41 protein-coding genes, 1 tRNA gene and 2 rRNA genes (2 of these 44 cut by a window edge) are annotated in these 57,671 nt (G+C 70.6%); 19 read left to right on the top strand and 25 right to left on the bottom strand.

Features of this window, described 5'->3' with window-relative positions; genetic code table 11:
- Both ACQP2F_RS01200 and hemL read right to left on the bottom strand, forming a co-directional pair.
- A protein-coding gene (locus ACQP2F_RS01200; RefSeq protein WP_433299837.1) for a histidine phosphatase family protein crosses the window boundary here: on the bottom strand, positions 1–22 show its beginning. It extends 635 nt beyond the left edge of the window; the window shows 22 of its 657 coding nt (coding positions 1–22); the start codon lies at positions 20–22; its stop codon lies beyond the left edge, outside the window.
- Positions 19–1,368 (bottom strand): glutamate-1-semialdehyde 2,1-aminomutase, encoded by a 1,350-nt coding sequence (hemL, locus tag ACQP2F_RS01195; protein ID WP_433299836.1) that lies wholly within the window; start codon positions 1,366–1,368, stop codon positions 19–21. Before hemL ends, ACQP2F_RS01200 begins: the two co-directional genes overlap by 4 nt.
- A 134-nt stretch (positions 1,369–1,502) precedes the next feature.
- Here hemL and ACQP2F_RS01190 point away from each other — a divergent pair, with 134 nt between their 5' ends.
- The 3 genes from ACQP2F_RS01190 to ACQP2F_RS01180 are packed head-to-tail and all read left to right on the top strand — an operon-like array spanning position 1,503 to position 2,575.
- On the top strand, positions 1,503–1,829 hold the full coding sequence (locus ACQP2F_RS01190; protein ID WP_433299835.1) for an STAS domain-containing protein: 327 nt from the start codon (positions 1,503–1,505) through the stop codon (positions 1,827–1,829).
- Positions 1,830–1,877: 48 nt separating this feature from the next.
- Positions 1,878–2,246 (top strand): MerR family transcriptional regulator, encoded by a 369-nt coding sequence (locus ACQP2F_RS01185; RefSeq protein WP_433299834.1) that lies wholly within the window; start codon positions 1,878–1,880, stop codon positions 2,244–2,246.
- Positions 2,237–2,575 carry a thioredoxin family protein gene (locus ACQP2F_RS01180; protein WP_433299833.1) on the top strand — a complete coding sequence of 113 codons (339 nt, stop codon included), beginning with the start codon at positions 2,237–2,239 and terminating at the stop codon, positions 2,573–2,575. The genes ACQP2F_RS01185 and ACQP2F_RS01180 overlap by 10 nt, the downstream gene beginning before the upstream one ends.
- A gap of 1,337 nt (positions 2,576–3,912) precedes the next feature.
- Here ACQP2F_RS01180 and ACQP2F_RS01175 read toward each other — a convergent pair.
- Both ACQP2F_RS01175 and ACQP2F_RS01170 read right to left on the bottom strand, forming a co-directional pair.
- Positions 3,913–4,464: a response regulator gene (locus tag ACQP2F_RS01175; RefSeq protein WP_433299832.1), complete on the bottom strand. Its 552-nt coding sequence runs from the start codon at positions 4,462–4,464 to the stop codon at positions 3,913–3,915.
- A 28-nt stretch (positions 4,465–4,492) separates the two neighbouring features.
- Positions 4,493–8,881, bottom strand: a complete 4,389-nt coding sequence (locus tag ACQP2F_RS01170) for a HAMP domain-containing protein (protein ID WP_433299831.1) — start codon at positions 8,879–8,881, stop codon at positions 4,493–4,495.
- A gap of 112 nt (positions 8,882–8,993) precedes the next feature.
- Between ACQP2F_RS01170 and ACQP2F_RS01165 the strand changes: the two genes are divergently transcribed.
- On the top strand, positions 8,994–11,021 hold the full coding sequence (locus ACQP2F_RS01165) for a SpoIIE family protein phosphatase (RefSeq protein WP_433299830.1): 2,028 nt from the start codon (positions 8,994–8,996) through the stop codon (positions 11,019–11,021).
- Positions 11,022–11,070: 49 nt separating this feature from the next.
- The gene (locus ACQP2F_RS01160; protein WP_433299829.1) at positions 11,071–11,685 is read left to right on the top strand and encodes a dihydrofolate reductase family protein; all 615 of its coding nucleotides are present in this window, start codon (positions 11,071–11,073) and stop codon (positions 11,683–11,685) included.
- 3 nt (positions 11,686–11,688) lie between these two features.
- Here the strand turns inward: ACQP2F_RS01160 and ACQP2F_RS01155 are convergent, their stop codons facing one another.
- The 4 genes from ACQP2F_RS01155 to ACQP2F_RS01140 all read right to left on the bottom strand — a co-directional run bounded on the left by ACQP2F_RS01155 (position 11,689) and on the right by ACQP2F_RS01140 (position 25,031).
- Positions 11,689–12,219, bottom strand: coding sequence for a hypothetical protein (locus ACQP2F_RS01155; RefSeq protein ID WP_433299828.1), 531 nt, complete (start codon positions 12,217–12,219; stop codon positions 11,689–11,691).
- Complete coding sequence (locus ACQP2F_RS01150; RefSeq protein ID WP_433299827.1) at positions 12,216–23,297, bottom strand: LamG-like jellyroll fold domain-containing protein; 11,082 nt, start codon at positions 23,295–23,297, stop codon at positions 12,216–12,218. Before ACQP2F_RS01150 ends, ACQP2F_RS01155 begins: the two co-directional genes overlap by 4 nt.
- Before the next feature lie 107 nt (positions 23,298–23,404).
- Positions 23,405–23,884 carry a hypothetical protein gene (locus ACQP2F_RS01145; RefSeq protein ID WP_433299826.1) on the bottom strand — a complete coding sequence of 160 codons (480 nt, stop codon included), beginning with the start codon at positions 23,882–23,884 and terminating at the stop codon, positions 23,405–23,407.
- Between the two features lie 43 nt (positions 23,885–23,927).
- Positions 23,928–25,031: an FAD-binding oxidoreductase gene (locus ACQP2F_RS01140; protein WP_433299825.1), complete on the bottom strand. Its 1,104-nt coding sequence runs from the start codon at positions 25,029–25,031 to the stop codon at positions 23,928–23,930.
- Positions 25,032–25,162: 131 nt separating this feature from the next.
- Between ACQP2F_RS01140 and ACQP2F_RS01135 the strand changes: the two genes are divergently transcribed.
- A complete protein-coding gene (locus ACQP2F_RS01135; protein WP_433299824.1) occupies positions 25,163–27,241 on the top strand; it encodes a S9 family peptidase in 2,079 nt (692 codons plus the stop codon).
- On the opposite strand, the gene ACQP2F_RS01130 is transcribed toward ACQP2F_RS01135, so the two are convergent.
- From ACQP2F_RS01130 to ACQP2F_RS01090, 9 genes are all read right to left on the bottom strand, one after another.
- On the bottom strand, positions 27,238–28,749 hold the full coding sequence (locus ACQP2F_RS01130) for an FtsX-like permease family protein (protein ID WP_433299823.1): 1,512 nt from the start codon (positions 28,747–28,749) through the stop codon (positions 27,238–27,240). The two genes, ACQP2F_RS01135 and ACQP2F_RS01130, sit on opposite strands and share 4 nt — an antisense overlap.
- Positions 28,746–29,435, bottom strand: coding sequence for an ABC transporter ATP-binding protein (locus tag ACQP2F_RS01125; protein ID WP_433299822.1), 690 nt, complete (start codon positions 29,433–29,435; stop codon positions 28,746–28,748). The genes ACQP2F_RS01130 and ACQP2F_RS01125 overlap by 4 nt, the downstream gene beginning before the upstream one ends.
- Positions 29,432–29,968: a PadR family transcriptional regulator gene (locus ACQP2F_RS01120; RefSeq protein ID WP_433299821.1), complete on the bottom strand. Its 537-nt coding sequence runs from the start codon at positions 29,966–29,968 to the stop codon at positions 29,432–29,434. The genes ACQP2F_RS01125 and ACQP2F_RS01120 overlap by 4 nt, the downstream gene beginning before the upstream one ends.
- A gap of 64 nt (positions 29,969–30,032) precedes the next feature.
- The gene (locus tag ACQP2F_RS01115) at positions 30,033–31,562 is read right to left on the bottom strand and encodes a SpoIIE family protein phosphatase (protein ID WP_433299820.1); all 1,530 of its coding nucleotides are present in this window, start codon (positions 31,560–31,562) and stop codon (positions 30,033–30,035) included.
- Entirely contained in the window at positions 31,559–32,905 is a 1,347-nt protein-coding gene (locus ACQP2F_RS01110) for an ATP-binding protein (protein ID WP_433299819.1), read from the bottom strand. The genes ACQP2F_RS01115 and ACQP2F_RS01110 overlap by 4 nt, the downstream gene beginning before the upstream one ends.
- Positions 32,902–33,933, bottom strand: a complete 1,032-nt coding sequence (locus ACQP2F_RS01105; RefSeq protein WP_433299818.1) for a SpoIIE family protein phosphatase — start codon at positions 33,931–33,933, stop codon at positions 32,902–32,904. Before ACQP2F_RS01105 ends, ACQP2F_RS01110 begins: the two co-directional genes overlap by 4 nt.
- Complete coding sequence (locus ACQP2F_RS01100) at positions 33,930–34,334, bottom strand: ATP-binding protein (protein ID WP_433299817.1); 405 nt, start codon at positions 34,332–34,334, stop codon at positions 33,930–33,932. The genes ACQP2F_RS01105 and ACQP2F_RS01100 overlap by 4 nt, the downstream gene beginning before the upstream one ends.
- Positions 34,331–34,756: an STAS domain-containing protein gene (locus ACQP2F_RS01095; RefSeq protein WP_433299816.1), complete on the bottom strand. Its 426-nt coding sequence runs from the start codon at positions 34,754–34,756 to the stop codon at positions 34,331–34,333. Before ACQP2F_RS01095 ends, ACQP2F_RS01100 begins: the two co-directional genes overlap by 4 nt.
- Position 34,757: 1 nt before the next feature.
- Entirely contained in the window at positions 34,758–35,606 is an 849-nt protein-coding gene (locus tag ACQP2F_RS01090; RefSeq protein ID WP_433299815.1) for an STAS domain-containing protein, read from the bottom strand.
- A 162-nt stretch (positions 35,607–35,768) separates the two neighbouring features.
- Between ACQP2F_RS01090 and ACQP2F_RS01085 the strand changes: the two genes are divergently transcribed.
- The 3 genes from ACQP2F_RS01085 (at position 35,769) to ACQP2F_RS01075 (ending at position 36,969) form a co-directional block, all read left to right on the top strand.
- Positions 35,769–36,122, top strand: a complete 354-nt coding sequence (locus ACQP2F_RS01085; RefSeq protein WP_127500198.1) for an STAS domain-containing protein — start codon at positions 35,769–35,771, stop codon at positions 36,120–36,122.
- 109 nt (positions 36,123–36,231) lie between these two features.
- Positions 36,232–36,681 (top strand): large conductance mechanosensitive channel protein MscL, encoded by a 450-nt coding sequence (gene mscL, locus ACQP2F_RS01080; RefSeq protein ID WP_433307291.1) that lies wholly within the window; start codon positions 36,232–36,234, stop codon positions 36,679–36,681.
- A gap of 54 nt (positions 36,682–36,735) precedes the next feature.
- Positions 36,736–36,969 (top strand): hypothetical protein, encoded by a 234-nt coding sequence (locus tag ACQP2F_RS01075; RefSeq protein WP_433299814.1) that lies wholly within the window; start codon positions 36,736–36,738, stop codon positions 36,967–36,969.
- A 312-nt stretch (positions 36,970–37,281) separates the two neighbouring features.
- On the opposite strand, the gene ACQP2F_RS01070 is transcribed toward ACQP2F_RS01075, so the two are convergent.
- Positions 37,282–38,061, bottom strand: coding sequence for a zf-HC2 domain-containing protein (locus ACQP2F_RS01070; protein WP_433299813.1), 780 nt, complete (start codon positions 38,059–38,061; stop codon positions 37,282–37,284).
- A gap of 89 nt (positions 38,062–38,150) precedes the next feature.
- Positions 38,151–38,786 carry a CGNR zinc finger domain-containing protein gene (locus ACQP2F_RS01065; RefSeq protein WP_433299812.1) on the bottom strand — a complete coding sequence of 212 codons (636 nt, stop codon included), beginning with the start codon at positions 38,784–38,786 and terminating at the stop codon, positions 38,151–38,153.
- 360 nt (positions 38,787–39,146) lie between these two features.
- Here ACQP2F_RS01065 and ACQP2F_RS01060 point away from each other — a divergent pair, with 360 nt between their 5' ends.
- Entirely contained in the window at positions 39,147–39,773 is a 627-nt protein-coding gene (locus ACQP2F_RS01060; protein ID WP_433299811.1) for a L,D-transpeptidase family protein, read from the top strand.
- Between the two features lie 16 nt (positions 39,774–39,789).
- Here the strand turns inward: ACQP2F_RS01060 and sthA are convergent, their stop codons facing one another.
- Together sthA and ACQP2F_RS01050 are read right to left on the bottom strand one after the other, a co-directional pair.
- Positions 39,790–41,193 (bottom strand): Si-specific NAD(P)(+) transhydrogenase, encoded by a 1,404-nt coding sequence (gene sthA, locus ACQP2F_RS01055; protein WP_433299810.1) that lies wholly within the window; start codon positions 41,191–41,193, stop codon positions 39,790–39,792.
- Positions 41,194–41,268: 75 nt separating this feature from the next.
- A complete protein-coding gene (locus ACQP2F_RS01050) occupies positions 41,269–41,661 on the bottom strand; it encodes a hypothetical protein (RefSeq protein WP_433299809.1) in 393 nt (130 codons plus the stop codon).
- Between the two features lie 175 nt (positions 41,662–41,836).
- Here ACQP2F_RS01050 and ACQP2F_RS01045 point away from each other — a divergent pair, with 175 nt between their 5' ends.
- The 8 genes from ACQP2F_RS01045 (at position 41,837) to ACQP2F_RS01010 (ending at position 49,476) form a co-directional block, all read left to right on the top strand.
- Positions 41,837–42,430 carry a winged helix-turn-helix domain-containing protein gene (locus tag ACQP2F_RS01045; RefSeq protein ID WP_433299808.1) on the top strand — a complete coding sequence of 198 codons (594 nt, stop codon included), beginning with the start codon at positions 41,837–41,839 and terminating at the stop codon, positions 42,428–42,430.
- Position 42,431: 1 nt separating this feature from the next.
- Positions 42,432–43,739, top strand: coding sequence for an MFS transporter (locus ACQP2F_RS01040; RefSeq protein WP_433299807.1), 1,308 nt, complete (start codon positions 42,432–42,434; stop codon positions 43,737–43,739).
- A gap of 356 nt (positions 43,740–44,095) precedes the next feature.
- Entirely contained in the window at positions 44,096–44,632 is a 537-nt protein-coding gene (locus tag ACQP2F_RS01035; RefSeq protein WP_433299806.1) for a hypothetical protein, read from the top strand.
- A 45-nt stretch (positions 44,633–44,677) separates the two neighbouring features.
- A complete protein-coding gene (locus tag ACQP2F_RS01030) occupies positions 44,678–45,358 on the top strand; it encodes an MBL fold metallo-hydrolase (RefSeq protein ID WP_433299805.1) in 681 nt (226 codons plus the stop codon).
- Between the two features lie 74 nt (positions 45,359–45,432).
- Positions 45,433–46,566 (top strand): glycosyltransferase family 4 protein, encoded by a 1,134-nt coding sequence (locus ACQP2F_RS01025; protein ID WP_433299804.1) that lies wholly within the window; start codon positions 45,433–45,435, stop codon positions 46,564–46,566.
- The gene (locus ACQP2F_RS01020; RefSeq protein ID WP_433299803.1) at positions 46,563–47,720 is read left to right on the top strand and encodes a glycosyltransferase; all 1,158 of its coding nucleotides are present in this window, start codon (positions 46,563–46,565) and stop codon (positions 47,718–47,720) included. The genes ACQP2F_RS01025 and ACQP2F_RS01020 overlap by 4 nt, the downstream gene beginning before the upstream one ends.
- 78 nt (positions 47,721–47,798) lie before the next feature.
- Positions 47,799–47,870: transfer RNA gene (locus tag ACQP2F_RS01015), tRNA-Lys, on the top strand.
- A gap of 1,177 nt (positions 47,871–49,047) precedes the next feature.
- Positions 49,048–49,476: a pyridoxamine 5'-phosphate oxidase family protein gene (locus ACQP2F_RS01010; protein WP_203851570.1), complete on the top strand. Its 429-nt coding sequence runs from the start codon at positions 49,048–49,050 to the stop codon at positions 49,474–49,476.
- Positions 49,477–49,895: 419 nt separating this feature from the next.
- On the opposite strand, the gene ACQP2F_RS01005 is transcribed toward ACQP2F_RS01010, so the two are convergent.
- A complete protein-coding gene (locus ACQP2F_RS01005; protein ID WP_433299802.1) occupies positions 49,896–51,953 on the bottom strand; it encodes an ATP-binding protein in 2,058 nt (685 codons plus the stop codon).
- Positions 51,954–52,178: 225 nt separating this feature from the next.
- Between ACQP2F_RS01005 and ACQP2F_RS01000 the strand changes: the two genes are divergently transcribed.
- On the top strand, positions 52,179–55,106 hold the full coding sequence (locus ACQP2F_RS01000) for a hypothetical protein (RefSeq protein ID WP_433299801.1): 2,928 nt from the start codon (positions 52,179–52,181) through the stop codon (positions 55,104–55,106).
- 226 nt (positions 55,107–55,332) lie between these two features.
- Here ACQP2F_RS01000 and ACQP2F_RS00995 read toward each other — a convergent pair whose 3' ends face one another.
- The 3 genes from ACQP2F_RS00995 to ACQP2F_RS00985 form a co-directional block, all read right to left on the bottom strand.
- Positions 55,333–56,283, bottom strand: coding sequence for a nucleoside hydrolase (locus tag ACQP2F_RS00995; RefSeq protein WP_433299800.1), 951 nt, complete (start codon positions 56,281–56,283; stop codon positions 55,333–55,335).
- Positions 56,284–56,390: 107 nt separating this feature from the next.
- A 5S ribosomal RNA gene (rrf, locus tag ACQP2F_RS00990) occupies positions 56,391–56,507 on the bottom strand.
- Positions 56,508–56,608: 101 nt separating this feature from the next.
- Positions 56,609–57,671 (bottom strand): 23S ribosomal RNA (locus tag ACQP2F_RS00985) (it continues 2,051 nt past the right edge of the window).

Here is a 57,671-nt window from a genome sequence, read left to right as displayed (position 1 = left end):
TGGTCTTGGTCGCCTCGCTCATCGTGCGTCCCCCGCCGTCGTGGCCGCGGCTGCCCGCGCCGCGTGCGGAAGCGCCGCGGCGATCTGCTCGAGCGCCGCGTCGTTCAGCGCCGTCGAGACGAACCACGACTCGAACGCGCTCGGCGGCAGGTAGACGCCCCGGCTGAGCATGGCGTGGAAGAAGGCCTTGAACGCGGCGGCGTCCTGCGTCTTCGCCGAGTCGTAGTCGACGACCTCGTTCTCGGTGAAGAAGATCGAGAACATGTTTCCGGCGTACGAGAGGCGGTGCGCCACCCCGGCCTGGTTGAGCGCGTCGGAGGCGAGCGCGCCGACCGTGGCCGACAGCTCGTCGAGCCGCTTGTAGGCCGCGTCGTCGGCCAGCCGCAACGAGGCCAGGCCGGCCGCGCAGGCCAGCGGGTTACCGGAGAGGGTGCCGGCCTGGTAGACCGGGCCGGCCGGGGCCAGCCGCGACATGATCTCGCGACGCCCGCCGAACGCGGCCGCGGGCAGGCCGCCGCCCATGACCTTGCCGAAGGTGAACAGGTCGGCGTCGACCGGGTCGAGCCCGGCCCAGCCGCCGGCCGAGACCCGGAAGCCGGTCATCACCTCGTCGACGACGAGCAGCGCGCCGTGCCGGTGGGCGATCTCGGCCAGGCGCTGGTTGAAGCCGTCGCGCGGGGCGACCACGCCCATGTTGCCGGCCGCCGCCTCGGTGATCACCGCCGCGATTTCATTTTGGGAGAACGCCGCCTCGACCGCCGCGACGTCGTTGTAGGGCAGCACGATCGTCTCAGCGGTGGCCGCGCCGGTGACGCCGGGCGAGTCGGGCAGCCCGAGCGTGGCGACGCCGGAGCCGGCCGCGGCCAGCAGCGCGTCGACGTGCCCGTGATAGCAGCCGGCGAATTTGATCACCTTGGCCCGCCCGGTGTAGCCCCGGGCCAGCCGGATCGCCGTCATGGTCGCCTCGGTGCCCGAGTTGACCAGCCGCACCTCCTCGACCGGGGTGCGCCGGACGATCTCCTCGGCCAGGTCGACCTCGCCCGCCGTCGGCGTGCCGAAGCTCGTGCCGCGGGCGGCCGCCTCCTGCACCGCGGCCACTATCTCGGGGTGCGCGTGCCCGTGGATCAGCGGCCCCCACGAGCAGACCAGATCGACGTAGCGCCGGCCGTCGGCGTCGGTCAGCCACGGGCCCGTACCGCTCGCCATGAATCGGGGCGTGCCGCCGACCGCTCGGAACGCACGCACGGGTGAATTGACCCCGCCCGGCACGATGGCACTGGCGCGGTCGAAAAGGGCCTGGGAGACCGGGGCGTCCTCCGGGTAGGGGAGGCCCTCGGCGCGGTATGAGGTGGTCACAGCGGCTCCCATTGTGTCAGCGGCCGGGGCGTGCCGTCTCAAGAGGGTTGTTCACGTCGCGCGTGCGTCACACCAGCTTGTCCGGAACGACCCGATACGAACGTGCCCAACGGGCAGATCCACCCCATGGACGATAGGCTGACCGGGTGGAGCGGCCGGAGTTGTCCATCGCCATCGAGCAAGCTCCCGACGAGGTCGTCCTGCACCTCGCCGGGGAAATAGACGTGCTCACGGTGGCCAACCTCTCCGCCATCGTCAATGAGACGCTGGCCGATCCGCCGGCCCGCATCGTGCTCGACATGGCCGGGGTCACCTTCTGCGACTCCCAGGGACTCGGCACGCTGGTGGTGCTCAGCCGCAAGGCCCAGCACGCCCGTACGGTGCTCGCGCTGACCAACGTCGGCGAGTTCCTGATGCGCGTGCTCGACATCACCGGCCTCCGCAGCGCCCTGATGATCAGCTCCGTTTCCTGAGATCCGCGCCCTTGCGTTGACACCGGCGTCAAGGCCTAGCGTCGGGACATGCTGATCGGTGAGCTGGCCTCCCGGGCCGGGACGAGCACGCGGACCCTGCGCTACTACGAGGAGCAGGGTCTCGTACGCCCGACGCGGGATTCGCACGGCTACCGGCAGTACGACGAGGCGGAGTTGCGCGTCGTCCACGAGATCCGGGCGCTGCTCGCGAACGGGTTCGGCATGGACGACATCAAGCCCTTCGTCGCGTGCTTGCGCGCCACCGGGTCCGGCCACGTCTGTCCCGACTCGGTCGCGGTGCTGCGCCGGAAGCTGGCCGAGGTGGACGGCTACCTGGCGCAGCTCACCGACGTCCGGCGGCGGCTGCACGAGCAGTTGACCCAGGCCGTCGAACACCGGGAGTCCCGATGCCCCTGATCACCGTCACCGACGAGAGCTTCGCCTCGCTGGTCCTCGCCGCCGAGCTGCCCGTCGTGCTCGACTTCTGGGCCGAGTGGTGCCCGCCGTGCCGCCCGATGGCCCAGGCGCTGACCGAGCTGGCGCCCGAGTTCGAGGGAAGGCTCCTGATCGGCAAGCTCAACGCGGACGAGAACCCGTCGACGACGCGCGCGTACCGCGTGATGTCGATGCCTACGTTGGTGTTCTTTACGGGGGGTGTGCAGACGGGGGCGTTGGTGGGTTCTCGGCCGAAGTCGGTGTTGCGGGCGGCTTTGAGCAACGCCGTCGCGCCGTACGTGAACAGGTAGGTCGGGGGGCGCTCCGATCGGTCGGGCCGCCCGTCGTGGGGGCCGCTCAGCGCTCCAGTCCGCCGACAGTCGAGCCGTGCCCCTCACCGAGCCGTGCCCGCCGCCGAGCCCCTGCCCGCTGCTGAGCCCCGCCGCCGCTGAGCCACGCGCCGCGCCGCCGAGCCCCTGCCCGCTGCTGAGCCCCGCCGCCGCTGAGCCACGCGCCGCGCCGCCGAGCCCCTGCCCGCTGCTGAGCCCCGCCGCCGCTGAGCCACGCGCCGCGCCGCCGAGCCCCTGCCCGCTGCTGAGCCCCGCCGCCGCTGAGCCACGCGCCGCGCCGCCGAGCCCCTGCCCGCCGCCGCTAAGCCACGCCCGCCGCTGAGCCCGCCCCGCCGCTGAGCCCCGCCCGCCGTTGAGGCCGCCCGCCGCGGAGCCCGCCCTCCCAGGGGGAAGCCCCCGATGCCATTGTGGCGGAATTTCGAAGGCGAGGCGGGTGGGCGCGGCCAAGCTGTGGATAATCCCGCCGATGTGGAAAACACGCAAAGATCGGCGAAATATGCTCCAACCGTCGCCGGCGATCTGCGGCACGGTAAGCAATGAAGAGTTTCTGCGCGTAGGACGCTCGAACTCTTCATCGCTTACGGGCAGAGCAGAAACGAACGCAACGGCAGCCCGATGGTTGAAGAGTTTGGGCTCAACGGGTGCGCGCAGTCTTCAACCTTCGTGGCGACGGTCGCGGGCGAAGAGACAAACGCTCCAAACCGACGCGGTCCGCCAATGCGGAACGCACGAAGATCGGAGACGGGCTCCAGCCCGCAGAGTAGGGGCACGACGGGCAATGATGAGCTTCTCCCCCGTGGGACGGGGCGAACTCTTCACCGCCTACGAGCAGAGCAGAAACGAACGCAACGGCAGCCCGATGGTTGAAGAGTTTGGGCTCAACGGGTGCGCGCAGTCTTCAACCTTCGTCGCGACGGTCGCGGGCAAAGCTACAAACGCTCCAAACCGACGCGGTCCGCCAATGTGGAACGCACGAAGATCGCAGACGGCCTCCAGCCCGCAGGTGGGACACGACGGGCAATGATGAGTTTCTCCCCCGTGGGACGGGGCGAACTCTTCACCGCCTACGAGCAGAGCGAGCAGAGCAGAAACGAACGCCAAGGCAGGAATTCGCAGCGACGAGAACGCGCGTCGACCGACGGACGCGAGACGCGTCGACGGCGCCGCGAAACGGGACGCTGGGCGTTGTGGCGAGCCGCGTCCTGGAGCCGCTGACGGCACGTCCGGGCGTCGGCCGCGAACTGCCCAAGAGCGCTAGGAGCCGACGGCCCGCCGGCGGACGGCCGCTGTGGCCGGCGCTAATTGCTGCCCCAGCGCGCCTTCTCCAGCAAGGCCAAAGCCTCGGCCGCGGCGTCCTCCCCATTCGCGCGCAGGACGCGGGCGGCCTCGTCGACCGTCTCGGTCAAGCGCTGCCACTGGGACTCGCGCTCGCGCGTCGCGTCGGCCTGGGCCTTCAGCTGCTGCGTCTTTGTCCACAGCTCGACGAAGATGGAGACCTTGGCCCGCAGCACCCACGGGTCGAAGGGCTTGGTCAGGTAGTCGACCGCGCCGACCGCGTAGCCGCGCAGGGCCAGCTGCGCGTCACGGTCGGCGGCGGTCAGGAACAGGATGGGTACGTGCCGGGTGCGCTCCCGCCGCTTGATGTGGCTGGCCGTCTCGAAACCGTCCATGTTGGGCATCTGCGCGTCCAGCAGGATGACCGCGAAGTCGTCGGTGAGCAGCTGCTTCAGGGCGGCCTCACCGCTCTCGACGGCGACCGGCGTCACCGGCAGGCCCTGGAGGATCGCCTCCAGGGCGAGCAGGTTGTCCTTACGGTCGTCGACCAGAAGGGCCTTGGCACGTTCCGCCACATCTAGTCCTTTCCCCGAAGAGGCCGGGTCAGCCGCGCTCCGGTTCGGTGGTCTTGTCGGCGTTCACCCAGCGCGCCATCAGCTCGATCAGCTCGTCCAGGTCGACCGGCTTCGTGATGTAGTCACTGGCGCCGGCGGCGAGGGCGGACTCCCGGTCACCGGGCATCGCCTTCGCGGTAAGGAAGACTACCGGTAGGTCGCGGAAGCGCTGATTGCGACGGATGCCGCGGGTCGTCTCATATCCGTCCTGGTCGGGCATCATGGCGTCCATCAGCACGATGTCGACCTCGGGGTGCTCGGCCAGCAGCCGTACGCCGTCGACGCCGTTGTCGGAGTAGAGCACGTTCAGCCCGTGCATCTCGAGCGCGCTGGTCAGGGCGAAGACGTTGCGCACGTCGTCGTCGACGATCAGCACGGTCGCGCCGTCCAGCTGGCGGCCGGCGGGGCTGATGTGGTTCTCCCGCTCCTGGTGGCTGATCACCGGCGGCAGGTCGAGCAGCGGCAGGTCGACCGACTGGGCCGGCCGTACGACCACCGTCGTCGACGGCTCCGAGGGCAACGCCAGGGCCGGCGCCGTGTCGGGCGTGAGCGCGTCCGGCACGTACAGCGTGAAGGTCGAGCCCTCGCCGGGCAGCGACGACACCACGATCGTGCCGCCGAGCAGCGCCGCGAACTCCCGGCTGATCGAGAGGCCGAGGCCGGTACCGCCGTACTTGCGGGTGGTCGTGCCGTCGGCCTGCTGGAACGGCTCGAAGATGATCGCCAGTTTCTCGTCCGAGATGCCGATGCCGGTGTCCGAGACCGCGAACGCCACCACCTGCCCGGCCGCGGCCAGCGCCGGGATGTCGAAGTCGGTGCTGGGCGGCGCCGCGAAGATGCTCAGCGTCACCGAGCCCGAGTCGGTGAACTTGACCGCGTTCGACAGCAGGTTGCGCAGGATCTGCTGGAGCCGCTGACCGTCGGTGACGATCGAGGCCGGCAGGTCGGGCGCCACCTCGACCCGGAACTCGAGCCCCTTCTCCTCGGCCTGCGGGATGAACGCCTGCTCGACGTAGCCCCGGACGCCGGCGAAGTCGATCTGGTCGACCTCGACGTCCATCCGGCCCGCCTCGATCTTGGCGAGGTCGAGGATGTCGTCGATCAGGGACAGCAGGTCGGAGCCGGCACTGTGGATGGTGCGGGCGAACTCGATTTGCTTCTCGGTCAGGTTCTGCTCGCTGTTGTCGGCGAGCAGGCGCGCCAGCAGCAGCAGCGAGTTCAGCGGCGTACGCAGCTCATGGCTCATGTTGGCCAGGAACTCGGACTTGTAGGCGCTCGCCCGGGACAGCTGCTGCGCCTTCTCCTCCAGCCCGCGCCGGGCCTGCTCGATCTCCCGGTTCTTGGTCTCGATGTTGGCCTTCTGCTCGCTGAGCAGCTGCGCCTTGTCCTCCAGCTCGGCGTTGGTGCGCTGCAGCTCGGCCGACTGGTCCTGCATCTCGCGGGCCAGCCGCTGCGACTGGGACAGCAGCTCCTCGGTGCGCCGGTTGGCCTGGATGGTGTTGAGGGCGACGCCGATCGTGGCCACCAGCCGCTCGAGGAAGGTCAGGTGCAGCCCGGAGAACGCCGCGACCGAGGCGAACTCGATCACGCCGAGCATCTCGCCCTCGAACAGCACCGGGAGCACGACCAGGTCGTTCGGCGGCATCGACATGAGACCCGAGCGCATGGTCAGGATGCCGTCGTGGGTCGCGCGGACCCGGATCGTACGGCGGGAGACCGCCGCCTGACCCACCAGGCCTTCCCCCGGACCGAACGTCACCTCGTGGTTGCGCGCGACGTAGCCGTAGGAGGCGGCCAGCCGCAGGCGCATCACCGCCTGCTCGTTGTCGACCAGGAAGAACGCGCCGAGCTGGGCGTCGACCAGCGGCGTCACCTCGGTCATGATCATGCGGCAGACCTCGCCGAGGTCGCGCTGCCCCTGCAGCAGGCCGCCGATGCGGGCCAGGTTGGAGTCGAGCCAGCCCTGCTCGGCGTTGGCCTTGGTGGTCTCGCGCAGGGTGACGATCATCTGGTTGATGTTGTCCTTGAGCTCGGCGACCTCACCCTGGGCCTCGACCGCGATGCTCTGGGTCAGGTCGCCGCGGGTCACGGCCGTGGACACCTCGGCGATCGCCCGGAGCTGGATCGTCAGGGTCGAGGCGAGCTGGTTCACGTTGTCGGTGAGGTCCTGCCACGTACCGGAGACGCCCTTGACCTGCGCCTGACCGCCCAGCTTGCCTTCGACGCCGACCTCGCGCCCGACGCGGGTGACCTCGGTGGCGAAGCTGGAGAGCTGGTCGACCATCGTGTTGACGGTGTCCTTGAGCTCGAGGATCTCGCCGCGGGCGTCGACCGTGATCTTCTGCGACAGGTCACCCTTCGCCACCGCGGTGGTCACCGAGGCGATGTTGCGCACCTGGGCGGTCAGGTTGGACGCCATGTAGTTGACGTTGTCGGTCAGGTCACGCCAGGTGCCGGCCACGCCGCGCACCTGCGCCTGGCCGCCGAGCTTGCCCTCCGAGCCGACCTCACGGGCCACGCGGGTGACCTCGTCGGCGAACGACGACAGCTGGTCGACCATCGTGTTCACGGTGTTCTTCAGCTCGAGGATCTCGCCCTGGGCGTCGACCGTGATCTTCTGCGAGAGGTCACCCTTGGCCACCGCGGTCGAGACCTGGGCGATGTTGCGCACCTGGGCGGTCAGGTTCGACGCCATCGAGTTGACGTTGTCGGTCAGGTCGCGCCAGGTGCCGGCCACGCCACGCACCTGCGCCTGGCCGCCGAGCTTGCCCTCGGTGCCGACCTCGCGGGCCACCCGGGTGACCTCGTCGGCGAACGACGACAGCTGGTCGACCATCGTGTTGACCGTGGTCTTGAGCTCGAGGATCTCGCCGCGGGCGTCGACCGTGATCTTCTGCGACAGGTCACCCTTGGCCACGGCGGTGGTGACCGAGGAGATGTTCCGCACCTGGCTCGTCAGGTTCGATGCCATGTAGTTCACGTTGTCGGTGAGGTCGCGCCAGGTGCCGGAGACGCCCTTGACCTGGGCCTGGCCGCCGAGCTTGCCCTCCGAGCCGACCTCGCGGGCCACGCGCGTGACCTCGTCGGCGAACGACGACAGCTGGTCGACCATCGTGTTCACGGTGTTCTTCAGCTCGGCGATCTCGCCGCGGGCGTCGACCGTGATCTTCTGCGACAGGTCGCCCTTGGCCACCGCCGTGGAGACCTGGGCGATGTTGCGGACCTGGTCGGTGAGGTTGTTGGCGAGCTGGTTCACGTTCTCGGTGAGGTCCCGCCACGTACCGGAGACGCCGCGGACCTGGGCCTGACCGCCGAGCTTGCCCTCGGTGCCCACGTCGCGGGCGACCCGGGTGACCTCGTCGGCGAACGACGACAGCTGGTCCACCATCGTGTTCACGGTGTCCTTCAGCTCCAGGATCTCGCCCTGCGCGGCCACCGTGATCTTCTGCGACAGGTCACCCTTGGCCACCGCGGTCGAGACCTGGGCGATGTTGCGCACCTGGCTCGTCAAGTTGGTCGCCATCGAGTTCACCGAGTCGGTGAGGTCCTTCCAGGTGCCGGCCACGTTCGGCACGTCGGCCTGGCCGCCGAGCTTGCCCTCGGTGCCGACCTCGCGGGCTACCCGGGTCACCTGCTCGGCGAACAGGCGCAGGGTGTCGGTGAGCCCGTTCATGGTGTCGGCCAGCTCGGCGACCTCGCCGCGGGCCGACACGGTGATCTTCTGCGACAGGTCGCCGCGGGCCACCGCCGTCGCGACCTGCGAGATCGAGCGCACCTGGTGGGTCAGGTTCGACGCCATCAGGTTCACCGAGTCGGTCAGGTCCTTCCAGGTGCCGGCCACGCCGCGTACGTCCGCCTGGCCGCCCAGCTCGCCCTCGGTGCCCACCTCGCGGGCCACCCGGGTCACCTCGTCGGCGAACGACGAGAGCTGGTCGACCATGGTGTTCACCGTGCGGCCGATGCGCAGGAATTCACCCCGAAGAGGCCGCCCGTCCATCTCCAGCGCCATGTGCTGGGAGAGGTCGCCTTCGGCCACCGCCACGATGACCCGGGAGATCTCGGTGGTGGGCCGCCCGAGATCGTCGATCAGCGAGTTCACCGACCGGACGCTGTCCGCCCACGCGCCGTCCAGGCCCTCGTCGTCGAGACGCTCGGTGAGCCGGCCGTCACGCCCGACTATCCGGCTGATCCGGCGCAGGTCGAGGTTCTGCCGCTCCTGGAGCGAGACGACCTCGTTGAACGCGTCGGCGACCTCACCGGCCGCGCCACCCCGGCGGGGCAACCGAACCTTGAGATCGCCGCGGCGTACTCGCCGCAAAGCCTCGGCGAGCTCGCCGAGCAGGGCGGCCTCGTCGGGGGCTTCTTTTGTCGCAGTCATGCCGTCCTCATCCTGTCCAACGGCGGTGGGCCCCTTATCCTCTCTCGCCCGACCGGGTCAATGCGAGAGACGACTTTGTACATCCCCCCATCAACAGGAGAGGATGCATGGCGTGTCAGTCTCGGATATCCCGGCGGGCGGCCTCGTCCGGCGGGTCCGGCTGCCCAACGACCGTCGTACGCCGGCCGCCGCCCGCGCGCTGGTCCGCTCGGTTCTCGAGGAGGCCGGGCTCGACGCGCTGCTCAACGAGGCGCTGCTGCTCACCACCGAGCTCTCCACCAACGCCGTGGTGCACGCCAACACCGAGCTCGACATCGAGGTCAGCGCCGATCACACCGGGCTGACGGTCACCGTCACCGACTTCGCGCCGGGCCCGGTCGAGCAGCTCGCGGTCGGCCCCCGCAACGAGAGCGTGGACATCGGCGAGGTCGCCGAGCGCGGCCGCGGCCTGCTGCTGGTCGACCACTTCGCCAGCCGCTGGGGCACCGTGCACGAGGGCACCGGCAAGGGCGTCTGGTTCCGGCTCGAGGGCCGCGCGGCGCCCGAGCCGACCAGCGCCGTGGTCCCGGCCGCGAACGTGACCGAGGCCGGCATCCCGAGCGTCGGCGCCCTGACCACGCTGCTGCAGATCAATCCGGGGCGGCAGACCGACGAGGCGCTCGCCGAGTTCGCGGCCGACCTGCTGGCCCGGCTCGCCCGGCTGACCGGCGCGGCCGGCGGCGTGGTGCGGCTCGACCGCGGCGACGGCGCCGGCCGGCAGCTGCTGGCCCGGCACGGCCGCCAGCCCCGCGACGACGCCGACACGATCCGGGTGCCGCTCGCCGTGCACCGGCCCTACTCGGGCGAGCTCGAGCTCGACGCGGCACCCACCGGCTACGCCCAGCCGCTGGCGACGATCGTGGCCGAGCGCTTCTCGCTGCACCTGGAGAACGACCGGCTCCGCCGGGCCGACCTGCGCCGGCAGACCTGGCTGACGTTCCTGGCCGAGGCCAGTGAGCTGCTCGCCCAGTCGCTCGACGTGAACCTGACGATGGCCCTGATCCCGCAGCTGGTGGTGCCGCGGCTGGGCCAGTGGTGCGCGGTGCACACCACCGACGCGTGGGGCCGGCTGCAGCTGGCCGCGGCCACGCACGCCGACGAGGGCGCGCTCGCCCAGCTGCACGAGACGCTGGCCGAGGCCGGGCCCGACTCGGTGCACGCCCGGCTCGAGGAGGCGTCCCGGCTCGGCACCCAGGTCATGTTCGGGCCGCCGTCCGAGGGCTTCGCCGTCCCGCTGGTGGCCCGCGGCGCCCGGCTGGGCACGCTCGCCATCGGCAAGCACGCCCGGCACCGGCACGACGCCGACGAGGTCGCGGTGCTGGAGGACGTCGCCCGGCGCGCGGCCCTGGCCATCGACAACGCGCGCATTCACGACGAGCGGCGCAAGGTGGCTCGTACGCTCCAGGCGTCCCTGTTGCCCCCGGCGCTGCCGCACGTCGACGGCGTCGGGTTCGCCGCCGAGTACGTCCCGACCGGCTCCGAGGTGGGCGGCGACTTCTACGACGTGGTCCCGGCCGGCGACGACCGCTGGCTCGTGGTGGTCGGCGACGTCTCCGGCAAGGGTGTCCAGGCGGCGACCGTGACCGGGCTGGTCCGCGACGTGATCCGCATCCTGGTCGACGACGGCAAGCCGATGACCGAGATCCTCTGCCGGGTCAACCGGACCCTGGTGCAGCGCGGCGGCGGCCGGTACTGCACGCTCGCGATGGCCTCGGTGCGGCGCGAGCCGGACGGCACGCTGGTGGTCTGCCTCCACCTGGCCGGGCACGACCGGGCGGTGCTGGTGCGCGGCGACGGCAAGACGTCGTTCGTGGGCGAGGGCGGCACCGCGCTCGGCCTGCTCGAGACGATCTCCTCGCCCGACGCCGAGGTGCGGCTGCAGCCCGGCGACTCGCTGATCTTCTACACTGACGGCGTCACCGAACGGCGGCGCGGCCGCGAGCTGTTCGGCACCGCCCGGCTGCGGGAGGCGGCGGGCCCGCTGGCCGGCTATCCGGCCGACGTGATGGCGGCCCGGCTGCGCTCCATCACGATCAACTTCTCGGTCGAGGAGCCGCGCGACGACATCGCGATCCTGGTGCTCCGCAACGACGCCGTTTAAGCGCCGATTTCGCCGCTTAAGCCCGCAAGATCGTGGCATGGTGGGTCACATGGCGAAAACTCAGTACTACACGGCGACGAGCATCGACGGTTATATCGCCGACGAGAACAATTCGCTCGACTGGCTCTTCGACGTCGACGGCGGCGCCGAGAACCCGTTCGGCGGCTTCTTCGCCGGGGTGGGCGCGTTCGCCATGGGCGCCAACACGTACGAGTGGGTGCTGCGCAACGACGACGTGCTGAACAACCCGCAGAACTGGCACGACCTGTACGGCGAGGTGCCGTGCTGGGTCTTCGCCAACCGGGAGCTGCCCCTGGTGCCCGACGCCAACGTCTTCATGGTCAGCGGCGACGTCCAGCGCGTGCACGAGGCGATGCTGGTGGCGGCCAAGGGCAAGAACGTCTGGCTGGTCGGCGGCGGCGACTTGGTCGGCCAGTTCGTCGACCACGGCCTGCTCGACGAGATCATCCTCGGCATCGCCCCGGTGCTGCTCGGCCGCGGCGCTCCCCTGCTGCCGCGTCACCTGAGCGCCCGTGAGCTGATCCTCACCGGGTCGGCGCAGGTGGGTCGCTTCGCCTACCTCACCTACGCCGTGGGCAACACCCCGCTCCCGGAGCGCCATCCGTCAGCGGCGGGCCGCCGTCCGGAGCCGGCCCGCCGCTGACGCTCAGCCCTGCGGAAGCGCGCGCGGGTACGGCGTGAAGACCGGCTCGGCCGACGGGAAGTCGTCCGGGAAGAACGGCATCCGCAGGCGCCGGGTGAAGACGTCGGCCAGGAACGCCGTCAGGCCGCCGTCGTACGCGAGCCACTCGGTGCGGGAGGCGTTGTTCACCACCAGGGTCCAGCCCGCCGGCCGGACCAGCCACGAGATGACGTCGGCGTCCTCGGTGCGGGCGATCGGCACCAATTCGTCGGGATCGTGGGGCAGCGCCCGGCCGCTCGCCTGCTGGGCGCGCAGCCGTTCCCGGTAGGCGGTGGTGAACGAGACCAGCCGGACGGCCTCGAAGTGCGACTTCGGCTGCAGCACGTGCAGGAAGTCGTCGAACACCCCGGGGCCGTACGTCTCCACCAGCGGGCGGTAGTCGGCCGGCGGGGTCACCCCGAGGCGCTGCGCCAGCTCGTCCCACTGGTGGAAGGCCGAGGCCGGCGGTGGTGGCGGGGCCACCACCGCGGTCAGCTCGCCGAGCGGATCGGTCACCAGTCCTCATCTCCCACGCCGAACATGCCCGCCGGGTTGGAGATCTCGAACGGGTCGATCTTCAACCCCTTGTTCCCGTACGCGCTGATCCGCAGCGCCCGCGGGACCAGCGAGTCTCCCACATAGATCGGCTCGACGCTGTACTGCACGGTCTCACCCTTCGCGACCGCGTCGTACACGGTCTGCTCGATCCCGTCCCGCATGATCGGCGAGTTCACCGGGTCCTGCGTGATCGCGGCCAGGTTCGACTTCTTCCGCTTGCCGCCCAGCCGGTCGGCGAGCAGGTGCCCGCGGGCCAGGTTGAGGATCGTGCCCATGCCCTTGGGCAGGCCGACGATCGACAGGCCGTTCGGCGGCTGGCCGGTGTCCAGCATGTCCTTGGTCAGCGTCGCCCAGACGCCGGTCGGCCGGTGCAGCTCGTCCAGGCCGCCGTAGCGGACGCTGCCGCCCGGGCCGCTGGTGTCGTCGCCCCAGTCGTACTCGTCGCGGTGGTAGCCGCGGTTGCAGTTGTGGACCAGCGCCGCGAAGTCGTGGACCGCCACGTAGTACGTGTGGATCCCGGCGATCGTGAGGTCCCGCATGTCCGCCGCGCCGCGGTAGGTGCGGACCGCGGTGACGTGCTGGAGCTCGCCGTTCGGGCCGCGCAGGACCGAGATGCCCGGCTGGAGGTCGCCGGCGTGCACCCAGGTCCGGGCGTCCACGTCCCAGAACGGGTGGTTCTGCGTGGTGTGCACGACGGTCGGGCCGCGGGTGGACCGATCCCCGGTGGTGACCGTGACGTCGGCCAGCTCGTGGTCGCGGTTCTTGTGCAGCGCCGTGACCGTCCGGACCGCACTCCTGCCGGTCGCCGGATCGGTCGACCAGACCTTGTCGCCGACCTTGACGTCCTTGATCGCCTTGGTCGAGCCGTCGGCCATCACCACCCGGGTCGACGGCGCGAAGCTGTGCTCGCAGCTGTCGAAGTCGGTCCGGTCGTCGTAACCGGGGCCGCCCTTGTCGTTGCCCTTGGCCGAGCCCAGGTTGAGGTTCGGCTTCTCCTCGACCGCGGTCGAGCCGCCCGGCTTCTTGGTGGTCGGCTTGGAGCCGCCACCGCCGCCGCCGGTCTTCGGCTTGCTCGACTTCGGCTTGGCGCCGCCGCCACCCTTCTTCTTCTTGGTGGCCGGCTTCTTCGCCTTGGTCTTCGTCTTCTTCTTGCTCGGCTTGCTGCCGTGCTTGTTCTTCTTGCTGCTGCGGGTCTTCTTGCTGGACTTCTTGGTCTTCTTCGTCTTCTTGTGCTTGGCCGGAGCCTTCTTCTTCTTGGCCGGTTTCTTGGCCGGCTTCTTCGACTTCGGGGTGGCCTTGGGCTTGCGCCGGTCGGGCAGGTTGAACCGCTTGATCAGGCTGGTGATCCGGCTCGACATCCGCGAGGCGAGACCGCCGGCGCCGCCGGTGATCAGGGACTTCACGGCGTCGGCGAGCAGGCCGCCGGCGGCCAGCGCGCAACTGTTGCGGTTGCCGTTGGCGGCGAAGCAGTCGTACGCGATGTCGCAGACCCCGCTCAACGCGCAGGCCCAGCCGCCGAGGGTGGAGATCGCGTTGACCGCGCCGTTGCAGAGCTTGGTCGGCATGTACCAGGCGCCGCAGTTGACCCGGTCGTGGATCGCGCTGGAGATGCTGCCCTTCCAGCGGTTCGCGTCCGAGATCAGGCCGCCGATCATCGAGCTGATCGTGCCGGAGAGGTTCGAGACCGCGCTCATCAGGTTGCGGCCCATGTCGATCAGGTCGAACGCGTCGACGAACCCCTTGAGCAGGCAGCTGAAGATCGCGTTGCAGCTGCCCATGATCGAGTGGCCGGTCGGGTCGATGTTGGCCAGCGGGTTGCCGTTGCCGTAGCCGTAGCGGTTGGCGTTGGCCGAGTCCCCGACCGGGCTCAGGTCGGCCGTGTCGGCGGTGTCGAACTGCCCGGTCTCCGGGTTGTACCAGCGGGCGTGCATGTTGACCCGGCCGCTGGCCGCCTCGGTGAACTCCTGCTGGAAGCCGAGGTTGCCGAGGGCGCCGGAGGTCGCCACCACCTTGCCGAGCGGGTCGTACGTGGTGGAGGCGGCCAGCCCGGCGCCGGTCGCCGTGAACTGCGCGACGACGTCGGTGTGCCGGTCGGTCCACGCGTACACCGAGGTCCCGGACTGCTGGATGCCGACCAGGCCGCCCTCGGGGTCACGGGTGTAGAGCGCGGTGCCGTCGGCGGCCAGGTCGTTGCCGGTGCCGGTGTAGGCGAAGCCGGTCTTGATCGCCCGGCCCAGGCCGTCGTACTTGTAGTCGGCGTACTGCCCCTCGCCCGTCTGCTGGCGGGTGACCTGGCCGAACGCGTCGGCGAGGGTCTCCCGGCCGACGGTGCCCGAGATGGTTCGCCGCAGCGTGCCGCGGGCGGTGTACTCGTACGACTCCCGCGCCGACGAGGACTCGAGGCGGTTGCGGGCGTCGTAGGTGTACGTCTTGTCCCCGGCCCGGGTGCGGTTGCCCGAGCGGTCGTACTCGTAGTCGACCGTGGCGCTGCCGTTGTTCCAGCTGGTCAGGCGGTTGGCCAGGTCGTACGTGTAGGTGTTGCTGGCCGAGCCGGCGAACCCGGTGGTCACCTTGGAGGTCAGGTTCGAGTCGGCGTCGTACCCGTAAGTGATCTTGGCAATCGAGGCGCCGGCCGGGGACTTGAGCTCGTCGGTGGTCAGCCGGTGCAGGCTGTCGTAGCCGAACGAGCGGGCGTTGCCGCTGCCCCCGTAGGTCACCTTGGCGACCTGGGAGAGCGCGTCGTAGCCGATGCCGGCCTGGATCCCGGTGGCCGGGTTGGCGATCGACGAGAGCCGGCCCGCGGTGTCGTAGCCGTACGTCGTCGTGCCGGCCGCGTCCACCCGGGTCTTGGTGTTGCCGTCCGGGGTGTACGTGAACGAGCTGTTCCCGGACGGCCCGGTGACCGACGTGAGCAGACCCCGGTCGTCGTAGGCGAGCGTGTTCGCGCCGCCCACGCCGGAGAAGCTGGTGACCCGCCCGTTCCGGTCGTACTCGTACGTCCGGTCCTCGGTGGCCGCCTCGGCGCCGGTGCCGCTCGACCGGGTGAGCCGGCCCATCGCGTCGTAGCTGTGGGTCAGCTTCACCCCGCCCGGCATGATCTCCCCCACCGCCTGGCCGGCCAGGTCGTACTCGGTGGTCCAGGTGCGGTCGGCCAGGTTCGGGTGGGCGGTGGTGGCCGGCTCGATCCGGGACTCCTCGGCGCCCCAGGTGTTGTAGGTGGTCCAGAACGCGTTGCCGCGCCCGTCGGTGAACCGGGTCGGCCGGCCGGCGGCGTCGTAGCCGAAGGTCGACACGATCTTGTCGTTGGCGGTGATCGGCTCGCTCTGCGAGACCAGCAGGTCACTGGCGTCGTACGCGAACTCGGTCGTGATCCCGCGCGGATCGGTCGCCGCGATCAGGTTGCCGTTGCGGTCGTAGCGGGCGGTCGTCTTCTGCAGCTCGGCGTTGGCGGCGTCGAACGACCGCTTGGCCACCATCCGGCCGGCGCCGTCGAAGCTGGACGTCTCGTACGTGTTGTCGGCCAGCGTCGTGCGGATCACCCGCCCCGCGCCGTCGTACTGGTAGGTGGTGGTGGCGTTGGCCGCATCGGTGGTGGACGTGACCTCGCCGAGCGCGTTGTAGCCGGACTTCTGCTGCACCCCTTCGGGGCTGGTGATCTTGCTGAGCCAGCCGCCGGCGCCGTACTCGTAGTTGGTCGTGTAGGCGGTCGAGGCCTGCCGGACGATCTCGGTGCCGGTGACCTGGCGACCGAGGTAGTCGTAGGTCGCGGTCTGCTTGGCGCCGGTCGCGTCGGTCACCGAGGTGACGTCGTCGGCGAGGTTGTAGCCGTAGCGGGTCGTCCCGCCGTCGGCCTCGGTCTCCTTGGTGAGCCGGCCCAGCCTGTCGTAGGTGTAGGTGGTCTCCGCCCCGAGCGGGTCGATCGCCTTGGTGACCTGGCCGAGCTTGTCGTACTCGAGCCGGTCCCGCGGGCGCAGCGGCACGCTCGAGCCGGGCGGGGTGTACTCCGGGTAGATCGTCTCGACCGGCTGGCCGTCGGCGTCGTACCTGACCGTGACGACGTTGCCGGTCGGGTCCTTCTCCTCGGTCTGCTCGCCGAAGGTGTTGTAGCCGGCCAGGCTGATCGGCGAGGCGGTCACCGGCGTGCCGCCGTGGACCTCGGAGCGGACCGGCGGCTCGATGGTCACCGCGAGCTGGTCGGCCTCGTCGTACTCGAACCGGGTGATGTTGCCGTTGGCGTCGGTCGAGGAGAGCACGCCGCCGTCCGCGTCGCGCTCGTAGGAGGTGCGCACCACGGTGCCCTCGGCCGCCGTCGAGGTGCCCCGGTAGACCTCGCCGATCTCGCTCGCCGGTAGCGCCCGCTGATAGGCCTGGACGTCGGCGATGTTCCCGGGCCACTGGTCGGAGCGCCCGCCGTCGGTCCACTCCAGGTCACCGATCGAGAGCGGGCCGGCCAGGTTGCCGTCACCCTCCCACGGGGTGCTGTTCTGGAAGGCGCCGTTGACGTAGAGGCTCATCGTCCGGGCCGACGCGTCGTAGACGCCGGTGAGGTGCGTCCAGGTGTCGAGGGCGGCGGTGTCCTGCGACTCGGCGATGCTGCACTGGTCGCTCTGCCCCGGGCACCGGCCGACCCACCAGCGCTGCTCGTCCTGGCCGTAGCCGAGGGTGAAGCCCGGGAAGCCGTCGCCGTCCTGGGAGACGGCCGAGTGGTTCCAGGTCGGGTTGCTCAGCTTCACCCAGGCCGCGACGGTGAACGACCGGTTCGGGTCGATCACCGGTCCGGTGGTGGACAGCCGGGAGCCGGTCAGCTTCAACGAGCCGGTCAGGTCGGGCCGGGACGGCGGCGCGTCCGTGGACCAAGCCGCGTCCGTGCCGGTGAACTCCGCGGGCGTGTTGCCGGCCGAGTCGGCAGCGGTGGTGCCGGTCTTCTCGCCCAGCTTCCACCGGGCGACCGGCGCGGTGCGCGCCCCCGGGTACTCGACCGAGGCCAGCTCGCGACCCATCGGGTCGTAGACCGACTCGCCGTAGCCGACCGTGGCCCCGGCCGCGTCGGTCACCGTCGTCGACAGCACCTGGTCGTCCGGGCTGAGCACGGCGGTGACCGTCCGCTTGAGACCGTTCGGGTCGGCCGTCGTGCGGAAGGCGCGGCCGGCGCCGTCCAGCTGGTACGTGGTGGTGGTCTGCCCGTCGTTGGTGATCTGCTGGGTGAGGTTGCCGGCCTTGTCGTACGCGTTCCGCTCGAGCACGAACCGCTTGGCGCCGTCGACCCGGGTGGCCGTCTTCAGCAGGTTGTTGTCGGTGTACTCGTACTCGGTGGCCCAGTTCATGGCGTCGGTCGTCTTGATCAGGCGCCCGGCCGGGTCGTACTCGTGGAACTCGCTGCGCACGTCGGCGGCCGGCGACGGGTCGTCCGGGTCGCCGGTGAAGTCCTTGACCTTGACCGTGAGCAGCTGGCCCTCGGTGTCGTACTCGGCAACGGTGGTGACGCCGGCCGGGTCGGTGACCGACGCGATCTCGCCGAACGGGTCGTAGGTGTAGGTGGTGACCGCGCCGCCGGCGTCGGTCTCCGACTCGACCTGGCCCAGGGCGTTGTAGGTGGTGGTCTCGGTGCGGGTGGCGTCGCCGCCGGTGGTGTCGGCGTAGCTGGTCGAGGTGACGTCGCCGTCGGCGTTGTAGACGTACGTGGTCACCGGGGTGTGCGCGGCGCCGGTGATCCGGTTGAGCACGGTCGGCTCGGTGACGGTCAGGACCCGGCCGGCCTTGTCGTACGTGAACGACGTGGTGTGGTCGCCGGACTCGGTGCGGGTGAGCACCCGGCCGAGGCCGTCGTAGGTGAACGTGGTGACCGCGCCGGCCGCGTCGACCATCTTCTCGACGTCGCCGGCGGCGGTGTAGGTCGTGGTGGCGACGGCGCCGCCGGGCGAGACCTCGCGGGTGGTCAGGCCGGCCGGGACGCCGTCGCTGCCGTCGCTGACCGTGGTCCGGCTGACCCGGCCGAGCGGGTCGGTGACCGAGGTGACGTTGCCGCGGGTGTCGTACGCGTACGTCGTCGTGTAGGTGCCGTCGGTGCGCGGGTCGCGGATCGTCAGCAGCTTGTCGTTGCGCGGATCGGGCGCCGGGTTCGCCGTCGTGGCGTCCGGATAGTAGGTGAACCGGGTCGTCGCCTTGGTGCTCTGATCGCTCTGGACCTGCCAGGTCGACTGCTCGATGACGTTGCCCCGGGCGTCGTACCCGAACTCGGTCTTGTTGCCGTTCGGGTCGACCAGCAGCTTCAGCGTGCCGGTCGCGCTGTCGTAGCCGTACTGGGTGAGGTTGCCCAGCGTGTCGGTCTCCGAGACCTGCTGTCCCGAGTAGAGGTCGTAGGTCTGGGTGCGCACCCCGTTCCGCGGGTCGACCAGCGACACCGACCGGGCCGGCATCGGCACCCCGGTCGCCGAGCGGTCGGCGGCGTTGAACTGGGCCTTGACCTGCGCGTCGCTCAGCCGCGAACCGAACGTCGCGACCTCGGCGATGCGGCCGGCCCAGCGGTCGCAGTCGGTCCCGTTGTACCGGCACTTGCCGATCGCCAGCGGGCCGGCCGCGGTCCACGGCGTGAAGGACAGCACGCTGCTGGCCTGGAACGCGCCGTTGACGTACAGCCGCAGGGTCTTGGTCGGCGCGTCGTAGGTGGCCGCGAGGTGCGTCCAGGTGTTCAGCGCCGGCGCCGCCGTCGACGAGGTCCGCGGGCAGCTCGCGGAGTCGGCGTCGGTCAGGCACATGGCCGCCATCCAGCGGTTCAGGTTCTTGTCGTAGCCGAGCGTGAAGCCGGAGGCCCGGTTGCCGAGCACGGCGACGGCCTGGCGGTTGCTGGTGGCGTCGGACATGTTCACCCAGGCCGACGCGCTGTACGACTGGGCGGTGTCGATCGACGGGCCGCCGGCCACGATCTCGCTGCTGCTGGCCGGCGTGAACTTGGGCGCGATGGTGTCGCGGAACGGGCCGTCGGTGCCGGCCGTGCCGCCGAGCACGGTCGCGGACTCGACCGCGTCGTTGCCGTTGACCTCGTTGTACGGCTCGGTGGTGCCGGGCAGGTCGTTGAGCCGCCAGTAGTCGGTCGGCGCGGCGCCGAGCACGGCCGACGCGTACACCTGGGAGGAGCCCTTGACCTCGGGGGCGCCGAGCTTCCACACCGCGTTGTTGGCGTCGGTGACCTGGGTGACCTTGCCGGTCACCGGGTCGTAGGCGATCTTCGCGTCGGTCCCGCCGCCGGGCCGGGTGATCTGCGCGAGCAGCTTGCGCGGGGTGCGCGCGGCGTAGAGCTCGGCCACCAGGTCGGTGGTCAGCGGCCGGTCGAAGACGGCGACGTCGCTGAGCGAGCCGGTGTAGTAGTCGGTGGTGCCGGTGCCGCGGGCGGTCGAGTTGTCCTGGGCCGGCCAGCCGCCGCCGAGGAAGCCGGCGCCGAGGTACTGGTAGCGCGGCTGGATGTCGACGATCCGGGTGCCGGTCTGGGTGCCGGTCGCGGCGCCGTCGAGGTAGAGCGTCTGCCGGTCACCGGCGGCCGAGAGCACGACGTTGTGCCACTTGCCGTCGGCGACGGTCGCCGACGACGACAGCGGCGCCGGCGCCAGAACCGACCAGGTCTGCTGCAGGTTGTACGGCCGGTCGCAAGGCCACACGGTCAGCGGGGTCGAGTTGGCGGTGCCGTTGCCGAGCGGGTGCAGGCACATGCCCGACTCCTGCGACACCATCCGGCCCTCGCCGGTGACCCGCCACTTCTGGTTGGCGGCGGTGCTGCTGCAGTCCTGCACGACGACCCGCGAGCCGGCCTCGGTGCCCATCTCCTTGAGGCAGCGGGTGGTGCTGCCGTTGGTGAACTGGAACTGCCCCGACGAGGTGAGCGTCCACTGCTGGTTGGCGGCGCCGCTGCAGCCGTAGAGGATCAGCGCCGCGCCGTTGACGGTGCCGCCGTTGGTGGCGTCCAGGCACTGGCCGGACGCGGCGCCGACGATCTGGCCGAGCTTGCCCGCGGCCGGGAGGGTCGGGAAGCTGCCGTAGACCTTGCCGTCGGTGCCGATGTAGAGCACCGGGTGGTACGGCGACTTCGTGGTGCCCTTGCTCAGCGGGTCCCAGCTCTGTGCGTACAGGACGTGGTCGTTCGCCGTGGTCGACGTCTTGAACCACATCGAGATCGACTGGTAGCCGCTCTGCGAGACCGCCTTGGCCGGCAGGCCGGTGGAGGCGTTGGATCCGTTGTACCCGGCCGAGGTGGCGGCCGATCCGGTCAGCGCGCCGGAGCCGGCCGCGCCCAGGGTGACGTTGGTGTGGGTGCCGACGTCGGTGCCCATCCGCTCGATGGCGCTGCTCGCCGCGGTCTTGCTCGCGGCGGCGTCGTTCATCCGCCAGTACGAGTACGCGTCGAAGTTCTCCACGGTGGACGGATAGAGATTGGCGTCGGCGTAGCCGTACGTCGTGCACTGCGTCGACGACGTGGGCGGGCAGACGGTGGTGAGCTGGTCACCGGCGTACGCGTAGGTCCAGGTGGAGATCGTGGCGTTGTCGCCGGCGACGGCGGGGTCGGTGGACACCGAGGCGACGTGCGCGCCGTTCCACGCGACGCTCAGGGTGCGCTGCCCGGCCGACGAGGTGAGCTTGCTGACCTTGCCGCCGGTGTAGGTCAGGGTGAGCGCGCGCCCGTTGCCGTCGGTGACCGAGGTGAGGCCGTAGACGCCGGTGGCCAGCGCCGTGGTGAACAGATACCCGACGCCGGACTTGTCGGTCAGCTTGTAGCCGCCGCCGGTCACCGTCACGAGCTTGGCGTAGCGGCCGAGGCCGGCCGAGTAGCTGCCGTCGGCGTTGCGGCCGTACGCGACGGTCTGCCCGGTCGGATAGGTCGCCTCGACGGTGAGCTGGGCGCCGGCCGCGTCCTTGCGCTCGGTGACCTTGGCGTCCAGCAGCGACGACCAGCCCGCGCCGAACGCGCCGGAGACCCGGTTGTCGGCCGAGTTGTACGAGCGGGTGATGGCCAGCGCCGGCCCGGGCGTCGCGACCTGGGCGTCGGTGGCCTCGGTCGTGTACGAGCCGGAGCCGGGCGCGAAGCCGGCGTCGCCGTTCTGGTCGAGCGACGAGGTGACCGCGGGCTGCGGCACCGGCGTGGTGAGCGCGTACCGCCAGGCGGGTTGCCAGGTGTAGGAGGGCACGCCCTCGTTGTTCCGCCCGTCGTTGAGCGTCACCTGCCAGCGGTACCGGCCGCCCCACTTGAGCACGCCGCTGGGCACGGTCCAGGTCTTGTCGGTGCGCCAGCCGGACTCCTTGATCTTCGTCTGGGCGCCGGTGGCCGACTCCTCGAAGATCTCGAAGTTGTACTCGAGCGTGGCCGGGAAGCCGTCCGGGTCGTAGCCGTCGGCGATCAGCTGCGGGGTCAGCGTCGGCGACTGCGTGCCCGACGGCGGGAAGAGGGCGTTGACCTGCGGCGCGACGTTGTTGGCGTAGTTCAGCTCGAGCCACACCTTGTAGGTGTCGCTGTAGTTGCCGGAGGTGAACCGCTTCCAGGAGTCGGTGACGCCCTCCTCACCGGTGATCGCGAGGCCCTGGTTCCAGTTCGCGCCGCCGCGGTTGGTGGCCCAGTCGTGCAGGGTCGTCGGGTCGAGCGTGACCGAGTGCCACTGGCCGACCGAGCGGTTGGCCGCGGTGTTGGTGCAGCCCGGGGTGTGGTCGGTGATCTTCACGGAGCCGATCGGTGAGGTGTACGCCGGGCCGCCGCTGAGGTTGGACGCGGCCACCTCGGCCACGGTCCACGCCTCGGTCACCTTGTGCACGTAGATGTAGCGGTACGAGTCGCAGGTGCTGGCCCAGGTCAGGTACACCCAGAGCTTGGCCCCGGTGATCCGCTTGCCGACGAAGCCGTCGGTGTCGAAGTCGGAGAACTTCACGAACGACCGGGCGATGTTGTTCTGCCAGCGGCCGACCGCGAGCGAGTCGCCGTTCTGGGTCGAGGCGTCGGTGTCGGTCTCGTTGTCGACGAAGGCGTCGCCCTCGTTCAGGGTCTTGCCGACGTAGACGGTCGGGTCGATCGCGACCGGCCAGACCCGCTTCGGGTCGTTCAGCCAGGTGTCCCCGGCCGTGACCTTGAGCGCCGGCTTGCCGTCCACCGCGACCAGCGAGTACGTGACGTCGAACGACTTGGCCCGCTCGCCCATCGCGTCGACCGGGCTGGCGTCCTCCATGAACGGCCGCGGCACGAGCAGGCCGACCGCGCCGCTCGCGTCGAGCAGCTCGAGCTCGCCCTTGTCGTTCAGCCGCGGGGTCAGCCCGTCGGTCTTCAGCGGGAAGACGAACTCGCGGGGCGACGACGGGCCGCGCAGCACGATCGTCTCCTTGACGCTGTTGGTGAGCGTCTTGACCTTGAGATCGACCCCGGGACGGATGCCGGCGTACGTGCTCTCCTCGCCGTCGACCGTGGGCGTCACCGCCTGGGCGCCCTGCAGCTGGTACGAGAAGGTCTGCCCGCCGGGCAGCGTCACCTTCGCCAGCTCCGGCTGCTGCTGGGCGCGGGCGGCCAGTGAGACGCCGAACGAGTTCGCCTTGGTCCGCAGCCGGCCGTCGCTGCCCTTCTCCAGGGTGGTGTCGATCGGCCGCCACTTGCCGTCGCGGTCCTTGTAGTTCAGCTTGCCGGTGGAGAGCTTGACGGTCTGCGAGCCGTCGGCGTTGCGGTAGATGTCGCTCGACGCGTTCGACCGGCCGGACTCCTTGGTGGAGGTCGCCGGGTCGAACGCGTCCTCGCCCTCGTTCGCGGGCGCCGTCCAGGCCGGCTTCTTGACCGGCTTGGGCTGCTCGTAGCCGTGCGACTTGCCGGCGTAGTGCGAGCCGGCGCCGTCCGGGCCGTGCTTCTGCACCGGGACGCCGATCGCGGCCGAGGCGGCGTCGGTGAACAACCAGCTGAGCCGGCTGGGGCTGAGCCACCCCAGCGGCCATGACCCCTCGAGGCCACCAGTGGGAATGCCCATCGTCAACACGAGGATGAAGCTGAGCGACAGCGCGAGACGTCGAGCCGGGCGACTCACGTGGCCTCCGATGATCAAATTTTGGCGGAAGCGAAGATTAAGGCACGTCGAAGTCCGCGAGCTGCCCCGTTTTGATCATCGTCGATAACGTTTCGACAACGGTCTAATCAGTCGGTGAACTCCCTGGTCAGAAATCCGTACGCGGCGTCCGCCGTGCCATCGAGGACAGTGACGTTGGCCGCAGCCGCGCCGCCCACCACCGCGAACCGCTGGCCGGGGAACGTCTTCGCACCCTCCGCGACCGCGGCGACCGGCTCGGCGTCGACGGCGAGCAAGAGGTCGCAGTGGCCCTGGGAAAGGCCGGCCAGCATCGCGCCCGCGCTCGCGGCACCGGGCACGTCGAGGAATGTCACCTGGACCTTCGTCTCCAGCGAGGCGCGCTGCATGCCGGCCCAGACCTGGCTCGCGACCAGGCCGCGGATGCCCTGCTCGCCGGTGAGCAGGCAGGCCGACTCGGCCCGGTAGCGGCGCTCGCGCACCGGGTCGTCGCCGGGCCGGGCCACCAGCCACACCACCACACCGGCCAGCACCACGGCCGCGCCGGCCGCGATCCACCACAGCCGCCGGTTGCCGAGCAGAGTTGTCACCACGCCGCCTTCAAGATCGGGAAGAGGCGACAGGGTAACGCGATCAGAACAGCTCGTGGGGGGCGGCCATGTCGACCCGGCTCGCGAGCTCGACCGGCGCGGACATCAGCACCGCCCGGCCGCCGCGGGCCATCAGCACGTGCCGCACGGTCTCCATGATCTGCTCGAGCCGCTCGGCCGGCAGCGAACCGGGCAGCACCGCCACGACGTTCCCGATGCCAGCCGAGCCGCGCACCGGCACCGGGCTGCCGAGGGCGTCGGACAGGGCGTAGACGGTGGCGGCCAGATGGGCCGGGGACACCGCGAGGCGCAGGGCGACGTCGTCCCGGCCGAACGGGTACCGACCCCACCAGCGCGGCGCGACCGGCGCGACCGGCACCCCCCACGCCTCCGCCAGCGACCTCGGATCGGCGTCCTCGAACAGGGCCGAGATCGCGCCCCGGCCGTCGCCCGGCAGATCGGCCTCGACCGCGCTGACCTCATGGCCGGCCGCCTCGCCCGCGAGCGTGGCCGCCTGCAGCGGGCTGGCGATGTCGCGGGTGACCCAGCGGCGCTCGGCCGGCGTCGGCCGGAGCCGGACCACGGCCGAGGTGAGCACGCCGGTGATCTCGGCGAGGCCGGGGCGGTCGCCCTCGCCGTCGGACTCGGCGATCCGGCCCGTCAGATCGACGTAGGACACCCGATCGACGTGCTCGGCCGGGGTGCCGAAGCGGTAGCGCAGCGGACCGGACTCGTTGACCGCGAGCATGCCGCCGACCGTGGCCGTGCGGGACGGCGGATCGACCGGCAGGCGCTGGCCGCGCAGGGCGAGGGCGGCCTGCAGCGAGCGCACCGGGGTGCCGGTGGCGACCTCGACGGTCTGGCCGGCGACGTCGTGGTCCCACAGGCCGTTGAGCCGGCCGGTGTCCACGATGAGATCCGGGCCGGACCGCGGCGTACCCCAATCGATCTTGCTGCCGGAGCCGCGCGGCACCACCGAGAGCCCCTCGCCGGCCGCGAGCCGCAGCACGTCGGCAACCGCCTGGCTGGTGGCCGGCACGGCGACGTAACGCGCCCGAGAGCCGCCCACCTCATCGATCGAGCGGGCCGCCCGGGCGAAGTCGGGCCCGCAGATGTCCACCAGCGCGTCGAGTAAGCGGTCGTTCACGCGTACGTCCCAAAAGATCGACAAGCTCTAAGATCGTCCACTCTGGCATATCGTACAGGTGTTCGAACGCGCGGTCTCTTCCGCACCCGAAAAATCTCTGTCTCCGCAGCTAGGCCGGTAACGTTACGTCCGTGACTTCCGACAAGCCCGACACGCCGCCCACGGTCCGCCAGGTACCGAGCGAGCGAACCTTCCACGGCGACACCGTGACCGACGAGTACGCGTGGCTCGCCGACAAGGAAGACCCGCAGACCATCGCTTACCTCGAGGCCGAGAACGCCTGGACGGACCGGGCGACCGAGCACCTGGCCGGGCTGCGCGACACCGTCTTCCAGGAGATCAAGAGCCGCACCCGGGAGACCGATCTCTCGGTGCCCGGCCGCAAGGGCGCGTACTGGTACTACACGCGCACGGTCGAGGGCAAGCAGTACGGCATCCACTGCCGGGTCGCGGTGAAGCCCGGCGAGACCGACCCGCCGATGGACGACGACAAGCCCGGCGAGGAGGTGCTGCTCGACGGCAACGCGCTGGCCGAGGGCAAGGACTTCTTCGCGCTCGGCACCTTCGACGTCAGCCCGGACGGCAACTGGCTCGCCTACTCCACCGACTTCGCCGGCGACGAGCGCTTCACGTTGCGGATCAAGAACCTCGCGACCGGCGAGGTGCTGCCGGACGAGGTGCCCGACACGTTCTACGGCACCGCGTGGTCGGCCGACGGCAGCGAGCTGTTCTACATCACCGTCGACGACGCCTGGCGGCCGTACCGCGTGTGGCGGCACACCGTGGGCAACCCGGCGGCCGAGGACGTCCCGGTCTACGAGGAGCCGGACGAGCGCTTCTGGGTCGGTGTCGAGCTCACCCGCAGCGAGAAGTTCATCGTCATCGACACCCAAAGCAAGATCACCTGTGAGGTACGGGTCATCCCGGCCGAGTCGCCGACCAGCGAGCCGGTGGTGATCCGGGAGCGGGAGCAGGGCGTCGAGTACTCGATCGAGCACCATGGACACCGTTTCCTGATCCTGCACAACAAGGACGCCGAGGACTTCGCGCTGGCCTACACGTCGGCCGACAGCCCCGGCGAGTGGGTCGAGCTGATCCCGCACCAGCCCGGCACCCGGCTCGAGGCGGTCGACGCCTTCGCCCGGCACATCGTGATCTCGCAGCGCCGCGACGGCCTCACCGGGCTGCGCGTCATGGGCGACGGCAGCACCGACTCGTACGACATGCCGTTCCCGGAGCCGCTCTACAGCGTCGGCCTGACCGGCAACGCGGAGTACGACACCGGCACCGTCCGGATCAGCTACACCTCGATGGTCACGCCGGAGTCGGTCTACGACGTCGACCTGGTGACCCGGCAGATGACGCTGCGCAAGCAGAAGCCGGTGCTCGGCGGCTACGACCCGGCCGACTACGAGCAGTTCCGGGAGTGGGCGCGGGCCGGGGACGGCACCAAGGTGCCGATCTCGATCGTGGCGCGCAAGGGCGTGCAGCGGGACGGCACGGCGCCGGCGCTGCTGTACGGCTACGGCTCCTACGAGCACAGCATCGACCCGTACTTCTCGATCGCCCGTCTGTCCCTGCTCGACCGGGGCGTCGTCTTCGCCATCGCGCACATCCGCGGCGGCGGCGAGATGGGCCGCCGGTGGTACGAGGACGGCAAGATGCTGAGCAAGAAGAACACCTTCACCGACTTCGTCGCCTGCGCCGAGGCCCTGGTGGCCAAGGGTTGGACGACGCCGTCGCGGCTGGTGGCGCGCGGTGGCTCGGCCGGTGGCCTGCTGATGGGCGCGATCGCGAACATCGCACCCGAGGACTTCGCCGGCATCGTCGCCCAGGTGCCGTTCGTCGACCCGCTGACCTCGATCCTCGACCCGTCGCTGCCGCTCACCGTCACCGAGTGGGAGGAGTGGGGCAACCCGATCGAGTCGCCCGAGGTGTACGCCTACATGAAGTCGTACAGCCCGTACGAGAACGTCGCGAAGCTGGCCTACCCCAAGATCCTGGCGGTGACCAGCCTCAACGACACCCGCGTGCTCTACCACGAGCCGGCCAAGTGGATCGCCCGGCTGCGGGCCACCGCGCCCGACGGCACCTACCTGCTCAAGACCGAGATGGGCGCCGGGCACGGCGGTCCGAGCGGCCGGTACGACTCGTGGAAGGAAGAGGCCTTCGTGATCGCGTGGTCCCTCGACGTGATGGGCCTGGCCTAACCGATCCGCAGCTCCTCGAGGTCGGTGCTGGAGCGCAGCACGAGCACTCCGGCGCCGACCGCCACGAGGACCCCGAGCAGGGCGCCGCCGCCCAGGAGGCTCAGGTCGCCCCAGGGGATCGGCACCCGCAGGATCCCCGGCGCGTGGAACGTCGCGAGCGGCACGCACTGGCTCGCGGTCTCGGGCGTGGCGATGCAGCTCTCGTACTCGGCCCGCAGGTCGAAGTCGGTCTGGATCAGCCGGACCAGGGCGTCGCCGGCGGCGAGCGCCAGCAGCAGGGCCGGGACCATCGGCGTCGCCGTCTGCCAGAGCAGGGCGGCGGCGAGGGTGCGGCGGGGAACGCCGGTCGCGGTCAGGGAGGCGTACGTCCGCCGCCGCGCGACGACACCGTCGGCCACCGCCACCAGCAGTCCGGCCGCCGCCACCGCCGCGCTCAGCCCGACCGCCACCATGACCAGCCGGATCGCGCCGAAGTAGAACTCCGGGTCGCCGCCGGCGCCGATACCCTCGCCGTCGGTGTGCCCCATCATGCGGTTGTAGAGGTCGTAGTAGAGGAAGTTCGTCGCCAGCAGAGCCCGGTAGGCGAGCGCCACCGACCCGGCGATCACGGCGACGAGCAGCGCGGCCATCGTGCGGCTGCCGTTCCACGGGTCGGTGATCAGGCGCTGGCCGGCCAGCAGCGTGGCCGGCCCGCGGCCGTACCGGCGCAGCAGCCGCCCGGCCGTATGCGAGATCCACCCGACGCCGAGCACGACGCCGGCCATCGTCAGCGCCGTCCCGCCGCCGAGGAGCGTGTAGGTCAGGTTCCGGGACGGGCTCCCCACCAGCCGCGACAGCCAGGTCGGCCCGTCGTGCTGGATCGCCCAGAACGGCACGGCGGACAGCGCGAGCCCGAATGCGATCAGCAGGCCCGGCCACGGCCGCGGCCCGCGCGTGCGCATACGCCGCACCACGCCGAGCGGGGTGACGATGACCCGGCGCATCAGCACCGCCCCGACCGCGGCCGCCAGCACCGGCACGAGCAGGACGAGGACGGCGATGACCGGCGCCGGCGGAAGCACGTCGGTCGGCAGCGTGTGCTGGTCACCCCGGCCGAGCACGCCCCGCGCGACCAGGTAGACGGCCAGCCCGAGCACGCTGCCGAGCAGGCTCGCGACGGCGGTCTCGGCGGTCGCGATCAGCGTCGCCTCGCGCGGGGTGGCGCCGGCCAGCCGGATCGCGGCCAGCCGCCGGTCGCGGGCCGGGGCGCCGAGCCGGATGCACTGCCCGGCCAGGGCCAGCACCGGCAGCGAGACCAGCACGAACGTGGCGGCGACGCCGGGGCGCAGGCCGGGCTCGGCCAGCAGCGCGTTGGTGTAGCGGACGGCCCAGCCCTGGATCGACGCGACGGTGGCCGCGCACAGCATCGCGAACGTCGCCAGCAGGGCGCTCACCGCGGTGAGAACGGTCCGCAGCACGTCGGTGCGGTTGCCGGCAACCGCGAGGCGGGCCAGTGTGGGTGCTCTCACCGGATCACGCCCAGGCCGAGCCCGGTGGGGTCGAGGACGCCGTCGCGCAGGGCGACCTCGCGATCCGCGTACGCCGCGACGGTCGTCTCGTGGGTGACCAGGACGACCGCCATATCGCGCTCGCGGGCGACCCGGACGATCTCGCCCAGCACCTGCTCGCCGGTGAGCACGTCGAGCGCGCCGGTCGGCTCGTCGGCGAACAGCACCCGCGGCTCGGTGACCAGTGCCCGGGCCGCCGCGCAGCGCTGCTGCTGGCCGCCGGACATGGCCCCGGGCCGCTGCTCGGCGAGCTCGGCCACGCCCAGCCGCTCGAGCCAGAGGTGCGCCGCCTGCCGTGCCTCTCGCCGCCCCGAACCGGCGAGAAGCAACGGCAGGGCGACGTTCTCGACCGCGGTGAGCTCGGGCACCAGCTGGCCGAACTGGAACAGCACGCCGAACTCGGTGCGCCGCAGCCGCGACCGCGCCGCCTCGGACCACAGCCCGATGTCCTGATCGCGGTAGGTCACCGTGCCGGCGTCCACCCGCAGGATGCCGGCCAGGCAGTGCAGCAGCGTCGACTTCCCGCAGCCGCTGGGACCGGTGACGGCCACGATCTCGCCGGGCGCCACCTCGAGGTCGACGCCGCGCAGCGCCGGGGTGGCGCCGTAGGTGCGGACGATCCCGGTACCGCTGAGCAGTGCGCTCACTTCGTCACTTCCTTCTGCATGTCGGCGACCCGGTGCAGCGTGGTGTCGAGCCAGCGCAGGTCGGCCTCGAGGTGCCCGAGGGAGAAGTCGGCGGCGACGACGTCACCGACGCTCGCACCGGGCGCGGTCTTGGCGGTGGTGAGCTCGCGCATGCGGCCCATGTGGGCGCTGCGCTGGGCGACCAGGTAGTCACGGGCGCGCTCGGCGTCGGCCGCGAGCAGCGCCACGACGACCTTGCTGAACAGCTCGCTCGTTACGTAGGGGGCGGGTGGCTCGACGGTGGTGAGCCAGGCGTCGAGGTGCCGGCGGCCCTCGTCGGTCAGCGCGTACGACGTCCGGTCGGGGCCGCCCTCACGCTCCTGCGACGACTCGACGACGTAGCCGTCCCGCTCGAGCCGGCCGAGGGTGGCGTAAACCTGGCCGAAGGCGAGCGGCTTGGCCTGGGGCAAGCGCTCGTCGTGCGCCCGCTTCAGCTCGTAGCCATGCCGCGGGCCGCCGGCGAGGAGGCCGAGGAGGACGTGAGCCGTGGACATGGCGACCACTATTCAATGAGTGAATAGCCGTCGTCAAGGGTTTCGATCGGCGGCTCGGGAAAGTTCAGACGCGGCGCAGCGCGACCACGGCGACGTCGTCGTCGGCCTGCCCGGCCGCGCCGAGCTGCAGCAACAGCCGGTCGCAGAAGTCGTCGAGCTCGTCCTCGACCTGGGCCGATGCCCGCTGCAACGCGGCCAGCCCGACGTCGATGTCGGCGTCCCGGCGCTCGACCAGTCCGTCGGTGTAGAGCACCAGCGTGCCGCCGGGCGGCAGCACGAACTCGAGGTCGGCCGGGCGCCGGGCGTTGATGCCGAGCAGCGCGCCGCCCGGCTGCAAGAACGTGACGCCGTCCGCGGTGTGCAGCAGCGGCGGCAGGTGGCCGGCGCCGGCCATCCGCACGGCGCCGGTCGCCGGGTCGAGCGTGAGCAGGCAGACCGTCGCCGAGTCGGCCGGCAGGACCGTGCGCATGAACCGGTTGACCAGGTCGAGGACCCGGCCCGGCGAGTGGCCCTCGACCGCGTACGCGCGAACGGCGTGCCGTACCTCGGCCATCACCGTGGCCGCGTGCAGGGAGTGGCCGGCCACGTCGCCGATCGCCACCAACAGCCCTCCCCCGAGGGTCGTGACCTCGTAGAAGTCGCCGCCCACCTCGGTCTGCGAGCCGGCCGGCATGTAGCGCACCGCCATCTCCACGCCGGGCACCGAGGGCAGCCGCGACTGCAGCAGGCTGCGCTGCAGCGTCACCGCGATCCGGTGCTCCTCGTCGTAGGACCGCTGGGCCTCGACCGCGGCCGCCACCGCCTGGGAGAGCTGGCGCAGCACCGGGAAGCCGGGGGTCTGCGCGCTGCTGGCCACCGCCACGTAGACCGGCGGGCGGTCGATGCGCAGCCGGGCCCCGGCCACCGCCACCGCCTCGCCCGGCGGCCACTGGACCACGTCCCAATCCTCCGGCTGGTCGGTGCGCACCAGCGAGCCGACCGACAGGTTGCGCTCGGTCGGCGACCAGGGGCGGACCTGCGGCGGCGAGCCGTACGCGGCCAGGCTGCTGCCGTCGGCGCTCTCGGCCACCACGACGACCGGGTCGCCGAAGATGTCGTGCGCGCCGGCCGCGGCCGCGGAGAGCAGGCCGGGCAGGGTGGACGCCGAGTTGATCTCCAGGGTGGCCTCGGCCAGGCGGACCAGGCGGGCGGCCAGGAACTCGGCCCGGCGGCGGGCCGAGTAGTAGCGCAGGACGGCCTGGCAGGTGGCGATCAGCTCGTCCGGCTCGATCGGCTCGACCAGGTACGCGTCGGCGCCCCGGTTCAGGCCCTGGGTGCGGTCCCCGACGTCGACCGCGTGTGCCGACACGTGGACCACGGGCAGAACGCCGTACGCGGGATCGGTCTTGATCCTCTCGCAGACGTCGAAGCCGCTCATGTCCGGCAGCTTCACGTCGAGCACCACCAGGTCGACGCCGGAGCCGGGCAGCATCGCCAGCGCCTCGCCGCCGGTCTCCGCCTGCCGGACCGTGAAGCCGGCCCGGGTGAGCCAGCTGACCAGCAGATAGCGCTTGGTGGCGCTGTCGTCCACGACGAGGACGGTGGCCGAGCTCATGACGCCGGCAGCCGTACCGTGAAGGTGCTGCCCACCTCCGGCTCGGACTCGACCCGCAGGCCGCCGCCGAGGATCCCGACCAGCCGCCGTGCATAGGGCAGTCCCAGCCCGGTGCCCTTGCCGCTGATCGCCGTGCTGCCCGGGACCTGGTAGAACTCCTCGAAGATCCGCTCGTGCAGCTCGGCCGGGATGCCGGCGCCGGTGTCCGACACGACGAACTCGATGTCGCCGTCGACCAGCCGGCCGGCCAGGCGCACCTCGCCCGCGGCGGTGAACTTGATCGCGTTGGTCAGCAGGTTGCGCAGCACCCGGGTCAGCAGCACTTCGTCGGTGCGCAGGGTCGGCAGCGGCGGTTCCTCGACCACGAAGTCGACCTCGGGCCGGGTGGCGAGCGGCCGCAACGTCCCCCGCAGCTGCGCGAAGACGGCCCGCAGGTCGACCTCGGCCCACTCCGGCTCGATCCGGCCCGCCTCCGCCTTGGCCAGGTCGAGCAGGTCGTTGACCAGGGCCAGCAGGTCGGTCGCCGAGCCGCTGATCAGCTCGACCTGGCGGCGCTGCTCGGAGGTGAGCGGCTCGGACGCCGGGTCGTTGAGCAGCCGGGCCAGCCCGATCACCGCGGTCACCGGGGCGCGCAGCTCGTGGCTCACGTTGGCCAGGAACCGGCTCTTGGCCTCGCTCGCGGCGCGCAGCTGCACCGACTTCTCGTCGAGCTCGGCGTAGAGCGCCACCACCCCGCGGTTGGTCTCCTCCAGCTCGTCGGAGAGCTGGTGGTAGAGCGCCATCACGCCGCGGTTGGTCTCCTCCAGCTCGGCGTTCAGCCGGGCAAGGTCGTCACGCTGCGCCCGCACCTCGTCGAGGGCGGCGATGAGCTGCTGGTTCTGGACGCTCAACTCGTCGAGCGGCGTGCCCGGCACATGCTCGGACAGGCCGGCGCGGATCTCGTCCATGCGTTCCGCGGTCAGCCTCGGCGCTCCCGCCGGCAACCGTCGAGCCATTCGGACCACCGTACCGGCTTCGCCATCGTCGACCTCCAAAGTGTCGACCAGGCGGCCGACCTGTCCAAGCTGCGCGCCGACGTCGGCCGCGCCGCCGGGCAGCGGATCCACCACCGTCACCCGCAGAGTAGGTACCCCGTTCGGTTCGGCCACGAACGTCACCTCCGCCGCGTGCCCGCCGGCCACCATCACCCGGCCCACCTCGCTGAGCGCGGTCGCGATCCGGGTCTGGTCCTGCTGTTCCATGCCGACCGCGCGGGCCACCTCGCGGCCGAGCTGGCGCACGACGAAGATGTCCTGCTCCACCCGCAGGCGCATCCGGGTCAACGGCTCGGCGGCTTCGCTCATGGCAAGCGCGCCGCCAGAACCCCGGCGTCGTCGCGGCGGACCCCGGCGTCGCGGAGCACGGTCGCGGCGATCACGGCGGGCGAGTGCGACAGCAGGCCGGGATAGTCGACCAGGTTCCAGCGGTCGACCACGCCGTCGCTGTGCATGAGGACGATCGCGTCGCGGGCGATCGGATAGTCGTACTGCCGGATCTGGCGGCGCTGATGGCCCGCGATGCCGGGCAGCGAGATCATCCCGCGGCGGGCGCCGTCCGGGCTCAGCACCGTGCCGGCGATGTTGCCCAGGCCCGCGTACCGGACCAGGCCGGCCTCCGGGTCGAGCTCGGCCACGGCCAGCGCGGCGCCGCGGGTGTGGTTGAGCTTGCGGTGCAGCGCCTCGACCACGGCCGCGGGCGGCACCGGTGGGGTCTCGGCGAAGACGCGTACCGCCTCGTGCGAGGCCGCCGCGGCGAGGCCGCCGTGCCCGAGCCCGTCGCACATCAGCACCTGGTGCCGGCCGTCCGCCTCGCGGACGGCGTAGGCGTCGCCGCTCACCGGCTCCCCGGTCAGCGGCCGGGTCAGCCCCGCGGCCCAGGCCGGCGGCGGCAGCCCGGCCGCCCACACCTGGGCGACCAGCACGGTTCCCTTGCCCGGCACCGAATGCAGGTCGGACCAGGAGGCCTGGCGGACGATCGCGCCCAGCCCGATGCCGAGCGTGCCGGCCGTGGAGTGGCCGTCGCCGACCGAGTGGGCCAGGTCGGCCATGCCGGGTCCGCGATCGAGCGCGACGATCTCGACGCCCGCGTCCTGCGCGGTGCGGACGGCACGGACCAGCAGCGCGCCCTCGTCGGCGTGCTTGGCGAGGTTGCCGGCCGCCTCGGCGGTCACGATCGACAGGTCCGCCTTCTTCTGCTCGGGCAGCCCGAGCTGGGTGGCCAGCCGCTCGGCCGTGCGGCGGGCAGCAGAGGCCGTGGCGGCCGCCTCGACCCGGAACCAGACTCCCCCGTCCAGGAGCCCCTCGGGCAGCGACGCCACCGTGCCTCCGCTCATCGGCACCACTTGGTGACGGTAATAGTCGTTCCCCTGCCCACGGCCGTGTCGATCTCGAACTCGTCGACCAGCCGCCGGGCGCCGCTCAACCCTAGCCCCAGGCCACCACCGGTCGTATAGCCGTCGGTGAGGGCCAGATCGAGGTCGGCGATGCCGGGGCCGTCATCGGCGAAGACGATCCGGATGCCCTGCCGGCGGCCGTTGTCGACCCGGGTCACCTCGACCGCGCCGCCACCGCCGTAGACGAGGGTGTTGCGTGCCAGCTCGCTCGCCGCCGTCACCAGTTTGGTCTGGTCGACCAGGGACAGCTTCACCGCCACGGCGACCGTACGCACCAGCTGCCGTACCCGCACGACGTCCTGGTCGGAGGTGACCTCGATCCGCTCGACCGAGTCGCTCACGACTGAGGCACCGCTGCCGGGCCGGCGTCCTCGTCGTCGGCGTCGTCGTGCTCCGCGTCCCCGTCGTCGTCCCGGTGGCGCTCGAGCAGCTCCATGCCGAGCTCGACGTTCAGGGCGGTACGGATGCCGGGCAGCGAGAGGCCGAGCTCGACCAGCGTGATCGCCACGGCCGGGCGCATGCCGACGACCACGGTCTCCGCGTCCAGCACCCGGGAGATCGAGGCGATCGAGGCCAGCGTGCGGCCCACGAACGAGTCCACGATGTCGAGCGCGCTGATGTCGATGATCACGCCATGGCAGCCGGTCGCCACGATCCGCTCGGCGAGGTCCTCCTGCAGCTGCAGGGCGACCTGGTCCTCCATGTCGATCTGGATGGAGACCAGGAGGATGTCGCCGATCTTGAGGACCGGAACCCGCTCCACGTCAGCGCTCCCTGGGCTTACGGCCGTTCTGCCCCGTCTTGCCGAGCACGTACCGCAGCGCGTCGGCGAGCGACGCCTTGGTCGCGATGTCGCCGAACTCGATGCCGAGGGCCACGATCGTCTGGGCGATCTGCGGCCGGATGCCGGAGATGATGCAGTCCGCGCCCATCAGCCGGGCGGCCACCACGGTCTTGAGGATGTGCTGCGCGACCTGCGTGTCGACGGCCGGCACGCCGGTGATGTCGATGATCGCGTACGGCGAGCCGGTGTCCACCAGCGTCTGCAGCAGCCGTTCCATGACCACCTGGGCTCGCGCCGAGTCGAGCGTGCCCACCAGCGGGACGGCGACCACGCCCTCCCACAGCTTGACCACCGGGGTGGAGAGCTCGAGCAGCTGCTCGGCCTGGTCGGCGATGAGCTCTTCCCGTACGCGCACGTAGGTGTCGAAGGTGAACAGCGCGGCCTGGTCGACGAAGCTCGAAAGGGCGACATAGTCGCGCAGGTGGCCGCCCTCGCTGCCGTCCATCACGCTGAGCAGCGCATCCTTGAAGGCGTAGATGCTCACCGCGGTCTCGGTGGCGCTGAAGCCCTGCCGGGCCCGGCTGCCGGACAGCTCGCTGAGCTGGGCACGCAGCTCGGCGGCCGACTCGTCGTTGAGGTCGGTGGCGCCGCCGGCGAAGGCCAGCTGGAAGCCTTTACGCAGGTCGGTGGTCTGCCGCTGCAGCTCCGTGCGGCTCAACCGGCCACGCAGGCCCTCGGCGACCCGATCGGTCCACTCGCCGACCAGGGCGGCCTCGTTCTCCTCCAGCAGGACGGCGAAGCGACCTGCCTCTTCCGCGCTCAGCGCCACGCTGACTCCCCTACCTTGGTACGCAACCGCGCGGACTCTATCACCGGCTGGTTGGATAGTTGCCCTAAGCCAACTAAAGCGCCAAGGTCACAATCGGCGTGCCCCGTCCTGCCGATCCGTGGTGACCTGGAGTACCGTTCAGCACATATCTGGAGGTCCTGAATGTCCCTGACGGTACAAACGGAACAGCGCGCCGACATGGTTGTCGTGTCGGTGGCGGGCGAGCTCGACATGGCCACAGCGCCCCAGCTGCAGGACCAGATCAGCGACCTGCTGGAGAAAGGGCGCACCCGGCTGGTCTTCGACCTGGCCGAGGTCTCGTTCTGTGACTCCACCGGGCTGTCGGTCTTCGTCCGGGCCAAGAACAGCACCGACGACGCCGGCGGCACCGTGCGGCTGGCCGCGCCGCAGCGCGGGGTGCTGCGCATCCTCGAGGTCAGCGGCCTGGTCGAGGTCTTGCGCACCTATCCCACGGTCGACGAGGCGGTCACCGCGCAGGAGCCGGCCCTCGACTGACTTTCTCCTCTTACCCCGATCGGCGTAGTTTGTCGCCGACCGGTGGTGGGCACCTGCTGCCGGACGACGAATCCCCCTCTCGGCGTGCTGGAGTGTGCTCGTGAACAAGATCTTCCAGGGCTTCAAAGACTTCATCATGCGCGGCAACGTAGTCGACCTCGCGGTCGGCATCGTGATCGGCGCCGCGTTCACCGCGGTGGTCACCGCCTTCACCAACGGCTTCATCAAGCCGCTGATCCAGCTGATCAGCGGCGGCTCCGGCGTCAACGCCGGTACGTGGAAGGTCCGCGGCGTGGTCTTCGACTACGCCACGTTCATCAACGCGATCATCACGTTCCTGATCACGGCGGCCGTTCTGTACTTCCTGGTCGTTTTCCCGCTCAACGCGCTGGCCGAGCGCCGCCGCCGGGGCGAGGAGCCGCCGCCGAAGGCGCCCAGCGAGGACATCGTGCTGCTCACCCAGATCCGCGACCTGCTGGCCCAGGACGCCACCGCGTCCGGCGCCCGCGGCAGCGCGGTGAACGACATCCTGAACCGCACCCAGGAACCGCCGCGCTGAAAAAGATCATCCAGACCCGCTCCGTCTCGAACAAATGTTCGATACAGTGCCGGGATGGAGCAGCGTAAGCACTGGTGGAACGGCAAGTGGGGCCGCATCGCCCGCAAAGACGTATACCTGCGGGTGAGCGGCGACCAGTGGTATGTGGAGCAGCGCGCGGGCGGCGCCGACGGCGTCTCGCACTTCTTCGAGTACGACAGCGAGGAAGCGGCCCTGGACACCGTCCGCGCCCTCCTGGCCGGCCCCGACGACTGGCGCGAGCTCTCCATCCGCCCGCCGGCTCGCTGAGGCCTCGGTTGCCTATCCGCCCGCTCGCCGGCGCCGGCCCACCCGACCCCGGCGGTCGCCGCACGCCGCAGCGCCAGCCAGCCTCTCCGGAGGCTGGCTTCTTTGTGCGCGCGGCGCGTTTTTGGCGTGCGACGCGCTTCCGCCGCGCCCGCCGGCGTCGCCGCGCGGCCGGGCGCTCTTTTCGCGCCCTTCCTCTCGCCTGGCCGACGCCTACGCGGCCGGGCACTCTCTTCCGCGCCCTTCCTCTCGCCTGGCCGGCGCCTACGCGGCCGGGCACTCTCTTCCGCGCCCTTCCTCTCGCCTGGCCGGCGCCTAGGCGGCCGGGCGATCCTCGGCGTGTTCCGCGGTCATCGGACCTCGGGGCACCAGGCGCAAGCCCGGGCGCAAAGCCGGCGAGGCCGCCTCCCCGTCCTCGTCCCCGTCGCCGAAGCGCGCCCGCCAGCCCGACCAGCCGCCGGTGGCCCGCACCCCCGGCGGCGCCGCGAAACCGCCCGGAATCCGGGAGAGCGCCACCACCAGCAGATATCCGAGGATGACGAAGCCGTGGCTGACCAGCCGGGTGGCGTCGACCCGACCGCCGGTCAGGTCGTTGACCGAGAGCAGCAGCAACATCCCGACGAACGCCGTGAGCATCGGCACCAGCCCCGAAGGCCGGCTGCGGCGCAGGGCGATGAAGAGGTACCCGGCGCCGACCGCCACGTTCCAGGCCGCCGACTCGTGCCAGAGGTGGCCGGGCGTCGCGTCCAGCCCCGGCGCGTGCACGTGGGTGCCGGCCACGCCGCCGCCCACCTGTCCGAGTCCGAGGATCAACTGCACCGCACCCACCCCGGCCAGCGCGACGTAGAGCGCCGTCGCCCACGGGAAGCGCCCCCGGCGCCCGGCCGGCGCCGGCTTCGGGCCCTCGGCATTGGCGATGGCGGCGAGGATGTTGGCGCTGAGATCGGGCGCGGCGCCCACCCCCATGCGGGTCAGCCGGTTGACCGTGGCCGCCTGGTCGAGCCACTCCCGGCATCCGGCGCAGCCGGCCAGGTGCTCGTCGACCAGCGGCCGGCCGGCCGGGTCGTCCTCGCCGTCCAGCTGCGCAGACAGCATCTCGCGCCACCGCTCACAAGCCATGTACCCATAGTCGCGCGCCGCGCCCGCAAAGTTCCCGCCCGCGGCGCGCCGGCCGGGAGAGGCGCTCAGCGCATGCTGGGCCCGGGCAACTGCGGCCTCCCCGGCTGGGCGCCGCTACCGCCCAGCAACCTCTTCCGCTCCCGGAAGGCGCGCAGGTTGGCCGTGTTGCCGCAGGTGGAGACGTCGTGCCAGACGCCGCTGTTGTTGCGGGACGTGTCGAAGAACGCCGCCCGGCAGTCGGCGTTGTGGCACAGCTTGAGCCGCGGCCACAGCCCGGCCTGCTGGGCCAGCAGCGCCTCCGCCCACAGCGCCGAGGCCAGCCAGCGGGTGCCGCGGCCGGTCGGGACCATCCGCACCCAGCCGTCGGCGTCGGGCACCAGGCTGACCGGCACGTCGGCCGGCGGCAGGGCACCGTCGTGACGGCCGTCGCCGGCGGCGAGGATGACGTTCTCGAACGCGGTGCGCAGGCGCCGCAAAGACCGCAGATCGGTCGACGAGATCAGCAGCGTCGGCGCCGGCAGGCCGGAGACCCGGGACCAGGTGGCCAGCGACTCGGTCAGCCAGCGCTGGGCGTCATCGGCGTTGAGCAGCAGGTCAGCGCCGTAGTGCATGGTCGCTCGGGTGTTCAGCAGATCCTGCACGAGCGCGAGCCCGGCCGGGGCTTCGCGTACGCCGTGCCGGGCGCTGGCCATCCAAGACATAGCCGAAGGGTACTTGACTCTTTTTCATGACCGCGTCCACCACTCGTTCGATCCCTGCCGGGCGCTTGCCACGGCCGGTAACGATAAGAAGGCGATGCGAACGTGAAAACGCATCCGGTGGTCATTGTGAGACGTTTTCGGCAATGATCCTCTGTGGGACAGGAGGAGCGCATGGTGCGGAAGGCTCTGACGCTTGCGATCGCGGTCGCGGCGACACTCACGCTCGCGACGGGCTGCAACTCGGATGAAGGCTCGCAAACCGGGGCGCAAGCTCCGAGCGTACCGCCGACGTCGGCGCAGCCGTCACCCAGCGTGAGCGAGTCACCGAGCGCAAGTCCCAGCGCGTCGCCGGCCCCGACCGTGACCCCGACGGCGAACCCGCAGAAGCTGAAGGTCGGCGCGAAGGGTCCGGCGGTCCTCGCGCTGCAGCAGCGGCTGACCGATCTCGGCTACTGGAACGGCAAGGTCGACGGCAAGTTCGGCGGCACCACCCAGCAGGCCGTCTTCGCGCTGCAGAAGGCGGCGGGCATCGGCCGCGACGGCACCGTCGGCCCGAAGACCCAGAAGGCGCTCGACGCCGGCGTCCGGCCGAAGGCGAAGTCGAAGGCCGGCAGCGGCTACCTCGTCGAGATCAACCTGAAGAAGCAGCTGCTGATGTTCGTCAAGGACGGCGAGGTGGTAGCCACGCTCAACACCTCGACCGGCTCGAACCAGCACTACGAGTACGAGGGCCAGACGTACCTCGCCGACACCCCGACCGGCCACTTCAAGGTCGGCCGGCAGATCGACGGCATGCGGCACGGCCCGCTCGGCGATCTCTACCGGCCGAAGTACTTCAACGGCGGCATCGCGGTGCACGGCTCGCCGAGCATCCCGCCCTACCCGGCCTCGCACGGCTGCGCCCGGCTCTCGAACGCGGCGATCAACTGGATCTGGGCGACCAACAAGATCCCGCTGAAGACCAAGGTCTGGGTCTACAACGCTTGAAAAGCAACGCCTGAAGTCAGCCGTCGATCCGGGTGATGTTGCGGATCTTGTTGGAGGCATCCAAGGCCGCGACCTTGTACGCCTCCGACAGCGTCGGATAGTTGAAAACCGCGTCGACCAGGTAGTCGACCGTACCGCCGCACCCCATCACGGCCTGCCCGATGTGGACGATCTCGGTGGCGCCCGTCCCGAAGACGTGCACGCCCAGCAGCTTTCCGTCGTCCGGAGCGACCAGAAGCTTCAACATCCCGTACGAGTCACCGACGATCTGCCCTCGGGCGAGCTCCCGGTACCGGGCGATGCCGGTCTCGAACGGCGTCGACGAATCGGTCAGCTCGTCCTCGGTCTTACCGACGAAGCTGATCTCGGGGATGGTGTAGATGCCGATCGGCTGCAGCGAGCCCATCTCGCGCACGGACTCCCCACAGGCGTGGTGCGCGGCCAGCCGGCCCTGCTCCATCGAGGTCGAGGCCAGCGCCGGGAAACCGATCACGTCGCCGACCGCGTAGATGTTCTCCACCGCCGTGCGGTAGTTGAGGTCGACCTCGATGCGCCCGCGCCGGTCGGCCGCGAGCCCGGCGGCCGCCAGGTTCAGGTCGTCGGTCTGGCCCTGCCGCCCGGCGGAGTACATGACCGTGTCGGCGACGATCTTCTTGCCGCTCTTGAGGATGCAGAGCGCGGCCGTCGCGTGCTTCTCGACGGCGGCCACCTCCTCGCCGAACCGGAACGTCACGCTCAGGTCGCGCAGGTGGTACTTCAGCGACTCCACGATCTCGTCGTCGCAGAAGTCGAGCATCTTCTCGCGCCGCTCGACCACGGTCACCTTGGTGCCGAGCGCGGCGAACAGTGACGCGTACTCCATGCCGATCACGCCGGCGCCGACCACGACCATGCTGCGGGGCACGGCCTGCAGGTTGATCACACCGTCCGAGTCGACGATCGTACGGTCGTCGAAGTCCACGCTGTCGGGACGGGCGGGACGCGTACCGGCCGCAATGATGATTTTGTCGGCGCTGATCTTCTGTTCCCGGCCGCTGCCGCCGTCGACCCAGATCGCGTGCGCGTCGGCGAACCGCCCGATGCCGGTGATCATCTGCACGTGGTTGCGGGAGAGCTGGTTGCGGATGACGTCGGTCTGCCGGCTGATCACGTGCTGGGTGCGGGCGGCCAGATCGGCGACGGTGATCTCGTCCTTGACCCGGTAGCTCGACCCGTAGAGGTCCCGCTGGCTCAGCCCGGTCAGGTAGAGCACCGCCTCGCGCAGCGTCTTGGACGGCACGGTGCCGGTGTTGATGCAGACCCCGCCGATCATGTCCCGGCGGTCGACCACCCCGACTCGGCGGCCCAGCTTCGCCGCGGCGATCGCGGCCTTCTGCCCGCTGGGCCCGGAGCCCAGTACCAACAGGTCGTAGTCATACACATCGCTTAGCGTCGCAGCCGCCGGGCTCGCCGGTCTACGGCGGCCATCAGCTTTTTTCGCATCGTCAGCCGAAGGTCACCGCTGACTGGGGCACACCGCGACCTGGCGGCGGCGCGGCGCGGGCACACCGGCGACCGGTGGCCAGGCCGTCCCGTACAGCTCGGCGCAGATCACCACGCTCATCCACGGCACCCACGGCCCGCTCAGCACCAGTGGCGGCCGTCCGGCGAAGTCGAGCTCGACCGACCACTCGCCCGGCACCGGGCGGACCCGGACGACCTCCGAGAGCGGGTGGTCCACACCGGAGACGACCAAGCGCTGGCTGGTGATGACGGCGATCCGGCGGTCGGCGCCGTCGACGGTGACCGGGAACCAGCCGTACTGCGTCTCGGCCGCCCGCAGCGGGATCGTCGGCGTCACCCCCACCGGACGCCCGCCTCGCCGGACGAACCCGGCGAGCATGTTCATGGCGCGAAACCCCGCGCTCAACTGTTCGGCCCCGTATTCCACGGGAACGATAGTGACCGGCTTTCGGCTCGCTGACCAGCGGATTTCCCGGAACTGGCCGATCCGGCTAACCCGACTGATGTGGATTCCAAGCACTTGCTTGACATCTTCCATCGACGGACGCAGTATTCCAAGCATGTCTTTGGAATCGGCCGATCGGCATGTCGTCGGCGACCCGCTGGCGCTGCGGGCCCTCGCCCACCCGTTGCGACTCAAACTGCACGCGCTGGTCGGACGCGAGGGTTCGATCACCGCCGCCGAGGCCGCCCGCCAGCTCGGCGTGAGCCAGGCGCTCGCCTCCCATCACCTGCGCCAGCTGGCCAAATACGGCTACGTCGAGCATGCCGACGCCGGCGACAACCGGGAGCGGCCGTGGCGGGTCACCCATACGTCCAATCGCTTCGAGCCCGGCGAGTCGATCGACGCGCAGGAGGCGGCCGAGGCGCTCGAGCGCATCCTGATCGAGCGCAGCGCCGCCTACCTCACCGACTGGCAGCAGCGCCGCGCCGACGAGGACCCGGGCTGGACCGAGCACACCGGCGTCTCGCAGAGCCTGGTCTACCTCACCCTCGACGAGATGGCGGAGCTGGCCGACGCCTGGTTCGCGCTGATCGACCCGCTGGTCCGGCGGCGTCCGATCGGCGACCCGGCGAGCCGGCCGGCCGATGCGGTGCCGATCGACGTCACGCTGGTCGCCGTCCCGCTGCGGCCGACCGCCACCGGAGGCTGAGATGCGACGGGCACTCCGCCACCGCGACTACCGGCTCCTGCTCGCCGCGAACTTCGTCTCGTTCACCGGCGACTGGATCCTCAACGCCGGCCTGGCCTACCAGGTCTACGTGCTCACCGGCTCGACCATCGCGTCGGCGGCCATGGTCCTGGCGGCGCTGATCCCGCAGGTGACGCTCGGCTCGTTCGCGGGCGTGCTGGCCGACCGGTGGGACCGCCGCCGCACGATGATCGCCTGCAACGTGCTGCTGGCCGGCACGCTGCTGCCGCTTCTGCTGGTCGACCAGCCCGGGCGGGCGCCGATCGTCTACGCGGTGGCGGCGGTGCAGAGCTCGCTCGCGGTCTGCTTCGCGTCGGCCGAGGCCGCGCTGGTACCAGCCCTGGTCGAGGGGCGCGACCTGGTCACCGCGAACGCGCTGAACGGCCAGGCGCGCGACGTGGCCCGGCTGACCGGCGCGGCGCTGGGTGGGGTGCTGGCCGCGGTCGGCGGCATCCGGCTGATCACGCTGGCCGACGCGGCCACCTTCGCGGTGGCCGCCGCCCTGCTGGGGGCGATCCGGCATCGGTGGGTCCGGGTGGGCGCTCCGCGCATCCGCAACGATTGGCGAGACGGTACGCGGATAGCCCTGTCCACCCGTACGCTGCGGATCCTGCTCGTCTTCGCCCTGATCACCGGCGTCGGCGAAGCCATCATGATGACGCTGATGGCCCCGTTCGTCCGCGACGTGCTCCACGGCGGCAACCAGATCTACGGCACGATCATGGCAGTCCAGGCGGTGGGCGGCCTGGCCGGCGGCATGGTCGCCACCCTGATCGGCCACCGCTTCGAGCCCCGCCTCCTGCTGGGCGCCGGCGCGGCCGTCTTCGGCCTGCTCGACCTGGCGCTGTTCCTCTATCCGCTGTTCCTGACCGCCCTCTGGCCAGCCCTGCTCATCATGGTGCTGGTCGGCCTACCCGGCGCGCTGACCGTGGCCGGCCTGACAACGGTCTTCCAGAAATCCACACAGGACACCCACCGAGGCCGCGTCTTCGGCGCGATCACCGCCCTGAAGGCGGCGGCCATGCTGGCCGGCATAGCCTTGGCCGGCGTTCTTCCCGCACACGCTGGCATAGTCCCGGTGATAGCCCTGCAGGGCGTCGGGTACCTGACCGCAGGCCTGCTCGCGCTGGCCCTGCTCCCGCGCCCGGCTCCCACTTCCTCCGCCCTCCTCGCCGATCCCGCGCCGCCCACGCCGTCGTCGGCACCGCCCGCACCCGCACCGCCAGCACCCGCACCGCCTACCACCTCGCCCGCAGCCGTGGCGTCCTGAACGTGTAGGCCGGCCATTTCTAGGAAGTGGACGCATCGCGGGCCGATTTAGCGACCACTTCCTAGAAACGGCCGGGCCAACAGGCGCGCCAGCCGCGGAAGGCGCGCCGGAACCGGCGAAACACGCGCGGCCCGTCACCGCGCCGCAACCACCGCGCCGCACCCCGCCGCACTCGCCGCAGTCGCCGCACCCTGCCCCACCCCGATCACTGGGTGGGCCGAACTCTAGGGGCCGCCTACGACGATTCCCGCGGCTCGTCCACAGCCGCTTGGCCGTGTCATCTGCCCGGGATGAGGCGCGGGCGGCGCCGCGCACGAGACGCTTTCGGCACCAGCACCGTCCGAGGAGGCGACACGATGGCTTTCGATACGTTCATGGTTTATGCCGGTGTCTATCCGAGCGTCGCGGCCGCCGAGGCGGACTACGACCTGGTCAAGGAACTGCATCGGGAGGCGGGACTCATCGACGCGTACGACGCGGCGGTCCTCGAGCGCCGGGAAGGCGGCAAGACGAAGATCGTCAAGAAGCACGAGACGCCGACGCGGGTTGGTGGCGTGCTCGGCGGCGGGGTCGGGCTGGCGACCGGTCTGGTGGTGGCACTGTTCCCGTTCGCGGCGATCGGTGGCGGGCTGCTCGCGGCGACAACCGGCGGCGGGGCCATCCTGGGGGCCGTGGCCGGGCACGCGGCGGCCGGAATGAGCCGGCATGACCTCAAGGAGCTGGGCGAATATCTCGACGAGGGCCAGGCCGGTCTCGTCGTGGTGGCGGCCTCGGACATGGGCGCCAAGGTCGAGCGGGCCATGAAGCGGGCGGAGAAGCTCGAGGCGAAGCAGCTCAAGGCGGACACGGCCGAGATCGAGCAGGACGCCAAGGCCGCCGGCGCCCCCGCGTGAGAGCACCGGCGGCGCGTTCTCCCGGATGTCCTGGACAATGGCCGGGTGCGAGAGGTGGTCGACGGCGTCTTCGAGCTCAGCCTCGGTTTCGTCAATGTGCATCTGGTCCTGACCGACGACGGAGTCGTGCTCGTCGACACCGGGCTGCCCCGGCGTTCGACCCGCATCGACAAGGCGCTGCACGACATCAAGAAGCAGATCGGTGACGTACGCACGATCCTGCTCACACATCACCATTTCGACCACACCGGGAACGTCGCCGATCTGCGCACCCGCTCCGGCGCGCGGGTCTTCGCGCACGCGGCCGACGCACCCGTGATCACCGGCGCGATCCGGGCCGAGCCGAAGCGGGCGCTGGTCCGGCTGGTCTCCCGGTTCATGAGCGCCGAGCCCACGAAGATCGACCAGCTGATCACCACCGACGAGTCGGAGCCGATCCCGGGCTTCACCGCCCTGCATACGCCCGGCCACACCCGCGGCCACGTCTCCTACCTGCTCGACCGGGCCGGCGGCGTGCTCTTCGCGGGCGATGCGGCAGCGGGCAAGAAGGGCGAGGTCGGCAGCGCGCCCCGAGCGGCCGCGGAAAATCTCGGCGACCTCGACCGCAGCGTGCTCAAGCTGGCGTCGCACACGTTCGAGAACGCGGTTTTCGGCCACGGCCAGGCGATCAGCGCCCGGGCGGTCGAGCGCTTCCGCGCCTACGCGAGCACGCTGAGCGGCGATTAGCTCGTACGCGCAAAAGCCCTTGTCGTTTGGGTCTTGTTTGAGCCTCGGACATCGGCGCCAATCATCGTGACCGTATGCGAGTCGCTCTGGTCACGGAGTCTTTCCTGCCGGATGTCAACGGGGTCGCGCACTCGGTGGTGCGAGCGGCCGAACATCTGATGCGTCGCGGGCACCAGCCGATGGTGATCGCGCCGCAGCCGCCGCCGGCGGTGCGCGATGCCCGGGTCGACGTGCCCTACGAGGTGGTGCGGATCGCCTCGCTGCCGATGCCCGGCTACCCGCAGATCCGGCTGGGTCTGCCCACGCCCACGATGACCGGCGCTCTCAAGGCGCACGGCACCGACGTCGTCCACCTGGCCAGCCCGTTCTTCCTCGGCGCGTGGGGCGCCGCGGCCGCCAAGTCACTCAAGCTGCCCGCCGTCGCCGTCTATCAGACCGACGTCGCCGCCTACGCCCGCGCCTACAAGGTCGGCATGACCGAGGGCGCCGCCTGGCGCTGGATCCGCACGGTGCACAACTCGGCCGCCCGCACGCTCGTGCCCTCCACCGAGTCGGGCGCCGCACTCGGCGCGCACGGTGTCGAGCGCATCCACCTCTGGCGGCGCGGCGTCGACGACGTGCAGTTCCATCCCTCCCGCCGCAGCGCCGGACTGCGGCGCGCGCTGGCCCCGAACGGCGAGGTGGTCGTCGGCTTCGTCGGCCGTCTCGCGGTGGAGAAGCAGGTCGACCTGCTCGAGGAGGTCAGCCGCCTGCCCGGCGTACGTCTGGTGATCGTCGGCGACGGCCCGGCCGGTCCCGCCCTGCGCAAGGCGCTGCCCCGGGCCACCTTCCTCGGCGTGCGGCGCGGCCTCCAGTTGGCACGCATCTACGCGAGCCTCGACATCTTCGCCCACACCGGACCGTACGAGACGTTCGGCCAGGCCGTGCAGGAGGCGATGGCCAGCGGGCTGCCGGTGGTGGCGCCGCGCGCGGGCGGTCCGGTCGATCTCGTGACCCACGGACGGACCGGTTACCTGGTGCCGCCTTTCCAAGTCAAAGGCTTCACCGACGCCGTACGCGACCTGGCCGCCGACGCCTCGAAGCGGGCCATGTTCGGCGCCGCCGGCCGGATCGCGATCGCCGGTCGCAGCTGGTCCGCGGTCGGCGAGGAGCTGATCGGGCACTATGAGGCCGTGTGCGGTGACTCGGTGATGGCGGTGGCCGCGTGAGGATCGTCCGGGTCGCCAACTTCGTCGCCCCCCGGTCCGGCGGCCTCAAGACGGCGCTTCGTCATCTCGGCGCCGGCTATCTGGCCGCCGGTCACGAGTCGGTGCTGGTCATCCCCGGGCCCGAGTTCCGCGACGAGCAGACGCCGCAGGGCCGGGTGGTCACGCTGCCCGGCCCGCTGGTGCCCGGCGTCGGCGGTTACCGGGTGCTGCTCGAGCGGCGTCGCCTCGCCACCATGCTGCGCACGCTGCGGCCGGACAGCATCGAGATCTCCGACCGCACCACGCTGCGCTGGCTCGGCCGCTGGGCCCGGCGCGAGGGCGTGGCGTCGATGATGGTGTCGCACGAGAGCCTCGACGGCCTGCTGCGGCTGTTCGGCCCGGCGTCCGGCCGGCGCATCGGTGACGTGCTCAACCGGCGCACCGCCCAGGAGCACGACCGGATCGTCTGCACGACGCAGTGGGCGGCGAACGAGTTCGAGCGGATCGGCGTGCCGAACGTGGTGCGCGTGCCGCTCGGCGTCGACCTCGACCGGTTCTCGCCGTCCCGCCACTCGCCGTCGATGCGCGCGCGCTGGGCGACCCCCGACGACGTGCTTCTGCTGCACTGCGGCCGGCTTTCGCCGGAGAAGAAACCCCGCCGTTCGCTCGCGGCCGTCGAGGCTCTCCGTCAGGCGGGCGTACGCGCGGTGCTCGTCGTCGCCGGTGCCGGACCACTGCGGCAGGCGCTGCAGGACGAGGCCGCCGAGCGGGGGCTGCCGGTGCGCTTCCTCGGGCACGTGAGCGATCCGGCCGAGCTGGCGAGCTTGCAGGCCAGTGTGGACGTGGCGATCGCGCCCGGCCCGGTCGAGACGTTCGGCCTGGCCGCGCTGGAGACACTGGCCGCCGGCACCCCGGTGGTGGTCAGCGCGGAGAGCGCGCTGCCCGAGGTGATCGGCACGGCCGGCCGCGCGGCGGCGGGCGAGGGCCCGGCGTACGCGGAAGCGGTCCTTTCTTTGCTCGCTGTTCCCGAGGACGAGCGGCGGGCCCGAGCGCGGGCCCAGGCCGAGAAGTTCCCGTGGTCGGCGTCGGTGGCCGGCTTCCTGGCCGCCCACGAGGCGGCGGTCGGAATGCGCCGCTTTCGCACCGCAACAGACCGCGCCCAACGCCACCCATAACCACCGCGACCAGCGGAAACGCGCCGTTGACCGACGCCGAAGCAAAATCGGGGAACGCCGCAGGTACGCTGTGATCGCGGGCCGCTAGCTCAATGGCAGAGCTGAGGACTTTTAATCCTTAGGTTCGGGGTTCGAGTCCCCGGCGGCCCACGAGTGGTTGGGTGGAGCCTGCTCGCCGAACGCGCGAGCCAACACCACTCGTCATGCCTGCTCCGGGGGCCGAGCCCCCGGACACCCCGCGCGGCGCGGCGGTTGCGCCCCGTCTGCACGGTGACGCCGGCACGTCCCCGCTGACCCGCAGCCGCATGGTGCAACGTCCGGTCCACTCTATGACCTGCGGTTTCTCGGTAGGCGGGCGTCCCATGTGGTATGTGGACGCTTGTTGGTTCTTCCTTATCGCTTGGACCGTTTTGGTCGTATTTTACCCTCGCGGGATGTGATTCCGGCTGTCTGACCTGCGGTTTTGGCCGTGTTCGGAGTGTTAGCTCGCGGTGGTGCGGTGGACGGGTCGCCCGGTTGGGGTGGTGGTCCGGGTCGGGGTGTTTGTTCTTGGCGGCCATCTTGGCGCGGGCGTTTCGGGCGGTGGTCAGGATGAGTCGGGCGGTGGCTTCGGCGGCCTTGTGCTGGGCGGCGGGTAGCACGCTGGTGTAGGTGTTGGCGGTGAGCACAATGCTGGCGTGCCCGAGTTGGTCTTGGACGGTTTTGAGGTCGGCGCCGGCGGTAACGGCGGGTGCGGGCCTGCCGCGCCTCGGGTCAGGGCGCGGTAGCCGCCGTGGCTGGCCGTCAGGGTGTCGGAATTCGAGGCGCCACCAGGAAACAAGCTGTCCGCTCTGTCGTCGCACGTGACCGCGCCATTGAGATCGGTTCAGCTGAACAAACTAGCGAGCTCGACAGTTTCCGATTCCGGAGGGAGTTTCAGGTCGGGAAAGGTCGCCCCGAAGTCACGGAAAGAAAGGGTGCCGCCAAGCTGGATCCCGCCGTCCCACCGCAGCACGTGGGGCGGACTGATCGTGAAGTCCCGGGCCGGTGATTACACCAACGACCCGAGCGCGCCTGGTCGAGTTGTTGACGAGCAGAAACCGCTTGGACTTCATCGAGGGACTCCGTCCGGCATAGCCCGACCCGGTACCCGCATTACGGGACTCTTTCGAGGAAGGAGCAGCACGAGTGCGCATCGAGACAGCGGCAAGGCGAGTCCACGCGACGTGACGGCGGCCCGGGACGCGGGCGCGCGACTCGCCAGATCCGAGCGCCGGTGCTGGCATCGCTCATCAAGCGGCGCTTGATCGGCAGAGTTTTGTCAGACCCTGGGCGTAGCGTCCCGGCCATGACGTTGTCGAGAGAAGAACGCGAAGCGTTTCTTGCCGAGCCGCACGTCGGCGCCCTGTCGGTAGTCGAACGGCCCGATCGGGCGCCGCTTACTGTTCCCATCTGGTACCAGTACGAGCCAGGTGGTGAGCTATGGATTGCCACCGGACCGGATGCACGCAAGACGCAGGCGATCCGCGCGGCGGGCCACTTCGGCCTGATGGTAGAGCGCAGTGCGCCGACGGCCAGGTACGTGTCGGTGCGAGGACCAGTAGTGCGCATTGAGCCGGGTTCGCCTGAACGGTCGCGGGAACTGGCGCGGCGCTACATTCCAGCCGCAAGGGTGGAAGAATACTTAGAGTTCGAGCGGACGCATATCGGTACACAAGTAATTGTCCACATGCGTCCCGAGCATTGGCTTTCTTCGGATCTTGGACCGGAATGGTGAATGACGCGACGACATCGTCCGTGGATATTGAGTGCTGTCCGTTCGGTCGACGACCCAGGGTGCGGCGCCGTCGTCGCGACGTAGTTGTGCGTCGGTAGCGGATCCGTGGGTGCTCCGTGGGTGCTCGGATGTTCCGTACCTGGGACGGATTTGCCGCGCGGATCCGGGATCCGCGTCGCAAGTGCCCCCACTCGAACCTGTCACCTTAGGTGGTGTAGCGGCTGACCTGCTAGTACGCGGCAGGGCAATGCTGGATTCATCGGCGGAATCCGGACCAAGCACCATAAAAGAGGCGAAGGCCGCCGTGGACGAGGAGTTCGATGGCGAGTCTCGCGCCGAGTCGCTGGTGCAGCCATTCCAGGTGGCGGGTGTCTTCTCGGGACGGGACTGCACGCCCGTGCCAGGGCGGCGTAACCGCGTTACCGGCGGGTGGGTAGGCGCACGGTGAAGACGGTTGCCGCTTCGTCAGGGTCGTTGATGCTGGTCGTGCCGCCGTGTAGTTCGACGATGGCACGGACCAGGGTGAGGCCCAAGCCCTTGCCGGGCACGCCCTGGTGCCGGGCGGCACGACCGCGGAAGAAGAGCTCGAACAGCCGGGCCCGCTCCTCGTCCGGGATGCGCTTGCCGGTGTTGGAGACGCTCAGCACCGCGGCGTGGGAGTCGGCGTGCAGGTTGACGCCCACGGTGGAGGCGTCCGGCGCCCACGTCAGCGCGTTGCTCACCAGTTCGTCGACGACCTGGCGCAGGCGGCGGGCATCGCCGTGGACGGGCGCGGCGTCGGTGGTGTTCACGTCGATGGTGACGCGCCCGTCGGCTCGGGCACGGGCGTCGTCGGTGGCGGCACGGACCACGTCGGTCAGGTTCATCGGGTGCCGGTCGAGCTCCAGGTGGCCGGAGCGCAGGCCGGCCACGTCGAGGAGGGTGACGACGATCGCGTGCAGGTCGGCGACGTTGCGGTGCATCACGGCGAGCATCTCGCGATGCTCTTCGGACAGCTCCGGATCCTCGACCAGGATCTCGGTGTAGGCCTGGATGCTGGTCAAGGGCGTACGAAGCTCGTGTCCCACCAGCGCGATGTACTCGTCCTTGGTGCGGTCGAGCTCGGCGGCGAGGCTTTCCGCGCGCCGGCGCTCGAGGAACCCACCGAGCTGGGCGCCGATGCCGGTCAGGATCGCGGTGCGCGTGTCGTCGGCCACCTCGGTGGTGTCGCTGTAGCAGACGAGCACGCCGAGTACGTCCGACCCGCTCGGCACCGGAATCGCCAGCGCCGCGCGCCCCGGCCCGGCGCCGTCGAACGGGTCGGGGCCCCGGTGCACGTCCGGGACCCAGATGGCCTCGTTCGTCTGCCACGCCCGGCCCGGCGCTCCCTCACCCGCCGGCAGCGGCTCGGGCAACGGTTCGCACGCGTACCGGTCGTCGCCGGCCCAGCAGGTGCTGCGGCGTAAGACGTGGGCGACATCGTCGACGATCCAGAACTCGGTGGCGATCCAGCCGGTCATGACGCCGATCAGTCGTACCACTTGGGCCAGAACACCATCGGTGGGTGCCGGCCCGGCGGTCAGCTTGGCGATCTCCAGTTCGCACTCCTTGAGCCGGGCGGTACGGCGCACCGCCGTCACGTCGTGCATCGCCACCACCGCGGCCAGACCGGAGCGATGCCCGACCGGCCGGGCGTGCATCCGGAAGACGCGCACGGGCGTCCCCGGGCTCCGCATGACGACCATGGCGTCCCGGACATGCTCGCCGCGCAGGGCCTGGGCCAGCGGGTGGTCCGCCGCGGACAGAGGGCTTCCGTCCGACGTGTACAGATGCAGCCGGCTCGGCCACTGGTCGGCCGATGCGCCGGCGATCCGGCCGGCGACCAGAGCGCGCGCGGCCTCGTTGTACACCACCGGCCGGCCCTCGACATCACACCCGATCACCACGGTGTCCAGGCTGTCGGCCAGGTCCTGGAGGGTCTGGCGCTGCTCCCACAGCGCTTGGTGCGCGAAGGGCTCGGCCTCCCGGTGCCGGGCCGGCGCCTGCGGCTCGCCCGTTTGCGGGCGCGACAGATCTTTCTCCTGCTGTGCCTGCACGTACGCGGTGACGTCCTCCGCCCGGTGCACGATGTGCGTCACCTCGCCGCGGGAGTTCAGGACCGGCACGCTGACCGGTGCCCACCAGCGGGCCTCGAAGCCGCCGCCGACTTGCGGGATGTCGTATTTGTGCAGCGCCATCACGTCGGTCACCCGGTCGCGCAGCACCCGCCGCAGCGAGGCGCCCAGATTCGCCGCCCCGGGGGCGGAAGGGTCGCGGGGGTTCTCCGGGAAGGCCTCCAGGATCGGGTGACCCACCAACTCCGGCCGGGATCGCATGGTCGCCGCCTGATAGGCGTCGTTGGCGTCGACGATCAGCAGCTGCGGGTCGAGCACCACCAGCGGCGTCGGGACACAGCGGAACAGCGACCGATAGTCAATCGGTTCCTGCGCACCACCCACGACGCCGCCCCTCCTCCGTCCGATACCACCGTATTTGCGGGGTGCTGCGCGCGTCGTCCGATTGGCGGACTCCGGCGTAGCAAATACGGTCGAAAGCGGCATCTACCGGACGTACGTGTCGTCGTGATCGGTATTTGGGTCTCTGTCTAACTAATTGCCGCCCGTAAATGCGTGGACCTAAGATCCGCTCGCCCGCGTTCGTGCGGGCCAATCGGGGAGCACGAGATGAGAAACTCCGCACGAGGCCTCCGGATCGCGGCGGCCGCCGCGGTCGGCCTCGCCACCGCGGCCGCCGGATTCAACACCGCCGCCCATGCCACGCCGTACGGCAGCAACCTGCCCGTGACCGCGTGGACCTACACCGACTCGGGACAGCCGGACGCGCCCGCCCTCAACCCCACCGGCGACATGCCCGTCGGCACGTTCGACGACGGCACCGGAATCCGGCACACCCGCCGGGCCTACTTCACGTACGACATCAGCGGTCTGGCCGGCCGCGTGCCGCACCAGGTGAACCTCTACACCAGCGAGACCTCCGTCGAGAGCTGCGACGTGCAGGCGCCGGTCGAGATCTACCGGACCAGGCCGGTCAACGCGACCACCACCTGGCACAAGGCGCCGGCCGAGCTCGAGCTCGTCCGCCGGGCCACCCTCGGCAAGGGCGTCTACTGCCCCGGCGCGTACGTCGGCACCGATGTGACCGCGCAGATCGAGGCCGCTCTCGCCCGGCACGAGAAGACGCTCAGCTTCGAGGTGCGGATCGCCGCCTCGGCCGAGAAGGACGCCGAGGTCGCCCGGACGTTCCGGCCGCTGACGCTCTTCGTGCAGTCGAACGCCGTACCCGGGGTGTCGTCGCCGCAGGTGGCCTACGCCTCCGGCACCGCATGCGGCACGCTCGCCAAGCACCCGACCGCCGTGCACCCGCAGCTCTCGGTCAAGGTGTCCGATGCGGACGAGAACGACTACGACTCCGTGACCTTCGCGGTGTGGCCGGTCGACCAGCCCGGCCAGCGGACCACGTACCAGTCGCGAGCCGGCTCCGACGGCCGGGCCGCCGCGAGCACCACCCTGAGCGACTACGCCGACGGCACGGTCGTGGGCTGGCAGGCGCAGGCGGCCGACGACCAGGACACGTCGGCGTGGAGCAGGATCTGCTATCTGACCGTCGACAAGACCCCGCCGGCCACCAAGCCGATCGTCACGTCCACCAGGTACGCCCCGTCCACCGACGGCGTCGGCACCGGCGGCGAGGGCGTGCCCGGCACGTTCGTGCTCGACGCGGCCGGCGACCGGGACACCGTGGCGTTCGCTCTGAGCGACGACTTCTACGCCAAGGTCCCGGCCCGGGTGACGACCAACCACCCGGGCGGCAAGGCGCGCGTGACGGTCACGCCGCGCTACGGCGGCAGCGACACCTTGCACGTCACGGCGATCGACGGCGCCGGCAACCGCGGCGCGACAACCGATTACGCGTACGTCGTGCGGCGCACCGGCCCGTACGCCCAGATCACCGTGAACGGCGTCGGCGTCGACAGCCCCGTGAAGCTCACTGCCGCGTCGGGGCTGACCGTCACCTCGTACACGTACCTGCTCGAAGATGGTTACGGCGTCCCGATTCCGGGCGAGGACGAGGTCCGGGTGGCGGCCACCGGAAACACCGCCGTCGCCACGATCGTCTTCCCCCGGGCCGGCTACTTCAGCCTGCGCATCCGCGCCTTCAACGGCAAGAAGCTGGTCGGCGAGCAGACCCAGCAGGTCAGCGTCAGCGACGCACCCGACGTGAGCTCGGACGTGTTCGGCTGGGACAGGGATCAGCCGTACGGGACGAGCGGCAGTTTCACGTTCCGCCCGCGCGAGAACGGCGTCGTCGCGTACGTCTATGACTTCGGCGACGGCAAGCAGAAGCGGATCGACGCCGCGGCCGACGGCACCGCGGTGCTCGACTGGACGGCCGAGACCGGCGGTTACTACAACCTCACGGTCTCGTCGGTGCGGGAGGACGGCGCCACCTCGACCGCGACGCAGTACCCGTTCACGATCACCGACCCCCGCCCGACCGTGACGACCGACATCAACACCGACGCCGACCCGCGCACGGACGGCGTGGGCGTGCCCTTCACCGTCTACTTCGCGCTCGACCGGTGGGACCCGTTCCACTTCGTCTACAGCATCGACGGCGGCCCCGAGCAGGACGCGACGCCCGGTGACTGGTCGACGTCCATCCAGGTGACGCCCGCGCACAGCGGGCCGATGACGATCGCGGTCCGGGCGCAGTTCGACGACGGGACGACGACGCCGACGCGTACCGTCACCATCGACGTGCTCGACGCGCCGTTCGTCGCCGCGACCTCGCCGTACGGCGGTACCCCGGTCGTCGGCCTGACCGACACGCTCGCCTTCACACCCGGCCGGTCCGGCGTGGCGAGCTACCGCTACACGGTGAACGGCGGCGACATCCGGGCCGCGGCGGCCGGCGCGGACGGTACCGCCAAGGCCACCTTCACCCCCGCCGACAACGGGCTCGTCGACCTGATGGTCTCGAGCGTCGCGGCCGACGGCACGGTCAGCACCGCGCGGCACTACCAGTTCGTCCCGGTCACCCAGGACATCGGCGTGACCAGCCAGTACGGCGCCGACACCTGGGCGGGCGTCGACGTGGGCGGCGATCTCACCTTCACCAGCACGGTGGACAAGGGCGTCAGCGCGTACGTGTGGCAGGTCGACGGCGGCCCGGCGGTGACGACGCCGGCCGACGCCACCGGCGCGGGCGTGGCCGGCTTCCGGCCCACGCACGAGGGCGACAACACCCTCAACGTGCGGGCGCGGTACGAGGACGGCACGCTTTCCCCGGTGCGGGAGTGGCACATCTACGTAGGCAGCGCGCCCGAGGTGACCATCGGCGAATGCACGGCCGGCCAGCCGGTCACGTTCACCATGCACGGCGGCCTCAGCCACGTCGACTCGTTCCACTACGCGGTCGAGGGCGGCGACGGCCTCATCACCGACGGCACGGTCACGGCCGACTCCACCGCTACCGCACAGGTCACTTTCACGCCGTCGGCCGGACCGATCACCATCTACGCTTTCGCCCACGCCGAACCCGGTGACGCCGGCGGAAGCGTCGCCTACCAATACGCGAACTGCGCCGGCTGAGCCGACGCGGAACCCCGTATCGCGGCCCGGCCGGACCTCCGGCCAGGCCGCGTCGCTTTCCCGATCGCGCCTCTCGCGGCCGCGAGCGCCGACGAGGGTGGGCTGCACGCGGCGCCGCTCACCGCGGAGCTGCTCACCGCCGCGCCGCTCACCGCAGAGCTGCTCACCGCCGCGCCGTCCGCCGCCGGGCCGCTCACCGTCGCCGCGCCGCACACCGCCGGGCCGCTCACCGCCGCGCCGGTTGGGTTGACGCTGCGCCCAGGGCTCGCACCGCGGTCATCAGCAGGCGCCAGAACGCCTGGACGTCGAGGGACACCGCCACATCGGCGTTCGGGGCCCGGCCGGTGCGGCCGTGCAGGTCCACCACGGTGGCGCCGCGCGTGTGGGTGCCGCCCAGCTCGACGGACACCGGGGCCGCGAACGTCTCGACGACAGCGGGGTTGATCACGGCGGCCACGGCAATCGGATCGTGGACGGGCGGGTGCTCGAAACCGAACTCGCGCCGATACGTGCCGGCGAAGAATGTCATCAGGTCGGCACAGATCGCACCCAGGCGCGTGCCCATGCTCCGGAACTCACCGATGATCTCGGTGGTCGCCAGCGCCCGGTGGGTGACGTTCAGGCCGATCATCGTGGTCGGCAGGCCGGAGCGCAGCACGATATCGGCGGCTTCGGGATCGGTGACGACATTGAATTCGCCGTACGGGGTGGTGTTGCCCCGCTCGGTGGACCCGCCCATGAAGACCACCCGTCGCACCCGGGGCAGCACCTCGGGATGACAGCGCAGCAACAGGGCGACGTTGGTGAGCGGCCCGGTGGCGACCAGGGTCACCGGCTCCGGCGATCCGGTGATCAGCCGCCGCATCAGCTCGACCGCGTGCACGGTGGCGACCGGGCCGACCGGCAGCTCGAGCTCGGGCCCGTCCAGCCCGGAGGCGCCATGGATGTCCTCGGCCACGACCAACTGGCCCACCAGCGGCCGGTCGCAGCCGGCCGCGACCGGGAGCTCGCCGCCGACACCGGCCAGCGCCAGCACCTTCAGCGCGTTCCGGGTCGTCTTGTCGAGCGTTTGGTTGCCGGCCACCGTCGTGACGCCGAGAAGCCGTACCCGCGGGTCGCCCACCGCCAGCAGCAGCGCCAGCGCGTCGTCATGCCCCGGATCGCAATCCAGGATCACCGGAACCGCTTGCCGATCGTCTCGTGAAGAGTCCGTCATCCCCACGACGATAGGCCCAATAAACGACGAAAGGCCCACCCCGGAAGGGTGGGCCTTTCGTATGTTGAGTCCGGCGGCGTCCTACTCTCCCACACCCTCCCGAGTGCAGTACCATCGGCGCTGGAGGGCTTAGCTTCCGGGTTCGGAATGAGACCGGGCGTTTCCCCTCCGCTATGACCACCGAAACAGCAGCCAGCAGCAGAAAACCAGCAACCAACACGTGTGTTGGGTGGTTGTTCGTTTGCTGTGAATCACACAGTGGACGCGTTGAGCATAAAGTTTAGGTGTGGTTAAGCCCTCGGCTTATTAGTACCGGTCAACTGAACCAGTTACCTGGCTTACATTTCCGGCCTATCAACCCAGTCGTCTGGCTGGGAGCCTTACCCCCTCAAAGGGGGTGGGATACCTCATCTCGAAGCGAGCTTCCCGCTTAGATGCTTTCAGCGGTTATCCCTTCCGAACGTAGCTAACCAGCCGTGCCCCTGGCGGGACAACTGGCACACCAGAGGTTCGTCCGTCCCGGTCCTCTCGTACTAGGGACAGCCCTTCTCAAGTATCCAACGCGCACGGCGGATAGGGACCGAACTGTCTCACGACGTTCTAAACCCAGCTCGCGTACCGCTTTAATGGGCGAACAGCCCAACCCTTGGGACCTGCTACAGCCCCAGGATGCGACGAGCCGACATCGAGGTGCCAAACCATCCCGTCGATATGGACTCTTGGGGAAGATCAGCCTGTTATCCCCGGGGTACCTTTTATCCGTTGAGCGACACCGCTTCCACACGCAAGTGCCGGATCACTAGTCCCGACTTTCGTCCCTGCTCGACCTGTCAGTCTCACAGTCAAGCTCCCTTGTGCACTTACACTCAACACCTGATTGCCAACCAGGCTGAGGGAACCTTTGGGCGCCTCCGTTACCCTTTAGGAGGCAACCGCCCCAGTTAAACTACCCACCAGACACTGTCCCTCGACCCGATCAGGGCCGCAAGTTAGATACCCAAACCCAACAGAGTGGTATTTCAACAATGCCTCCACCCGAACTGGCGTCCGAGCTTCACCGGCTCCCACCTATCCTACACAATTAAATTCGGATACCAATGTCAAGCTATAGTAAAGGTCCCGGGGTCTTTCCGTCCTGCCGCGCGTAACGAGCATCTTTACTCGTACTGCAATTTCGCCGGGCCTGTGGTTGAGACAGTGGGGAAGTCGTTACGCCATTCGTGCAGGTCGGAACTTACCCGACAAGGAATTTCGCTACCTTAGGATGGTTATAGTTACCACCGCCGTTTACTGGCGCTTAAGTTCTCCGCTTCGCCCTTACGGACTAACAGGTCCCCTTAACGTTCCAG

It is taken from the genome of Actinoplanes sp. CA-030573 (genome assembly GCF_050951115.1).
GTDB lineage: Bacteria > Actinomycetota > Actinomycetes > Mycobacteriales > Micromonosporaceae > Actinoplanes.
The sequence above is the reverse complement of the archived record's forward strand: the minus strand, read 5'-3'. Positions and strand labels throughout refer to the sequence as shown.

What these genes read in the sequence shown, in the direction of transcription:
- hemL (WP_433299836.1), bottom strand. Translation starts at nt 1,368, where the DNA reads ATGGGAGCCGCTGTGACCACCTCATACCGCGCCGAGGGCCTCCCCTAC.
- ACQP2F_RS01185 (WP_433299834.1), top strand. Translation starts at nt 1,878, where the DNA reads ATGCTGATCGGTGAGCTGGCCTCCCGGGCCGGGACGAGCACGCGGACC.
- ACQP2F_RS01180 (WP_433299833.1), top strand. Translation starts at nt 2,237, where the DNA reads ATGCCCCTGATCACCGTCACCGACGAGAGCTTCGCCTCGCTGGTCCTC.
- ACQP2F_RS01170 (WP_433299831.1), bottom strand. Translation starts at nt 8,881, where the DNA reads ATGACTGCGACAAAAGAAGCCCCCGACGAGGCCGCCCTGCTCGGCGAG.
- ACQP2F_RS01160 (WP_433299829.1), top strand. Translation starts at nt 11,071, where the DNA reads ATGGCGAAAACTCAGTACTACACGGCGACGAGCATCGACGGTTATATC.
- ACQP2F_RS01120 (WP_433299821.1), bottom strand. Translation starts at nt 29,968, where the DNA reads ATGTCCACGGCTCACGTCCTCCTCGGCCTCCTCGCCGGCGGCCCGCGG.
- ACQP2F_RS01115 (WP_433299820.1), bottom strand. Translation starts at nt 31,562, where the DNA reads ATGAGCTCGGCCACCGTCCTCGTCGTGGACGACAGCGCCACCAAGCGC.
- ACQP2F_RS01110 (WP_433299819.1), bottom strand. Translation starts at nt 32,905, where the DNA reads ATGAGCGAAGCCGCCGAGCCGTTGACCCGGATGCGCCTGCGGGTGGAG.
- ACQP2F_RS01105 (WP_433299818.1), bottom strand. Translation starts at nt 33,933, where the DNA reads ATGAGCGGAGGCACGGTGGCGTCGCTGCCCGAGGGGCTCCTGGACGGG.
- ACQP2F_RS01085 (WP_127500198.1), top strand. Translation starts at nt 35,769, where the DNA reads ATGTCCCTGACGGTACAAACGGAACAGCGCGCCGACATGGTTGTCGTG.
- ACQP2F_RS01075 (WP_433299814.1), top strand. Translation starts at nt 36,736, where the DNA reads ATGGAGCAGCGTAAGCACTGGTGGAACGGCAAGTGGGGCCGCATCGCC.
- ACQP2F_RS01070 (WP_433299813.1), bottom strand. Translation starts at nt 38,061, where the DNA reads ATGCTGTCTGCGCAGCTGGACGGCGAGGACGACCCGGCCGGCCGGCCG.
- ACQP2F_RS01065 (WP_433299812.1), bottom strand. Translation starts at nt 38,786, where the DNA reads ATGTCTTGGATGGCCAGCGCCCGGCACGGCGTACGCGAAGCCCCGGCC.
- ACQP2F_RS01050 (WP_433299809.1), bottom strand. Translation starts at nt 41,661, where the DNA reads ATGAACATGCTCGCCGGGTTCGTCCGGCGAGGCGGGCGTCCGGTGGGG.
- ACQP2F_RS01045 (WP_433299808.1), top strand. Translation starts at nt 41,837, where the DNA reads ATGTCTTTGGAATCGGCCGATCGGCATGTCGTCGGCGACCCGCTGGCG.
- ACQP2F_RS01040 (WP_433299807.1), top strand. Translation starts at nt 42,432, where the DNA reads ATGCGACGGGCACTCCGCCACCGCGACTACCGGCTCCTGCTCGCCGCG.
- ACQP2F_RS01035 (WP_433299806.1), top strand. Translation starts at nt 44,096, where the DNA reads ATGGCTTTCGATACGTTCATGGTTTATGCCGGTGTCTATCCGAGCGTC.
- ACQP2F_RS01025 (WP_433299804.1), top strand. Translation starts at nt 45,433, where the DNA reads ATGCGAGTCGCTCTGGTCACGGAGTCTTTCCTGCCGGATGTCAACGGG.
- ACQP2F_RS01010 (WP_203851570.1), top strand. Translation starts at nt 49,048, where the DNA reads ATGACGTTGTCGAGAGAAGAACGCGAAGCGTTTCTTGCCGAGCCGCAC.
- ACQP2F_RS01000 (WP_433299801.1), top strand. Translation starts at nt 52,179, where the DNA reads ATGAGAAACTCCGCACGAGGCCTCCGGATCGCGGCGGCCGCCGCGGTC.